At 46.2% G+C, this 57671-nt stretch carries 26 protein-coding genes and 4 tRNA genes (1 of these 30 cut by a window edge); 13 read left to right on the top strand and 17 right to left on the bottom strand.

All coding sequences use genetic code 11. The annotated features are described in order from the left end of the window. Positions 1-90: 90 nt before the first annotated feature. Positions 91-7029 carry a M4 family metallopeptidase gene (locus tag SVI_RS18275; RefSeq protein ID WP_013053136.1) on the top strand — a complete coding sequence of 2313 codons (6939 nt, stop codon included), beginning with the start codon at positions 91-93 and terminating at the stop codon, positions 7027-7029. A gap of 172 nt (positions 7030-7201) precedes the next feature. Here the strand turns inward: SVI_RS18275 and ilvY are convergent, their stop codons facing one another. Further along, entirely contained in the window at positions 7202-8074 is an 873-nt protein-coding gene (ilvY, locus tag SVI_RS18270; RefSeq protein ID WP_013053134.1) for an HTH-type transcriptional activator IlvY, read from the bottom strand. Positions 8075-8263: 189 nt separating this feature from the next. Here ilvY and ilvC point away from each other — a divergent pair, with 189 nt between their 5' ends. The 7 genes from ilvC to SVI_RS18235 all read left to right on the top strand — a co-directional run bounded on the left by ilvC (position 8264) and on the right by SVI_RS18235 (position 18276). Then, entirely contained in the window at positions 8264-9745 is a 1482-nt protein-coding gene (ilvC, locus tag SVI_RS18265; RefSeq protein ID WP_013053133.1) for a ketol-acid reductoisomerase, read from the top strand. Positions 9746-10347: 602 nt separating this feature from the next. Next, a complete protein-coding gene (ilvG, locus tag SVI_RS18260) occupies positions 10348-12003 on the top strand; it encodes an acetolactate synthase 2 catalytic subunit (protein WP_013053131.1) in 1656 nt (551 codons plus the stop codon). 44 nt (positions 12004-12047) lie between these two features. Continuing rightward, positions 12048-12275 (top strand): acetolactate synthase 2 small subunit, encoded by a 228-nt coding sequence (gene ilvM, locus SVI_RS18255; protein WP_013053130.1) that lies wholly within the window; start codon positions 12048-12050, stop codon positions 12273-12275. Between the two features lie 102 nt (positions 12276-12377). Beyond that, positions 12378-13301 carry a branched-chain amino acid transaminase gene (locus SVI_RS18250; RefSeq protein ID WP_013053129.1) on the top strand — a complete coding sequence of 308 codons (924 nt, stop codon included), beginning with the start codon at positions 12378-12380 and terminating at the stop codon, positions 13299-13301. A 204-nt stretch (positions 13302-13505) separates the two neighbouring features. Further along, positions 13506-15356 (top strand): dihydroxy-acid dehydratase, encoded by a 1851-nt coding sequence (ilvD, locus tag SVI_RS18245; RefSeq protein ID WP_013053128.1) that lies wholly within the window; start codon positions 13506-13508, stop codon positions 15354-15356. A 1-nt stretch (position 15357) separates the two neighbouring features. Further along, entirely contained in the window at positions 15358-16908 is a 1551-nt protein-coding gene (ilvA, locus tag SVI_RS18240) for a threonine ammonia-lyase, biosynthetic (RefSeq protein ID WP_013053127.1), read from the top strand. Between the two features lie 225 nt (positions 16909-17133). Further along, on the top strand, positions 17134-18276 hold the full coding sequence (locus SVI_RS18235) for a pyridoxal-phosphate-dependent aminotransferase family protein (RefSeq protein ID WP_013053126.1): 1143 nt from the start codon (positions 17134-17136) through the stop codon (positions 18274-18276). Positions 18277-18432: 156 nt separating this feature from the next. Here the strand turns inward: SVI_RS18235 and SVI_RS18230 are convergent, their stop codons facing one another. The 7 genes from SVI_RS18230 to SVI_RS18200 all read right to left on the bottom strand — a co-directional run bounded on the left by SVI_RS18230 (position 18433) and on the right by SVI_RS18200 (position 27147). Further along, positions 18433-19791 (bottom strand): sodium-dependent transporter, encoded by a 1359-nt coding sequence (locus tag SVI_RS18230; RefSeq protein ID WP_013053125.1) that lies wholly within the window; start codon positions 19789-19791, stop codon positions 18433-18435. Positions 19792-20036: 245 nt separating this feature from the next. Next, on the bottom strand, positions 20037-20519 hold the full coding sequence (locus tag SVI_RS18225) for an Lrp/AsnC family transcriptional regulator (RefSeq protein WP_013053124.1): 483 nt from the start codon (positions 20517-20519) through the stop codon (positions 20037-20039). Positions 20520-20636: 117 nt separating this feature from the next. Continuing rightward, positions 20637-21392 (bottom strand): phosphatase PAP2 family protein, encoded by a 756-nt coding sequence (locus SVI_RS18220; RefSeq protein ID WP_070108873.1) that lies wholly within the window; start codon positions 21390-21392, stop codon positions 20637-20639. Positions 21393-21921: 529 nt separating this feature from the next. Continuing rightward, positions 21922-22182 carry a ubiquinone biosynthesis accessory factor UbiK gene (gene ubiK, locus SVI_RS18215; protein WP_013053122.1) on the bottom strand — a complete coding sequence of 87 codons (261 nt, stop codon included), beginning with the start codon at positions 22180-22182 and terminating at the stop codon, positions 21922-21924. Positions 22183-22315: 133 nt separating this feature from the next. Then, on the bottom strand, positions 22316-25405 hold the full coding sequence (locus tag SVI_RS18210; protein WP_013053121.1) for a multidrug efflux RND transporter permease subunit: 3090 nt from the start codon (positions 25403-25405) through the stop codon (positions 22316-22318). Positions 25406-25417: 12 nt separating this feature from the next. Continuing rightward, entirely contained in the window at positions 25418-26536 is a 1119-nt protein-coding gene (locus SVI_RS18205; protein WP_013053120.1) for an efflux RND transporter periplasmic adaptor subunit, read from the bottom strand. Further along, entirely contained in the window at positions 26533-27147 is a 615-nt protein-coding gene (locus tag SVI_RS18200) for a TetR/AcrR family transcriptional regulator (protein WP_013053119.1), read from the bottom strand. The genes SVI_RS18205 and SVI_RS18200 overlap by 4 nt, the downstream gene beginning before the upstream one ends. 284 nt (positions 27148-27431) lie before the next feature. On the opposite strand from SVI_RS18200, the gene rep reads away from it, so the two are divergent. After that, positions 27432-29444, top strand: coding sequence for a DNA helicase Rep (gene rep / locus SVI_RS18195; RefSeq protein WP_013053118.1), 2013 nt, complete (start codon positions 27432-27434; stop codon positions 29442-29444). 74 nt (positions 29445-29518) lie between these two features. On the opposite strand, the gene SVI_RS18190 is transcribed toward rep, so the two are convergent. Then, complete coding sequence (locus tag SVI_RS18190; RefSeq protein WP_013053117.1) at positions 29519-32149, bottom strand: diguanylate cyclase domain-containing protein; 2631 nt, start codon at positions 32147-32149, stop codon at positions 29519-29521. Positions 32150-32398: 249 nt separating this feature from the next. Between SVI_RS18190 and SVI_RS18185 the strand changes: the two genes are divergently transcribed. The 4 genes from SVI_RS18185 (at position 32399) to SVI_RS18170 (ending at position 33089) form a co-directional block, all read left to right on the top strand. Next, positions 32399-32475, top strand: a tRNA-Arg gene (locus SVI_RS18185). 61 nt (positions 32476-32536) lie between these two features. Further along, positions 32537-32612: transfer RNA gene (locus SVI_RS18180), tRNA-His, on the top strand. Positions 32613-32758: 146 nt separating this feature from the next. Next, positions 32759-32835: transfer RNA gene (locus tag SVI_RS18175), tRNA-Pro, on the top strand. A 177-nt stretch (positions 32836-33012) separates the two neighbouring features. Further along, positions 33013-33089, top strand: a tRNA-Pro gene (locus SVI_RS18170). Between the two features lie 364 nt (positions 33090-33453). Here SVI_RS18170 and SVI_RS18160 read toward each other — a convergent pair. From SVI_RS18160 to SVI_RS21610, 8 genes are all read right to left on the bottom strand, one after another. Further along, positions 33454-33648: a DUF1059 domain-containing protein gene (locus tag SVI_RS18160; protein WP_013053116.1), complete on the bottom strand. Its 195-nt coding sequence runs from the start codon at positions 33646-33648 to the stop codon at positions 33454-33456. A 652-nt stretch (positions 33649-34300) separates the two neighbouring features. After that, positions 34301-36226 carry a bifunctional diguanylate cyclase/phosphodiesterase gene (locus SVI_RS18155; protein WP_013053115.1) on the bottom strand — a complete coding sequence of 642 codons (1926 nt, stop codon included), beginning with the start codon at positions 36224-36226 and terminating at the stop codon, positions 34301-34303. A gap of 8 nt (positions 36227-36234) precedes the next feature. After that, a complete protein-coding gene (locus tag SVI_RS18150; RefSeq protein WP_041420082.1) occupies positions 36235-36942 on the bottom strand; it encodes a transglutaminase-like cysteine peptidase in 708 nt (235 codons plus the stop codon). A gap of 18 nt (positions 36943-36960) precedes the next feature. Further along, a complete protein-coding gene (locus SVI_RS18145; RefSeq protein WP_013053113.1) occupies positions 36961-37563 on the bottom strand; it encodes an OmpA family protein in 603 nt (200 codons plus the stop codon). Continuing rightward, entirely contained in the window at positions 37563-38978 is a 1416-nt protein-coding gene (locus SVI_RS18140; RefSeq protein ID WP_013053112.1) for a TolC family outer membrane protein, read from the bottom strand. Before SVI_RS18140 ends, SVI_RS18145 begins: the two co-directional genes overlap by 1 nt. Positions 38979-39007: 29 nt before the next feature. Further along, positions 39008-40390 (bottom strand): HlyD family type I secretion periplasmic adaptor subunit, encoded by a 1383-nt coding sequence (locus SVI_RS18135; protein WP_013053111.1) that lies wholly within the window; start codon positions 40388-40390, stop codon positions 39008-39010. Then, complete coding sequence (locus SVI_RS18130; RefSeq protein ID WP_013053110.1) at positions 40387-42561, bottom strand: type I secretion system permease/ATPase; 2175 nt, start codon at positions 42559-42561, stop codon at positions 40387-40389. Before SVI_RS18130 ends, SVI_RS18135 begins: the two co-directional genes overlap by 4 nt. 109 nt (positions 42562-42670) lie before the next feature. After that, on the bottom strand, positions 42671-57671 hold the 3' portion of the coding sequence (locus SVI_RS21610; protein ID WP_041420081.1) for a VCBS domain-containing protein. Its footprint extends 167 nt past the window's final position; only the last 15001 of its 15168 coding nucleotides appear in the window; the start codon falls outside the window, past its right edge; the stop codon is at positions 42671-42673.

Raw genomic sequence — 57671 nt, 5'->3', positions numbered from 1 at the left:
ATTAGTACGGATTTTTACGGTTTTACAGTTGATTGTAAAAATGTTTTTCCTAACAGGAAGTGAATTGTAATTTAGGGATGATTAAATTAGATGGAAAATAACAATAAACTATATCTATTGCCTTTGATGCTAGCGTGTACCAATTTTGCGCAAGCGGGCGAGAGTAACCGATTAACATTAAAAGATATCTCTTTCATAGAGCAAAGCCTAGCTCTTCCAGTTGCTGCAAAAAACGTTACGATTTCAAAGACTGGTCAATATTCCCTCGAGACCCTGTCGGTTTCAGAGCAACAGCAAGCTTCCAAATCAGCGACCGCTAGCCAACGGACTCATACCAAGTATCAGCAATTTTATAATGGAATTCCGGTATGGGGGCATCAAGTTGTAGTGCATCGTAATGCATCGAATCAAGCATATGCTTTAAATGGAAAGTTGAGCTCTGGTTTAGAGGAAGATTTGAGTTCGCCAAATTTGAATTTCTCTGCTTTGATAGAGATCAAAGCTGAGTTACAAAACGCCTTACTCGCTCAAGCTAAACAAGAGTTTGGTATCGGGGTCGATGCTTGGGTATCAGATTCATCGATTAAAAAATATATCTACTTAGATGAATCTGATACTGCATATCTAGCTATTTATTATAGCTTTCAGGTGCAAGATCATGAGGGCAACATTGCCCGACCAATCTTTATTTTAGATTCCGTTACCGGAGCAGTGTTAAAAACTTGGAATAATTTGCAGCATGTAGATGCTAGAGGTCCGGGTGGTAATGCAAAGCTTGGTCAGTATGAATACGGAACAGATTACGCCGCTATGTCAGTATCTCAGGTGGCAGCTGACTGTTTCTTAGAAAATGATAATGTTCGTACGGTAGATCTTGAGCACGGTAGTAGCAATACTGAAACATTCTCATTTGCCTGTGATAGAAATACCCATAAAGAGATCAATGGGGCTTACTCTCCATTAAACGATGCACATGCCTATGGCACTGCTGTTTTCGATATGTATAACACTTGGTATGGCAGGCCGCCGCTATCATTTAAGTTACTCATGCGTGTTCATTATGGTAACTCATATGAAAATGCATTCTGGGATGGTACTTCGATGACTTTCGGTGATGGTGCTAACCGCTTCTATCCCTTAGTTTCTCTCGATGTTGTCTCCCATGAAGTGAGTCACGGCTTTACTAATCAGAACTCAAACCTTGTGTATTCTGGCCAATCCGGTGGCATAAACGAAGCCTTCTCTGATATGGCCGGGGAAGCCGCCGAAGTATTTATGCGCAGCAGCAATGACTGGCTTGTGGGCGCGGATATAACTAAGCAGACAACAGCGCTCAGGTATTTTGAAGACCCGACACTAGATGGTAATTCTATTGGCCATGCCGCTCACTATTACCCTGGCATCGATGTTCATCATAGTAGTGGTGTCTTTAATCGAGCCTTCTTTCTACTGGCTAATAAAGCTGGCTGGGGAGTGCAAAAATCTTTCGAAGTTATGATGGACGCTAATAGCAATTATTGGAGCGAATCTGCCGACTATATCGATGGGGCCTGTGGTGTAATTAGTGCTTCAATGGACCTAAGTTATAATGGCTTTGATGTCATAGATGCTTTCGAACAGGTTGGAGTTGTGTGTGACAACTTACCTTTTATCGATGAAGACCTAGATGGCATGGATGATTTCTGGGAGCAAGATTATGGACTTGATAACACGGATCCTAATGATGCCAGCTTAGACTTGGATGGTGATGGTCTAACTAATCTTGAAGAATATACAGCACAAACAAATCCAACATTAGTTGATACCGATGGCGATAACTTAACTGATGCAGAAGAGGTTAATATTCATCATACGGATCCTTTAGATACAGATTCAGATGATGATCTAATACCCGATGGTTGGGAGATTCAATTTACATTGAATCCTCTAGACACTACCGATGCCGCCTTGGATCTCGATGGTGATACTTACTCTAATTATGTAGAATTTTTGATGAGTTCAGATCCTTCTGACGCCGCTTCTATACCGGATGTGATTAGTGATGTGTTTTTTTCATTCGAAGATAATCAACTTCCTACTGGCTGGAGTACCTCTGCCGATGCCAATTCAAGTTGGGTGACGGGGAGTGATTTCGCTATGGATGGCTTGTATTCCCTTAACTCGATGGATATTGGGCATAACGAGTTCACAGACATAAGTTGGAATGGATTATTTAACGACGGCTTACTATCTTTTTATTTTAAGACTGATACTGAGTCATTTTATGATCGGCTAGAGCTAGTTATCGATGGTGTCGTCGTATCCCACTGGAGTGGTCAACAGGCATGGGCTCTGCACCTGATAAGACTGGACGAGGGCATGCATACCATAGGTTGGAAATACAGCAAAGATGGCAGTGTTTCTAGGCAATTGGATACAGTTTGGATCGATAAAGTGCGTTTTAGCCCACTCGATGAAGACGCCGATTTAGATGGTATGCCAGATCTATGGGAAGAGTTTAACTCCTTAGATATGAACGATGACTCGGATGCTGGGCTAGATCCAGATGGTGATGGCTTAACCAATTTAGAGGAGTTTATTGCTGGTACCCAGATTAATAACTCTGATACAGATGGCGATAGATTACCAGATGGCTGGGAAGTTGAATTTGGACTTAACCCTAACAGTTCAGATTCAGATTCAGATAGCGATGGTGATGGATTTTCTAACTATGAAGAATATATCACAGGTTCTTCACCTATAGATTCTGCATCATTTCCTGCAATATATACCGATCTTTTCGAATCATTTGAAGGAGCTAGCATTCCCCCAAATTGGAGCTTGCTGAACTCTGGAGTCGTCAATTGGGAACTATCGACAACAGAACATAATGATGGTTTGCAAAGTTTGGCTGTTCAAGGTGTGAGTGATGATGCGGTAGAAGTCGCACTTAGAGGGCAATTCTCCGCAGGGTATCTGGTTTTTAATTACAAACTAGAGACTAATTCAACCTGCTGTTTAAATGCCAATGTACAAACATCTAATGGACAATATTGGTTATATTCAAATTCTGAATCTGAATGGCAGACTAAGGTCATTCAGATTGTTGATGGGGTTGATAGCTTAAGATGGTCTTATTCAGGTACCGATAGTTTGCATGGTATGTGGATAGATAATGTCCATTTAGTTACTGAGACTTCTCTGGGAGATTTTGATGCCGATGGTATGTTGGATTATTGGGAATTATTACATGGTCTCAATATAGATGATGCATCTGATGCCGGATTAGATCCAGATGATGATGGCTTGTCGAACATTGAAGAATTTACTCTGGGTACCTCCCCTATAGATAATGACAGCGATCACGATCGAATCCCCGATGGCTGGGAAGTTGCTTATGGCTTAAACCCGTTAGATTCTACCGATGCCCAGTTAGACGGTGATAACGATGGTTTTTCGAATTATCAGGAATATCTGGCGGGTACTTCACCTATTGATATTAATTCAACTCCAAATGTTTACACTGACCTTTCCGAATCTTTCGAAGGTGCTGATATACCGCTAGGCTGGGAGTTAGTGAATACAGCTCAAAATAATTGGCATGTATCGGCTACTCAATATAGTGAAGGACTACAAAGTCTCAATGTTGGCGGTGCTACCCTCGAGGCTATGGAGATTAAACTGAGCGGATTATTCTCTAATGGTTATCTGGTTTTCGATTATAAACTAGAAACAAATAATCTTTGCTGCGCTTCGGCTCGAATTCAGAATGGCTACCAGGGCTATAACCTGAATACCAACTCAGATACCTGGCAAACCCAGACTATGAGAGTGTATGAAGGAATATCGAGTTTTGTGTGGTCCTTCGAGGGGTCTGAAGGGGAGCATAGTTTATGGATTGATAATGTACATCTGGTAACAGAGAGTTCTTTATCTGACTTCGATAATGACGGAATGTTGGATTATTGGGAGCTAGTTAACCAGCTTAATATCAGTGATGCTAATGATGCTAATTTAGATCCAGATCATGATGGTTTAACTAACCTTGAAGAGTTTATTGCTGGCACTAGAATCACGGATGCAGATACCGACAACGATCAAATCCCCGATGGTTGGGAAGTCGCTTATGGCTTAAACCCGTTAGATTACTATGATGGACAACTCGATAGTGATGGCGATGGTTATAGCAATTATCAAGAGTTTCAAACCCAATCAGACCCAACAGATCCTACGTCTACACCTGAGGTCTTAGCCGATTTAACTGTCACTTTTGAAGATAATCAAATCCCTGAAGGTTGGATACAACCCGATACCGCAGATGCAGGTTGGGAGTTATCTCAAGCCCATGCTAGCCAGGGACAATTTAGCCTAAAGGCACAGGCAGTTGGCAATAACCAGAGAGCCCAGATTGAATGGCGAGGCCTGTTTGAGGCTGGTTACTTGTTATTTGATGCCAAGGTAACAGGCAGTCGTTTCAGTGTTCTCATCGATGGCAGACCGCAGTTATATATAAATAGCGCAAATGATTGGGCCCCTCAAGTAGTGCCTATCTCTGCTGGTGTTCATACCATCAGGCTTGAATACCAAAAGTATGTCAGCGGTGATGCTAGCGTATGGGTAGATAATATAAGGTTTGGTTTAATCGAGAACCTGGATTCCGATGGTGATGGGATTCCTGATTTCTGGGAAGAACAAAACGGTACAGATATCTCTGATGCATCGGATGCATTACTCGATAATGATGGTGATGGCCTGAGTAATTTACAGGAGTATCAGATAGGTTCATCGATTTATAGTACAGATACTGACTATGATGGAGTGATGGATAGCGAGGATGAGGCACCGCGAGATGCTAGCGTGGGTTCGATCCAATCACCTACTTTCAATTTGGCCGCCTTGCTGACTTTAGAAGCTCAAGGTCCACTGACCTCAGTTGTTATCCCTGATGCCATGGTCAGCGATAATGGCTGGTTACCGCTTCAAGTTACCCATAATCTAGATTCTGAGTTACCTATTGGTAGCTATGAAGTTACCTGGACTGCCGTTGATTATTTAGGGAATAGATCCTTTGCTAGTCAACAACTTGAGATTAGAGACACCTTACCGCCAGAGATTTATCTAGATGCATTATATGAAATAGATAGTCAGGGAATATTGACTGACATTGCTAATATACTGGATTTGACTGCATTCGACTTAGTGGATGGTGATATCAAGGCTAATCTTGTTGTGCTGGAGTCGTTAAATTCTGGCCTGCATACATTAGTGGCCGAATCAGTCGATAGCAGTGGCAATAGAGGTGTTGCCGAGATTCAAGTTGCGATAAAACCACAAGTGTCTCTACAGCTAAAAGCAGAAGCCGAAGCTGGGAGTAAAGCAAGATTAAATGTGTTGTTGACAGGCATCTCTCCTTCTTACCCTGTTGAGGTGAGTTATAAAATTGAAGGATTAGCCGAGACGTTATTTAATTCTGTATCTATTTCTGAGGGGCAATATGGTCATGTTGAGGTGGATTTACCTGCAGATCTAAGTGCTTCTCAAGCTATAAATCTGACCTTGGTAGAGGTGACTGGTGCAGTATTGTCACAAAATATTCAAGCTCATGTGGGTGTAATTACAGGTAATGTAGCGCCAGTGATATCGACTCAGCTAGTACAGGCAGGTCGCAGGGTGAGTGTTATTCAGCCTGACAATGGACCTGTGACCTTGAGTGTAGCAATAGATGATCTTAATACTAATGATACTCATGAAGTGAGTATCATTAGTGCAGACTCTCTATTTGCAGTAGTAACTTCTGACTCTAATACTAGTGTGGAATTTGATCCTTCTGTTTTAAATGATGGTCTCTACTCGGTCTCTATTTCTGTATCTGAAACCAATACTGCAGATATTAAGCAGAGTGAGCTTATGATAGGTATTATTGTTTCTAATCTAGTGCCTGACTTAGGCGATTCAGATTCAGATAAGGATGGTATAAGTGATGTCGAGGAAGGTTTAGCCGATAGTGATGGAGATGGTATCCCAGATTATCTGGATAATGACAACAGTCCAATTCGTTTACCCATAGCGGATAATTCACATGTCATTTTAACCAGTAGTTTTAGTGAGATTAAGCTGAGTAAATTAAATATATTAGCTCATGGTCTGAATGCTAAAACTGCCGAGCTAGCTAAGGATAATTTCTCTATAGCTAATATTGCTACTAATGACATGAGTCTTGTTAAGACTAGAGCGACCTCTAAACTCAAGCTGTTTACCCAAGCAAGTGCTGATGAAAATCAGACGGACTTTGTCAGCTCTGTCTTTAGTGTTGAAGTTTCTATACCTAGCTCTGAATCGTCTGCTTATTTAATTGTACCTTTACCGTCTGATTTGACTATGCCCGCAGATTCATATTTAAGGGTTTATACATCCAATGGTGAGTGGCTGGATCTCTATCCAGATGCACATAATCAATTTTCTTCGTCAAAGTTAGACGCTACAGGTAACTGTCCTAACATGGCATCTACAGATTACATAGATGGATTAAATGAAGGTGATGAATGCATAAAGGTTAACATCGCAGATGGTGGTGTTTACGATTCTGATGGCCTGATAAATGGTTACGTTGAAGTGACAGGGGTTGTGACTTCATCTCAGCTCAATCGTATCCCAACAGCGGTATTTTCTGCGCCAGACAGTGCCGATGAGTTAGCGACACTGCGAGTCGATGCATCTGCTTCATTCGATCTCGATGGAGATGAACTCACCTTTATGTGGCAGCTACCTCAGGATGTTGCAATTCAATTGGTAGAGATATCCCCAGGTGTTATTGACTTGTCATTACCTGAGGTGAATGCAGATCAGAGTGTGGAAATCATACTCACGGTTAGTGATGGTAAGCTAGAGGTGTTGAATACAGTAAGCTTCACTATTAAAAATAAAGTCAAAGAAGCTGAGCCTGAAGTAAAGCCAGACTCTTCATCCGGTGGAGCTATATTTGGTTGGACTATTATTTATCTCTTTATAGTGTATCTAGTTCGATTAAGACGGGTGAGATACTCATCTTAATCTGATATCAACAGAGCCCCGTAAGGGGCTTTTTTATGGGTATAGATACAGATCTTAGTACACAGAGCATAAAGATATATCTGTCTTTTAGCAGCAATCAGCTTACCGATACCTTAATAGAATTGATTGCCCTTAATGGCTAATAAGTCAGGCTGCTGTTATCAATATTTAGTTATATTACCTTCAGAAAGGCCGCAACTATCGGGTCGTCTAATTTGTTATTTCTACAACAACAGCCGAGTTCGAAAGGGGGGATGTCTATGGGGGTGGGGATTATCTGAATACGATCCCGTACCGGGCTGTTACTGATCACTATCTCAGGTGTAATACTTACTCCACATCCTAATGCCACCATAGAGGCTATCGCCTCTTGTCCCGAGACCTGGGCATAGATGTTGGGAGTCAGACCCAGCTGCTTAAACCAGTTGTCGATACGTCGTCTTCCCGGACCATGTTCAGGCACGATAAAGGGTAGGCGGTCCCAGGGGATATAAGACTCTGTTAATAATTCCTGAACCTGACAGCGATATGTCGGCGCTATGATGACCAGAGGGATGTCATCTATCTTAGCGAAGTGTAGATTTTCGGGGAAAGGGTCCGGCAGGGCGGCGATGGCGATATCGACGCGGTTATTTTTGACTTCACTCACTGCGTTGGCAGCATCACCTGTGGTCAAGGTTATCTCAACCAGGGGATGCTCACGCCTGAAGCTATCGAGTAGCCCAGGTAGGTGGCTATAGGCTGCGGTCACCGAGCAGTAGAGGTTCAATCTACCCCTGAGCAGATCTTGCTTAGGATCAATCTTAGTCTTGAGTTTGGTCCAATGATCTAATGTCTGCTCGGCAAAGTGACGATATTCAACGCCGGCGCTGGTCAGGGTTACACTGCGGTTATCTCGGCGGAAAAGCTTGGCTCCGACCTCATCTTCTAGCCTCTGCATCACCCGACTCAAGGTCGAAGGACTGACATGCATGGCTTGGGCGGTTCTGGAAAAATGCAGGCTTTCCGACAGGTGCAGGTAAAGTTTGATCGTTTTTATATCCATTTTGACCTTATTGCAATGCAGGGGCAGAGCTAATCAGTGTTGCAATAAATGCAATGCAGTATCCCGAATATATCATTTTAAGCAATTATAATCATGGGCTATAGTGAACTCAATTACTGCTCCTGCACATAAACAGTTAAGTGCTTCGAGTGACTCCCCTATATTTCAGACCAGAAGGTGGTATATCAGATGGCTAACTATTTTAACTCTCTGAACTTGCGTCAACAATTAGAACAGCTGGCTCAGTGCCGTTTTATGGATCGTAATGAGTTCAGTCAAGGCTGTGACTTCATTAAGGGTTGGAATATCGTTATTCTGGGTTGTGGTGCTCAAGGTCTAAACCAGGGCTTGAACATGCGTGACTCTGGTCTGAATATCGCTTATGCACTTCGCGCCGAGGCGATCCAAGAGAAGCGTGCTTCATACCAAAAGGCTACAGGCAATGGTTTCCGTGTCGGTACCATCGAAGAGCTTATCCCTGATGCCGATCTTGTACTTAACCTGACGCCGGATAAGCAGCACACCAATGCCGTTAGCACAATCATGCCATTGATGAAGCAAGGTGCCACTCTGTCTTATTCCCATGGTTTCAATATCGTGGAAGAGGGTATGCAAGTTCGCGAAGATATTACAGTCATCATGGTTGCTCCTAAGTGTCCTGGTACTGAGGTACGTGAAGAGTATAAACGTGGTTTCGGTGTGCCGACTCTGATTGCGGTTCACCCAGAGAATGATCCTAAGGCTCAAGGTTTCGATATTGCTAAGGCATATGCCAGTGCAACCGGTGGCGACCGTGCGGGTGTGCTTCACTCATCATTTATTGCCGAAGTTAAGTCTGACCTTATGGGTGAGCAAACGATTCTCTGTGGCATGCTGCAAACTGGTGCCATCTTAGGTTATGAGAAGATGGTTAGCGACGGTGTCGAGCCTGGTTATGCGGCGAAACTAATTCAGCAGGGTTGGGAGACAACCACAGAAGCACTCAAGCATGGTGGTATTACCAACATGATGGATCGTCTGTCTAATCCAGCTAAGATCCAGGCATTCGAAATGGCTGAAGAGCTTAAGGGCATTCTTGCTCCTTTGTTCGAGAAGCATATGGATGACATCATAGGCGGTGAGTTTTCTCGCGCCATGATGGTCGATTGGGCCAAGGATGATGCAAACTTGCTTAAATGGCGCGCCGAAACTGGTGAAACTGCCTTCGAAAATGCTCCTGTTAGCGACGAAGATATCGATGAGCAAACCTATTTCGATAAAGGTATCTTCCTTGTTGCCATGATCAAGGCCGGCGTCGAGCTTGCGTTCGATACTATGACTTCTGCCGGTATAGTCGCAGAGTCGGCTTACTACGAGTCGTTACATGAAACACCACTTATAGCTAACACCATTGCACGTAAGCGTCTCTATGAGATGAACGTGGTTATTTCTGATACTGCCGAATATGGTTGTTACCTGTTTAATCATGCCGCTGTGCCTATGTTGCGTGACTATGTCAACGCCATGTCTCCGGAGTTCCTAGGTCGTGGACTAAGCGACAGCAGCAATGGTGTCGATAACCAACGCCTGATCCAAGTTAATGCCGCTATTCGTGGTACTGGTGTTGAGAAAGTGGGTGCCGAGTTACGTGGTCATATGACGGCTATGCAGCAAATTGTCGAAGAGAAGTAATCACTCAACAAATGCTGAGTAAGCCCGGATACTATGCTGGGCTTACCTCAAAAAATAAGATAAACAAGAACACATAAAAAGTTAAGCATTGAATAAAGATATAATTTTAAGATTGAGGCTAGGCTAAAGAAAAATTCAAAGGATCACTTTGATGTATCGTTTGAATAATGAAACTAAGTGTTTCTTCTCGTAATAAGGTTTTTGTTGTGTTTTTTATTGGCTTTGTGGTATTCATTAATGGTCTCGCGACCTTAATCAGAAGACACCAGATTCAAGCAAACTAATTAGGAAACAGTCAAAGCATGTTAAATCAGCTAGCCCTGCTCATTATTGAGATTATTACCGTAGTGATTATTAGATCACGGCGGGGGGCTCCCATGGCGCATCGACAAACCTGATTAGGTAAAGATTGCAACTAACCCCCCGCTCCGAAAGGACCGGGGGGTTTTTCGTTTAAAGCCCGACTGATAAAAATGCAAAAAAGGCTTTACCCTACAATATTGGACCCCATAAGGTTCGGCACAGAGTGAGAGATGCAGATGGAACAAGGGCAGACACAGCAAGCGAGTTCTGAAGCAGAACAAGCACAGAGTGGGCAGATGATGCGTGGCGCAGACGCCGTGATCAAGGTACTAGTCGACCATGGTGTGACTAATATTTTTGGTTATCCCGGTGGCGCTATCATGCCTATTTATGATGCGCTTTACGGTGCGCCAGTGGAACACCTATTGAGTCGTCATGAACAGGGCGCCGCGTTCGCGGCCTTAGGCTATGCTAGAGCGACAGGTAAGACAGGAGTGTGTTTCGCGACATCAGGACCGGGAGCTACCAACCTGGTGACCTCGTTAGCCGATGCCTTGCTTGACTCGGTTGCGGTTGTAGCCATCACAGGTCAAGTATCTACCGCCGTAATTGGTACGGATGCCTTCCAGGAGATCGATGTTTTAGGTATGTCGCTGTCGTGTACTAAGCACAGTTTTATGGTGACAGACATAGACCAGCTGGTTCCCACTCTTTATAAGGCGTTCGAGATAGCGGCTTCTGGGCGTCCGGGTCCTGTGTTGGTGGATATTCCTAAAGATATTCAGATTGCTATGTTTGAGTACTTTACTCCGATTCAGGAGAAGTACCCTCAGCCTGAAGCTGAGGCCTGCAAGCTCGACGATGCATTGACTCTGCTTAAACAAGCCAAAAAACCTATGCTCTATGTGGGTGGTGGCGTAGGTATGGCGAGAGCCGTACCTCAATTGCGTGAATTTATTAAGCTGACAGGTGTGCCTTCAGTGGCAACCCTAAAAGGTCTAGGTACCATAGAAAAAGAGACCTCGGGTTACCTCGGTATGTTGGGCATGCATGGTTCTAAGGCAGCCAATATTGCCGTTCAGGAGTGTGATCTACTCATAGTGGTTGGTGCTCGCTTCGATGACAGAGTTACCGGTCGTTTAGCCTCCTTTGCTGAACACGCTAAGGTGATTCATTTAGACATAGATGCGGCGGAACTGGGCAAGCTACGCCTGCCAGAAGTCGCCATCGCCGGTGATTTACGTCAGATATTGCCAGTATTGGCCACTGAGTTGAATATTGCTCCCTGGCGCGAAGAGGTTGCGCAATTGAAAGCCGACCATAAGTGGAAATACGATCGCCCCGGTGAACTCATATTCGCCCCCGCCATGTTGAACCGCTTAGCCGATAAACTGCCGCAAGATAGTGTGGTGACTTGCGATGTTGGCCAGCATCAGATGTGGGTAGCTCAGCATATGTGGTTCCGTAATCCAGAAGATCATCTGTCCAGCTCGGGTCTTGGGACCATGGGCTTTGGCCTTCCTGCTGGGATCGGCGCTAAGGTGTCCCGTCCCGATGCGACCGTAGTCGTCGTTTCCGGCGATGGCTCGTTTATGATGAACGTTCAGGAGCTCACCACCATTAAACGCCGTAAATTGGCGGTTAAAATTTTGCTAATAGATAACCAGAAACTGGGCATGGTGAAGCAGTGGCAGCAGCTTTTCTTCGAGGAGCGCTACAGCGAGACAGACCTTTCCGATAACCCGGATTTTGTCACCTTGGCATCGGCATTCGATATTCCTGGCCGTACTATTACCACCACAGCTGAAGTGGAAGAGGCGTTAGATCACCTAGTGAATTGTGAAGGTCCCTACCTGCTCCATGTGAGGATTGATGACGCTCACAATGTTTGGCCACTGGTCCCACCGGGTGCTAGTAACAGAGACATGATGGAAGAGATGGATAAACAGACTTAAAGCACAATGCAGGAAAGAAAAGAACAAGTGGATAGGGAGTAGAGATGAGTTATCAATTGAGTTTAACTTTAGCGCAGCAGCCTGAAGTATTGGAACGTGTATTGAGAGTGGTACGTCACCGCGGCTTTAAAGTGATCAAGATGGATATGCAGTTAGACGATGAACAAGGTGTTCGACTGGCTATGCATGTCGAGAGTGAGCGAGCCATAGAGCTACTGACCAATCAGCTAGACAAGCTTTTCGATGTTATCGATTGTCGGGTACATGCTTAAGGCCTATAGCTACTGATGGTAAATTATTAGATTAGCGATAATAACAAAGTAAACAGCGAATGCCTGTTGCAGTGAATATTGAAAGAGAGTGAGGAAATAGATATGACCGCGAAGAAAGCAGAGTTTATATGGTTCAATGGTGAGATAATACCTTGGGGTGATGCCAAGGTACATGTGATGTCTCACGGCTTACATTATGGCTCTTCTGTCTTCGAAGGGATCCGTGTCTATGATACTCATCTAGGTCCGGCGGGATTCCGTTTAACCGATCATGTTCAGCGTCTGTTTGATTCGGCTAAGATCTATCGTATGCCAATCCCCTATACACATGATGAGCTTATGTTGGCTTGTCGTGACAGCGTGCAGAAGAATGGCCTTAATAGTGCCTATATTCGTCCGCTGGCCTTCTACGGTGATGTAGGCATGGGAATCACCCCACCTAAAGATGCTGTGTGTGATGTCATGGTTGCAGCTTTCCCTTGGGGAGCCTATCTAGGTGAAGACAGTATGGAAGCTGGGGTTGATGTAGCTGTGAGTTCCTGGAATCGTCTCGCACCCAATACCATACCTACTGGCGCTAAAGCCGGTGGTAACTACTTATCATCTATTCAAATTTCCACCGAAGCCAAACGTAATGGTTTCGATGAGGGTATAGCCCTAGATGTCAACGGCCTGGTCAGCGAAGGTGCTGGCGCTAATCTGTTTGTGGTCAAGAAAGGTAAAATCTATACACCGCCAGCAACCGCTGCCATTTTGATGGGCCTGACCCGAGATTCCATCATCATCCTGGCTCGAGAGAAAGGCTATGAAGTGGTTGAAGAGGCCATGTCTCGTGAGTTCCTCTATCTCGCCGATGAGATATTTATGACGGGCACCGCGGCTGAAATAGTACCTGTACGTAGCGTCGACAGAATCGATGTTGGTACCGGGAAACGCGGCCCCATCACTAAATCGATTCAGGAGAGCTTCTTCGGCCTGTTTACCGGTGAGACCGAAGACAAGTGGGGTTGGTTGGAGGTGCTTTAAAAGAAGCTTTAAGCCATAAGTTTTAAGTGACAAGCTAATAGGAAAGGGTAATGAGCAAAGTTAATATAGAGGCTCATTAAAGGTAAAGTTCTAGTAATATTTAAACTCATCAGAGCCAGCTGGAACAGATAAATTATAATTCTACAGTTGCTTACAGCTTACAGCTTACAGTTTGCAACTTGTTAAAATAAAAGGACAATCGCAATGCCTAAATTACGTTCAGCTACTAGTACCGAAGGTCGTAACATGGCCGGAGCTCGCGCCCTATGGCGTGCTACCGGCGTCAAAGATGGTGATTTTGGTAAGCCAATCATTGCGATTTCTAACTCCTTTACTCAATTTGTACCCGGTCACGTGCACCTTAAAGATATGGGCTCCTTAGTGGCTGGCGCCATCGAAGAAGCTGGCGGAATAGCCAAAGAGTTTAATACTATCGCGGTAGATGATGGTATCGCCATGGGTCACGGCGGCATGCTTTATAGCCTGCCTTCACGTGAGCTTATTGCCGACAGCGTCGAGTATATGGTCAATGCTCACTGCGCCGATGCCTTGGTGTGTATCTCTAATTGCGACAAGATCACCCCAGGCATGATGATGGCGGCTCTTCGCCTCAATATTCCGGTGATCTTCGTCTCCGGTGGTCCTATGGAAGCGGGTAAGACTAAGCTTTCGGGTAACATCATCAAGCTGGATCTAGTGGATGCCATGGTGGCGGGCGCGGACGATCGCGTATCGGACGAAGACAGTGAGAAGATTGAGCGTAGTGCCTGTCCTACCTGTGGTTCATGTTCTGGCATGTTTACCGCTAACTCGATGAACTGTTTGACCGAAGCCTTAGGCCTATCTCTGCCGGGTAACGGCTCTATGCTTGCAACTCACGCCGATAGACGCGATCTTTTCTTAGAGGCGGGTCGTCGCATCATGGATTTGGCTACCCGTTACTATAAGCATGACGATGAGTCTGCTTTGCCACGTAATATCGCTAACTTCAAGGCATTCGAGAATGCCATGACCTTAGATATCGCCATGGGTGGTTCCAGCAACACAGTATTGCATCTGTTAGCGTCGGCCCATGAGGGAAAAGTTGATTTCACCATGGCTGATATCGACAGACTATCTCGTCTGGTCCCCCATCTGTGTAAGGTTGCACCTTCGACTCCCAAGTATCATATGGAAGATGTGCATCGCGCCGGCGGCGTCATGGGTATCTTAGGCGAGCTAGATCGAGCAGGTCTTATTCATAACGATGCCTATCATGTGGCGGGGGCAAGTCTGAAAGATGTGCTGGCCAAATGGGATATCGCCCAGAGTAAAGATGAGGCGGTACATAAGTTCTTCTCGGCAGGGCCAGCTGGTATTCCCACTACTAAGGCTTTCAGTCAAAGTTGTCGCTGGGATAGTGTCGACGATGACCGTGAAGGCGGCTGTATCCGCAAGCGTGAGTTTGCTTTTAGTCAGGAAGGCGGCCTAGCTGTACTCTCAGGTAATATAGCCATAGATGGCTGTATCGTTAAAACAGCTGGCGTGGATGAAGAGAATCATACCTTCATCGGCTCGGCCCGTGTGTTTGAGAGCCAGGACGATGCCGTTGCCGCTATCTTGGGCGGTAAAGTGGTAGCCGGTGATGTGGTAGTTATTCGCTACGAAGGCCCTAAAGGTGGCCCAGGTATGCAGGAGATGCTTTATCCCACCAGTTATCTTAAGTCTCGCGGCCTAGGTAAGGCTTGTGCACTTATCACAGATGGTCGTTTCTCCGGCGGCACTTCTGGCCTGTCTATCGGTCATGTTTCGCCAGAGGCTGCCGCTGGTGGCACTATTGGCTTAGTTGAGACAGGTGACAGAATCGAAATAGATATTCCGGCGCGCACGATCAAACTCGCTATCAGTGATACTGAATTAGCGGCTCGTCGTACTGAAATGGAAGGGCGTGGTAAACAAGCCTGGAAGCCAGTGAATCGTGAACGCTCAGTCTCTCTGGCACTTAAGGCCTACGCCTTGCTTGCGACCAGTGCCGATAAAGGCGCGGTGAGAGATGTCACCATGCTGGAGGATTAATATGTCGGCAGTAGACACAAAATCTAAGTTAGATCTGGCTCATTATTATTTGCAGAAAACCTTATTATCTTCTGTCTATGATGTGGCCAAAGTCACGCCTCTATCTAGTTTGAATAAGCTGTCGGCCCGCTTGGGTTGTCAGGTGTTCCTCAAGCGTGAAGATATGCAACCTGTGCACTCCTTCAAGCTACGTGGTGCCTATAACAAGATATCCCAACTCACTGCCGATGAGTGTCAACGTGGGGTTGTATGTGCCTCTGCGGGCAATCATGCTCAGGGTGTAGCCATGTCGGCTGCAGCCCGTGGCATAAGTGCGGTGATTGTGATGCCGGAAACGACTCCGGATATCAAGGTCGATGCGGTTAGGCGTCTCGGCGGTGAGGTGGTTCTTCATGGCCAGTCGTTCGAGCAGGCTAATGCCTATGCTCAGGAACTTGCAGCTGCAGATGGTCGCGTCTATGTGGCGCCATTCGATGATGAGGCTGTGATCGCCGGACAGGGCACTATTGCCCAGGAGATGCTGCAGCAACGAAGGGACTTAGAAATCGTCTTTGTCCCTGTGGGTGGTGGCGGCCTGATCGCCGGTATTGCCGCGTTTTATAAGGCTGTGATGCCTCAGGTTAAAATTATTGGGGTCGAACCGGAAGACTCAGCTTGTTTAAAGGCTGCATTAGAAGCTGGCGAGCGTGTGGTATTACCGCAAGTTGGTATTTTTGCCGATGGTGTTGCCGTTAAGCAAATTGGCGCCGAGCCATTTAGGCTGGCCCGTGAATATGTCGATGACGTGATAACTGTAAGTTCGGATGAGATCTGCGCCGCAGTGAAAGATATCTTCGAAGATACCCGTGCCATAGCGGAACCTTCCGGAGCCCTAGCGCTGGCAGGCCTGAAGAAATATATGGGTGATGCAGGAGAGGGGGAGAAAGTGGCCGCTATTCTTAGTGGTGCCAATGTTAACTTTCATAGCCTGAGATATATCTCCGAGCGCTGTGAGCTTGGGGAGAAAAAAGAGGCTATTTTAGCGGTTAAAGTTCCCGAACGTCCGGGTGTCTTCCTGCGTTTTTGTGAGTTACTAGACAAGCGAGTGATGACTGAGTTTAATTATCGCTTCAGCAGTCGTGATAAGGCGGTGGTTTTTGCTGGGATCCGTCTAACGGAAGGTCAGAGTGAGCTGGATCAGATCATTGCAAGATTGGAGAGTGATGGCTTCGAGGTGCAAGACCTCTCCCATGATGAGACGGCGAAATTACATGTGCGCTATATGGTGGGCGGTCATCCGCCAGAGAAGCTAGATGAGCGTCTATTCAGCTTCGAGTTTCCTGAGCATCCTGGTGCCCTGTTTAAGTTTCTGACGACCCTGCAGAGTAAGTGGAATATTAGTTTATTTCACTATCGAAACCATGGCGCCGCTTTTGGCCGCGTCTTGGCTGGCTTCGAGGTTCCCGAATCCGATAACCAGGCATTCCAGCATTTCTTAACCGAACTAGGCTTCGTCTATCATGAAGAGACCCAGAGTCCGGCTTATAAGCTCTTCTTAGATAATCGAGACTAGGCTAGTTTTGAAAAGAGAGGCGGCGAAGATACGCGTCTCGAAGTGAAATACTTCGAATGCTAGAGTCGAAGCGAGTCTCTGAAATAGCTAATAACACTGAGGACGCCAATGCGTCCTTTTTTTATGTTATCTTTTAAACGCTAGTTTGAATTTGGATGTTAAGTAATCAGTATTAGTCTTAAGTCCACGTGTATCTTTAAGAGAAGGCATTTTCGAGGAAGTAATATGTTAGCAGCACCTAGTATCAATGCGTTTAATCCCCCACGTAGAACCTTGATGGGGCCTGGTCCCTCGGATGTCTACCCTGAAGCCTTAGCGGCTCAGGCACGCCCCACTATCGGTCATTTAGACCCTCTATTTATCGCCATGATGGACGAACTAAAGGCACTTATTCAGTATGCCTTCCAGACTAAAAATGAGATGACCTTAGCCGTGTCGGCGCCAGGTAGTGCAGGCATGGAAACCTGTTTCGTTAACTTGGTTGAGGCGGGGGAGAAGGTGATTGTTTGTCGCAACGGTGTATTTGGTGATCGAATGCGCCAAAATGTCGAGCGCGTCGGAGCCATAGCTGTGATGGTCGATAATGAATGGGGAGAGGCGGTCAGTCCTGCCGATGTAGAGGCGGCATTAAGGGATCATCCGGACGCTAAGTTTCTGGCCTTCGTTCATGCCGAGACTTCTACCGGTGCTCTGTCAGATGCTAAAACCTTGTGTGCCTTGGCGAAGCAGTATAATTGTTTATCCATAGTAGATGCCGTGACCTCAGTTGGCGGTGTCGAACTTAGGGTTGATGATTGGGGCATAGATGCCATCTATGCCGGCAGCCAAAAGTGTCTATCTTGTGTGCCAGGGCTGTCGCCTGTGTCGTTTTCTCCAGCTGCGGTTGAGAAGATTAAGAGTCGCACCACCCCAGTGCAGAGCTGGTTTTTGGATCAGACCTTGGTCATGGGCTATTGGAGTGGCAGCGCCGATAATAAGGCCAAGCGCAGTTATCATCATACCGCGCCTGTTAATGCGCTTTATGCCCTGCATGAGTCTTTGCGTTTGCTGGCTAATGAAGGTTTAGAGGCTTCTTGGCAACGTCACGCCGATATGCATCAGGTGCTCAGACAAGGTCTAGAGGGCTTAGGGCTTAAATTTGTGGTCGAAGAGGCTTGTCGCCTGCCTCAGCTAAACGCCGTCTATATTCCGCAAGGAGTCGATGATGCAGATGTGCGTAAGCAGCTGTTGGAAAATTATAACTTAGAGATAGGTGCAGGCCTAGGTACTCTGGCTGGTAAGACCTGGCGCATCGGCCTGATGGGATTCGGTGCTCGCCGGGAGAATATCGCGCTTTGTCTTAAAGCCTTGGAAGAGGTTTTGAACTAGCCGCTATCTGCTTCGATAAAAAAACACCCTCACGGGTGTTTTTTTATTTAATAATCAGAACAGATTGCTATAAACCATCAAATACCAACTCAGCTCAATGAACCCAAGCCAAGATGATACTTCAAACTTGTTATCTGACAAGCCACCAAATTTAGATTACTGATTGAATAACTGGATAATGATCAGTGTGATCAAAGCTGGGCAGACAAACTTTACATAGTTAGGCCATATACGCCAGAACAGACTATTACTATCTACGTCTTCCTGAGCTTGGATCTCTTTCAATAGATCGTTGCGTTGCCATACCCAGCCTAGATAGATGGCGATACCCAGAGCTATGAGCGGCTGAGCTCTCTCTGTGGTTAGGGTGATCATAAAGCTAAATAACTGGTCAAAATACATGACGACAGTCAATGATAAGACCATGACTAAGGCTCCTATGAAATAGGTGGCCTTGTTGCGACTCATCTCTTTTTTCTCCATCAGGTAGCTGGTGGGGACTTCGACGATAGAGATAGCCGATGTTAGGCCTGCGATAGTCATCAAGATGAAGAACACGAAGGCTAAAATATATTGTAAGTTACCACCTAAGGTATCGAATAGCGCAGGTAACACGGTGAAGACTAAGGTATCAGAATTTAGTAGGCTGCCATCTTCGGCGAAGATCTGTACGCCGTTATGCTGAGCCACATACATGGCTGGGATTATCATTAGGGCTGCAAGGAAGGCAACACTTGTGTCCATTAGGGTGACATAGGCGGTAAGTTTACCTATGTTCTCTTCTTTATTCAGGTATGCGCCATAGACCATCATGGCTCCTGTACCTATGGTCAGCGAGAAGAAGGTTTGTCCTAGGGCTCCGATGAGTACATCACCATTCCAGATCTGCGAGAAGTCCGGAACGAGTAATATTTCAAGCCCTGTCATAGCACCGGGTAGCGTCAAGATATAGACAACACCTAAGACTAAGATGCCTAGCAGTAGAGGCATTAATCGTTTTGACCAAAGCTCGATGCCTTGCTGTACTCCCTGACGTATCACATAGATCACCATCAAGATGAAGATGCCTGTAGACACTAAGTTTCGTGATAGTGAGAAATCCATCAGCCAGGCGGAGGCCTGTGAGAATCCCAATATATCCGCTATCGGCGCTAGGGAAAAACTGACAAACCAGCCGGATAATATGGTGTAGAAGGTACAGATCAGGGTCGCGGTAACGATAGAGGTGAAGCCGATCATTTTACCTATGGTTCGGCTTACTGGGCCCGAGCCTATTTTTCCCATAGCATCGGCAGGGTTAGTCTGGCCATGACGACCAATCATCAACTCGGCGACAAGCATGGGATAACCTAAGATGACAATAAGCACCAGGTAGACTAAGAGGAATGCGCCTCCGCCATGTGTTGCGGCTTGTGTTGGAAATCCCCAGATATTACCGACACCGACTGCGGATCCTGCGGCGGCCATAATGAAGCCTAGTCTTGAGCTGAAATGATTTGTGTCTGCGGAACTCATGGGTATCTCTCACTTTTTGATGAGGACGCATCATAGTCTTTTATTTTTGCGGGTCAATGGGGGTTTATATCAATCAAGCTTGTATTTTGGACATAATATATCGTTAACCTAGTGACAATTGGCTGTTTCAATTGTTTTTTTAGCCTCATGAGAACTAATATTGCTTTAGGTCTATCTGTATCCTGTGATACGCAAGAATATTGCGTATTCAACTTTATTCATTTTTGCGATCGACAAGGGGTAAATTAGCTGGTCTCTGGCAATGGAATGCTGGTTTGGCTTTTCACTTGCTTCAATACGAAGCAGGAATGGACACCGGCTATATGAGGATGTGTGGTGAGTTTATCCAGTAGAAACAGTTTGAACTGGTTCATGTCTGCTACTAATACTTTCAGTTGGTAATCGGCATCGCTACCTGTAAGCAGGCAGCACTCCTGTACCTCGTCATATTCACTTACCTTAGCCTCAAACGATTCCAGAATATCTTTCGCGTGTTTGTCTAATCGTACCTGTACATAAGCCGTGAGTGATAGATTAAAATGTTCGGCTGAGAGTATGGTGGCATAACCTGAGATAAATCCTGACTCTTCCAGAGCCTTCACTCTGCGAGAACAAGGTGAGGGCGATAAACCTACCCTTTCGGCGAGTTCCTGATTGGAGAGTCGCCCTTGGCTCTGTAGTAAGCGTAAGATATCTAGATCAATTTTGTCGAGTTGCAGTTCTGCCATAGGAAGCTCATTGGTGTTTAGGAAAGAGATCCATCCAGATCTTGTCACTAATGATATCTCATTCTAACAAGCTGTGGTTAGCCAAAGAGAAGTATTCATCTCTTTGGCATTGCTATGCTACTGATTCTTTTTAATCAGCTGTGGCACTAGCTTAGTCGACATTGACCAGATAAAAGGAAAGGTCTTGTGGATAACCAATAGACTGATAAGTCCGATTACTCCGCCGATGAGAGTAGAGGCGAGCACATCTTGACTCCAATGCATTCCTAATAGCATTCGGCTGAATCCAATGGCAATACTCCAGCAAAAGAGCATTCCGGGTATCCATAGATTACCTGCTAGTAGGAGGTAATAGCTGGCGACGATGGTCAAGGTGATGGCAAATAATGTGTGTCCCGATGGAAAGGCAAAGCCAACCTCATGTTGCCAATGTTGCTTAATTAATGGAGCTAATGTCAGTTCAGTATTGGCATGTTCAATTCGATTGACTGCCGTGGTCATCTTTTCTTTGCGCTCAACTTTAGTGAGAGTGTAAAAGCTATCGGTATTAAGCAGGTAATGCTGTTCTAGCCAGACCGCATTGGGTCGAGCCTCGCTAAAGTAAGGCTTAAGGTAATGATTGAGTCCGAGTGTGGCACACATACTCAGCGAGATTGCGAGGAAGAGGCTAAAAAATCTTGAGCGCTCCAATCTCTGATAGCCAAGCAGTAACACTAATAACACGGTCGCGACGCCATAGGGAGCCGTTCCGGTCGACGTTATCCAAAATAGTGTTTCGGCCGCAAAAGAGTCGAGAGCTAGCCAAGGAAATAGAGATAGGTCAGAGACAAACAGTATACCGGGTATGATGAGCAGGATTAACCAGCCAATCATAATAGGAAATTGCACGGAAGACTTAAAGGAGAAAGGACGCTTCAATGGTGTGGCCTCATTTTAAAAGTGCGTAGGCTAACTTGTGTACTCACGGCAAGCTAGACCTGTTTGCAGGAATATTAATTAAATATCGTTAATTTGATGACTTGGCTCGGCTGGTTTAGTCGGGTTTATCTGAGAACAAAGCTCTTTTCCTCGAATCTCTAGCGTCAAAGATAAGAAGCCAAATGATGATCATTAAGAGCCAGGTATCCATTAGTTGAGCTAATCTTCCTACTTTGAAAATGGAGGAGCTTAATGTGGGATATTAATGTTGGAGACATCGTTTTATTCTGTTTTTGATGAAATAGCAGTGCCGGTTTAAGGGTCTATTGGGCATCTTATTTGGAGAACTGATATGTTCGAGACAAAATCTATATCTGCAATAAACCTGCAGCCAAATCCTTGAGTTAAAAGTTAGGCAATAAAAAGAGCGCTTAGGCGCTCTTGATTTGCATCATGTCTTATATTGATGGATATAATCTGAGGATTATTCGCTTTCAATCTCGCTGAGTCTTTTCTCCAGCGCATCGACTTGAGCCTGTAGGGCTTCTAGCTTTTCCCGAGTCTTAAGTAAAACATGTTGCTGTACTTCGAACTCTTCATGGGACACGACATCCAATTTCATCAATTGGTTTTGCATAATCTGCTTACTTTTATCTTCAAACTCACCGGCGAATTGTTTCAGGCCGCTCGGTAGGCTTTCGGCTAATTGCTTGGCAACTTCTTCAATTTTCTTTGGATTTATCATTATATATGGTCCGCCATTGGCAAATGCTATTAAGACTAGTGTTGTTAATATTAGCTGGATTGTACCTGAGCATCCCCGCTATTGGAAAATAAAAAGGCCTGAATGAAATATTCAGGCCTTAGTGTTATACAAGCTAGACTTTTAGTGTATCTAGCCTTGGTTCTTCGTCAAAAACGGGTAAAGGTTCGTGCTTCTCAGCTAAATAAGTATAGATCACCGGTAACACGAAGAGGGTGAACAGTGTGCCTATGCTTAACCCAGACACTATCACCAAACCTATGTTGAAGCGTGCCACTGCACCAGCACCCACCGCAAATAGCAGAGGAATAAGGCCGGCAATCATGGCCGCCGTAGTCATTAGAATCGGGCGTAAGCGTACGGTAGCCGCAAGCTTAATCGCATCCATCTTGCTCAGACCGTTATGGAGTTGTTCCTCCTTGGCAACTTCACACATTAAGATACCGTGTTTAGTGATCAAGCCCACTAAGGTGATCAGACCAACTTGGGTATAGATGTTCATCGACGATAGACCGAAGACATGCGTCCAGCCTAGGGCAATGAGTGCGCCGCTTATGGCCAGAGGTACAGACACCAAGATAACCAAAGGATCCCGGAGACTCTCGAATTGACTCGCTAGTACTAGGAATATGATCGCCAGTGCTAGGCCGAAGGTGGCAAACAGGGCTGAGCCTTCGGTGACATATTGGCGAGATTCACCTAGGAAGTCATAGTTGTAGCCTTTTGGCAGATCGGTATCACCAATATTTTGCAAGAAGGAGACAACATCTCCCATCGCCACTCCAGGTGTTGCTACACCGCTCACCGTTAGTGAATTCATCTGATTAAAGTGTGGTAAAGATCTCGGCTCAGATATCATCTCAATTTCCACTAAGCTTGATAGTGGGATCGAACGGCCATCGGCAGCCTTCACATAGTAATTATTGAGTGATTCCGGATTGGCGCGGTCCTTACGCTTAACCTGAGGGATGACTTCGTATGAGCGACCATCTAAGTTGACGCGGTTGACATAACCGTCACTCATCATGGTGGTCAGGGTCACGCCGATATCTTGCATTGTGATGCCGTAAGTGCCGGCTAAGTCCCGCTTGATATGCAGCTTCATGGTACCCGAGTCGAATTTCAGGTCGATCTTGGAGTAAACAAATAGTGGACTATTCTTCACCTTCTCAAGTACACCGCTGCCAATTTGGAACAGGCTCTCGAATGAGTTTGAGGTGGTGATAACGAACTGGATAGGTAAACCGCTGGATGCGCCAGGAAGCTCAGGCATCTGAAAGGTGGTGACCGCCATTCCAGGAACTTGTTTAACTTCGTCACCGAGTATCTTCTGCATCTCTTTTTGAGACTTATCTCGTTCACTCCAAGGGACGAGTGGAGCGAGACCGAAGGCCTGGTTTGAGTTTGGCACACCGACGAAGGCGAGAGATGCGGCGGTTTCCGGGTGGCTCTTAATGATGTCTGTCACTAGGGCCATGTTGGCCTGTATGTAATCCAGGTTAGCCGTCGAGGGGGCTGTCCCCATCATCATGACTACACTCTTATCTTCATTAGGTGCAAGTTCAGAGGGGATAAAGTGAAACATCACCGGCAGTGAGGCGAAAACGATAGCCGCGAAGCCGATAATCACGGGGCGCTTTTCCATCACGGCATCAAGCATACGCTGATAACGCTTAGTCATGCCTCCAAGGAAGCTCTCGACACCTCGCTCGAAACGATTGGGGTTGGTTTGAGGCTTGAGGATCTTGGAGCACATCATAGGTGACAATGTCAGTGCCACGATCCCCGAGATGAATACCGAGCCGGCTAAGGTCAGGGCAAACTCTTTAAACAAGGAGCCGGTTATGCCTCCCATCAGTGCGATAGGCGCATATACTGCTGCCAAGGTGATAGTCATGGATATCACCGGGAGTGCAATCTCTCGGGTACCAATGATGGCGGCCCTGAATGGGGTTTCACCTAGCTTGATATGCCTGTCGACATTCTCTACCACCACAATAGCATCATCAACCACTAAGCCGATGGCCAGCACCATGGCCAGTAGTGTCATCAGGTTCAGGGTGAAGCCGAACATTTGCATGATAATGGCCACACCAATTAACGACAGCGGTATGGTGACGATAGGAATGATGACAGCCCGTAGTGAGCCTAAGAATAGGGTGATCACCAAGATAACGATCAGCGAGGCTTCACCAATTGTCTTGATCACTTCGTTGATTGACTCATCGATGGCAAGAGAGGAGTCAAACAGAATGCGGACCTTCATCGAAACTGGCAGGTTACGCTCGATATCAGGCATCAGAGCGCGCGCATCGGCCGCGACGACTAAAGGGTTAGCTGTTGGAGTAACGTCAAGTGCGACGACGACTGCTTCTTGTCCATCGGCTAAAGCGCGGTAGATGTCGTGACTCTTCTCTAGGCTCACATCGGCAATATCACCGAGACGAATAACCAGACCTTTTTTGCTGCCTATGACCAGTTTTTTCAGCTCATCGACGGTGCCAACCTGAGTATCGGCTGTACCATTGAACAGGGTAAATACGCCATTGGTCTGGCCCACGGCTGATTGATAGTTGTTGGCCTGCAGAACCTGCATCACCTCAGATGAGGAGAGGTTAAATGCCCCCATGCGCGCGGGGTCTAACCATATTCTCAGGGCGTACTTGATACCACCATATAGGTTAACTTTAGCAATCCCATCTATGGTAAATAGTTCAGGTTTTACCACTCGGTCCAGATAATCAGTTATCTGGCTCGAGTTGAGCTGATTGCTATAGAAGGAGATATACAGGACAGAAGTTTGTGAACCTGTGGACATATTTACGGTGGAGTCTTCGGCCTCTTTTGGCAGCTGAGAACGCACCGAGTTAACCTTAGCCAGAATATCAGCCAGGGCACCATTGGGATCTGTGTTGAGCTTCATATAGACAGTGATCTTGGAGGTACCAAGGGTACTGTCTGAGGTCATAAAGTCGACGTTGTCGGCCTGAGCCAGAGCCTGCTCAAGTGGCTGAGTGATAAAGCCTTGGATCAGGTTTGCATCGGCTCCATAGTAGCTGGTGGAGACGGTGACCACAGTATTGGTCATCTCTGGGTATTCACGAACCTGCATGCTGTTAAGGGAGTAAAGTCCTAATAGCAGCAGGAGTAAACTTATCGAGGCGGCGAGTACCGGCCTGCGAATAAAAATATCAGTAAAGCGCATTGCCAGCTCCTATTAAAGTTGTGGCATCGTGGCCGGAGGAGTCAAAGCTTTATCCTCGATCACTTTGACTTTGCTGTTATTACTCAGTCTAATCTGTCCGGAAGTCACGATAAGATCGTTAGCCTTCAAGTCACCACTGACCAAGGCATTATTGCCGTTACGCTCTAGCACTTCGACGTTGATCTGTTTGACTCGTTGCAAGGTTTCTCCATCTTCATTCACCTCATGGATGACATAGATAGAATTACCATAGAGGGTGAAGTTGATGCTGCTCTGGGGCAAGACAAATTGGTTGGTCATTTCTGGTAGCAAAATAGCGACACGGGCAAACATGCCACTGCGCAGCTTAGCGTCTATGTTAGGTATCTTGGCCTGAATTTGGATCAAACCGCTTTGATAGAAAACAGCGGGCTCGATAGCCGATATCTTGCCTTCGAATGGATGCTCAGGATAGGCGTCGACATAGACATTAATCGTTTGTCCCTTAGAGATGCGAGGCAATTGGGTCTGAGGTATGGTGAAGCGGATCTTCATGGTGCTGATATCTTCGAGACGGACGATATCTGTGCCTGTCTGTAGGTATTCACCTAAGTTCACGCTGCGGATCCCTATGAGACCGCCAAATGGTGCATTAATATCTCTGCGATCTATGGTGGCCTTCAGGCTTTCAATATCTGCCTTCAGGGCCAAATATTTAGCTTGGCTGTTGTCCAGATCTTGCTTAGATATCGATCTTTGCTTATACAGGAGTACTAGACGTTTATAATCGGCTTCTGCGGCAGGAAGCTGAACCATCTTACTCTTAAGGTTGGCTTTTTCTACCGAAGAGTCGAGAACGATTAAGCTCTGGTCAGCCTTAACCTCACTGCCATTTTCAAAGTTAATTTCAGTTACTACGCCAGAGAGCTCATTGGCTATGGTTAGACCTTGGTTAGGCTCGACGAAGCCAATGGCATCGATCGTGGGTTGCCAGCTAACAGGAGTTAGAGTCAGGGCTGTTACGGGGGATTCTGGTTCTGGCATATTGGCGATGGCATCGGCAATCTTGCCCTTAACCATCAAGTTAAAGCCTATCACTGAACCGAATGCCAGCAGTGCGATTATGAGCATAATCAGGGTCCACTTTTTCATTTTCCTGATAGATCCTTGTTAGTTAAAATAGTTGAATGAGTTGAATGAGTTGAACTGGTAATAGATTTCCAGCATAAATCACAGGCAAACTCTAGTTCTGCCTTATTGAATTTTAATTGACCACGACGAATGCTGCGTCCAAGGGCAACGGCTGGCTCCAGAGAAATAGCAAAGAGTACCTTGTTTTGTTGGAGGTGAAACAGACCCTCAGATTTACCTTGTTCGAAAAATATATTTAGATCATCAAAAGTCGTTTTTTCGAACGTCTGATGGGGGTCTAAATCTATGCCTGGCAGATGAATATACTGCTCGTAGCTGAGATTTGTCTGTGTGCGCTTGCGACCAAAGTCGACAATATTAAACCAGATGCGTTTGAACCTTTGCTCTAGCGTGCCGACACGGCAGTCTTTTAAGATGTGCTGCGCGACTACACGCAGTACGTTCTTTCTTAATTCGCTGATCAGTTCATCTTTATCTTTAAAATATCTGTAGATGGTCCCAGCTGCGACGCCTGCTTCATCGGCTATTTTCTGCATAGACAGGCCTTGTAGCCCTTTGGTAGCGATGATCTTCTCGGTCGCATTGAATATCAGTTCGCGTTTGTTATCCATTATAGGTCAAGGCTCCGTATGAATGAACGTTCATTCACTATTCTAATTCAGTGGATTGCTAAGCGCAATTCTCAATGTACAAATATAAATAATAGTCAGTTTAACTAGCTTGAACAGTAAGTCTGTTAGTTCGTAGACCGCTGATATGGAAGTAAGTTTTATCAGAAGTAAGTTTCTAATTATTTTTACTGCTTGAGAATTTCAAATTGTCAGATTGCAATGTCTGAGTTTCTGGTATGATCGCCAGCTTCAAAGCCCTCTTTAATCTTGGTAAAAGTAACCCCATGAAGTTAAACCCCGGACAAGATGAAGCCGTACACTATGTATCCGGCCCCTGCCTAGTACTTGCGGGGGCAGGTAGTGGTAAGACTCGAGTAATTATCAACAAGATTGCTCATCTAGTGCAGAACTGTGGCTATAAGGCTAGAAATATCGCGGCGGTGACATTTACCAATAAGGCTGCACGTGAGATGAAGGAGCGTGTCGCTAAATCTATGGGGCGTAAAGAGGCTCGCGGTTTATGGATCTCGACATTTCATACTCTGGGTTTAGAGATTATAAAGAAGGAACATAAGGTTGTTGGGCTCAAAAAGGGTTTTTCCTTGTTCGATGATCAAGATTCCTTGGCCTTGCTTAAAGATCTCACCGAAGATGAGCTAGATGGAGACAAGGATCTACTCAGGTCCTTGATGACGACTATTTCCAATTGGAAAGGTAATCTGGTGATCCCAACTCAGGCAGTGAAAATAGCTAAAGATGAGCAATCACAGCTGTTTGCCGCTCTCTACGCAAGATATGCCCAGCATATGAAGGCTTACAATGCCCTGGATTTCGATGATCTGATTCTAATTCCTACACTCATACTCAGGCACAATGCCGACGTGAGAGCGCGCTGGCAGACACGTATTCAATATATGCTGGTGGATGAGTATCAAGATACCAACACTAGTCAATATGAGATGGTAAAGCTTCTGGTGGGAGATAGAGCACGTTTCACTGTGGTGGGCGACGACGATCAATCAATCTATTCATGGCGTGGAGCTAGGCCACAAAATTTGGTGTTATTGGGTGAAGATTTCCCTGCATTGCGTTTGATTAAGCTAGAGCAAAACTATCGTTCTAGCCAAAGGATCTTAAAAGCGGCCAATATACTCATCGCTAACAACCCACATGTATACGAGAAGACACTGTTCAGTGAATTGCCCTATGGTGAGCCGCTGCGGGTACTGATAGCCGCCAACGAGGAACAGGAGGCGGAGCGAGTGATTGCCGAGATGATACGCCATAAGTTTATGGGGAAAACCCAATTCGGTGATTATGCCATCTTGTATCGAGGTAACCATCAGTCTCGCTTGTTGGAGCGATCACTGATGACGAACCGCATTCCTTATAAGCTCAGTGGTGGTACTTCATTCTTCGGCAGGGCCGAAATCAAAGATATCATGGCCTATCTCAGATTAGTGGTGAACCCGGATGATGATAATGCCTTCCTGCGCGTGGTGAATTTGCCTAAACGTGGGATTGGCCCATCTACTCTGGAACGTTTAGGCACATTTGCCAATGAACGGCAGATCTCTATGTTTGAAGCCAGTTTCGATCCAGAGTTGAATCATCATCTGCCGCCGGCGGCCATGGCGTCTATCTATAAGTTCGGTAAGTTCATTGTTGATACCGGTGAGACAGTGACTCGAGGGGAGCCCATTGAGGCCATTAAGCACCTTATCCGTAATATTAACTATGAGGATTATCTCTACGAGACCAGTACCAGTGCCAAGGCGGCTGAGATGAGAATGAAAAATATCTCAGAGCTGTATCGTTGGGTCACTGAGATGCTTGAGGGAGACGATCTCGACGAAGGCATGACCTTACCTGAGGTGGTTACCCGCTTAACCCTGCGTGACATGATGGAGCGTAACAGTGAGGACGAAGGTGGCGATCAGGTTCAGTTGATGACGCTACACGCATCTAAAGGCCTGGAATTCCCCTACGTGTTTATGGTGGGTACTGAAGAGAGAATATTACCCCATCAAAGTAGCATAGATGAGGATAACGTCGATGAGGAGCGCCGGCTGGCCTATGTTGGCATCACCCGAGCGCAGCAACAGCTCTGGTTTGTACTGTGTCGTGAACGTCGCCAGTTCGGTGAAACAATGCGCTGTGAACCAAGCCGTTTTCTATTGGAGCTGCCCCAGGATGATCTAATCTGGGAAAATCGTAAACAAGTGCAGAGTGAGAACCAGAGAAAGGAAACCAGTAAGTCTAATATCGCCAACTTGAGAGATATGTTTAAAAAGTAGCCTCTAGTTAAACGAAAACACTATGAATTATGGCTGGAAATAAGAGCGAGTTATTGCGCTTAACTCACATAGAGTTAAGCGCAAACTAAATCCTTGGTGATAGAAGTCAGGTTGATGACTTTACCAAGGGCTTGTCCCTGACCCAGATCGAAACCTATCTGCAGCAATGTTTCTTTTTGCTGCATTGCACTAATTCCATCCACGAAAACCACCAGTTCCAAGGCTTGAGCTGTCAAGTAGTGGGCCTTTAATAGCTTAAGGTGTTGCTCACTGTTGAGGTGGCTGGTGTAAGTAGGATCCAGCTTTAGCCCTTGCAGTGGTAAGAAGGTTAAACTGCTTAAGGCACTATGGGCGCTGCCATAACCTGTCAGCCCGAGTTTAACCTTTAGCTTTTGCAGAAGTTCAAATGCATTGATGTGGTTATCTGTATCTAAGATAAAGCCTTTCTCATCGAAAAATAGCCACAGTTGCTCTGGGGGAAACATACTCTTCTTAAGTTTATTTTTTAGCTGTCTGACGGCATGTTTATGCTTAAGATGCATGGCAGAAATGTTGAGATGCAGGGGCAGGTGGTCTAAGGATTGTTCGCGCAGCAGCTGATGATCTGTGTTGAGTTTGTCCAGCAGATAGATATCCAGATCTGTGGTTAAGTTGCAATGCTCGGCAATGTTATTCAGTTGGGCTTGTTTCACTTTACCCAGTTGGGGGTGATTCCAGTACAGGCGCGGCTCTAAGGCTACCGTAGATAGTTTCTTTAAGTTCTGAATCGGCAGATAACTCAGGTGTAGCTCTTGGTTCGATATGGCTTGCCTTAATTCAATCTCAAGCTCGACATTTTTGACTAGCTGTTGATGAGACTTCTCATCGAAAATAACATAACAACCTTTGCCCTTGGACTTGGCTTGATACATGGCTGCATCGGCGTCACGTAATAGAGACTCAGCCGTATCTGACTTATGGTTGCAGCTAAATGCGACGCCTATGCTGGCACTTGAGGTGAAACTTTGATTGGCTAGTTCATAGGGGCGCGATAACTCAGTGAGGATGCGCTCCGCAACCTCTTTTGCATCGCTAGTGCTATTGATACTGTCGAGTAAGATCACAAACTCATCTCCCCCTATCCGGCCTAAGGTGTCATTATCTCGAATACACAAGCGTAGGCGCCTTGAGGTTTCAACCAGAAAACGATCTCCTTGCTGATGACCTAAGGTGTCGTTAATGAGTTTGAACCTGTCTAGATCGATAAACAGTAGACCGAAGCGATCTAGTCCATGCCGGCGAATATGCTTTACGGCTTGCGTCAGGCGCTCCATAAACATGGCCCTATTTGGCAGGCCTGTAAGACTGTCGTGATTAGCATCATGGACAAGCTGCTCTTCCACCTTACGCCTTTGGGTTACTTCCTTCTCCAAATCTTGATTCAACATAGCTAGAGCCCTAGTTCGGACAACGACTTTCTCTTCTAGTTGCTCGTAGCTGGATTTAAGCGATTCTGCGGAGAGTTTCTTTTCTATGGCAGTGGCTATGTGTTGAGAAACAAAAGTAAGCAGCTCGAGATCTTTATCTTGGTAACTCTGGGACATGCATAGGCTATAGATGGTTAAGGCACCACGCACCTGTCCATGGATAAACAAAGGGATACCAATCCATTGATATACGTCTTGGGTATAGTTGAGCTCAGGAGTCTTTGAATGGACAATTCCCGCGTCGATTAAGGCATCTAGGTCGGTACGTTGAAGTAACAGTGGTCTACGATGTTTGATGACATATTCAGTTAAACCGTCACATATGGCTCTGGGCTGTGGTGCTTTGGAATCGTTCTGAGTCACATAGAAAGGAAAGCTTATATGAGTCCGCCTGTCATCGAGAAGAGCTATGTAGCAGTTACTTGCCGGCAGTAAATGGCTGATCACTCGATGAAGCTCAAAATAGAAAGAGTCGCTATCTATGTTAGAGGTGGCAAGATCTGCTATTTCGAACAGAGATTTTTGTAGACGCTCGGCACGACGTCTTTCAAATACTTCAGTCTTGAGCTTATCGTAGGCAATGCTAAGCTCTTTGGTTCTCTGCTCTATTGCCTTTTCTAACTGTTCTCTATGCTCTAAACGTTCAATTACGCCGGAGATTTGATAACTGACAAAATGAAGTAGCTCTACCTCCATCTCAGAAAACTTGATATCGGCAGAGTAACTTTGTACCACTAATACCCCAGAAACCTGATTATTCACGTTAATAGGCACACCTAACCACAGGTGGCATGGTGCTCCTCTGCTGGCAATTTTTTTAGTGGCGATAAGTTGCTCAAAACAGGCTTGATCACAAAGGAGCGTTTCACCGGACTTGAGCACGTATCCCGTAAGACCGCTAAAGAGGAACTCTGAAATTTCATCTTGAGAATAGATCTTGTTGGGATGAGGGTCTTTTTCATCGAGGAAAAAAGGAATACTCAATTTGTTAGAACTTGGGTCTAACAAGGCGACAAAAAAATTATCCGCTGGAAGGAGTAAATTTAGTGAGCGATGAACTTCTGAAAAGAAAGCTTCAGATGAATTTACATGAGCTGCTAGATTTGAGATCTCTAACAGTAGATTCTGAATTACTTCGGCTCGCTTGTATTTGAGAGCCAGGCTCTTTAATCGAGCCATCCTTTTTTGCAAACGTTCAGCTTCACTGTGTGAATATTGAACTAATTCTTCCCTAAACATGATTTCCGCCAATCGCTATTTATTATATGAGAGCTAGGATTTGGACTAAATTTGCACAAGGAATATAAATAGCACAAAAAAACAACAGTGCCAAGTCATTATTTTGACGTTAGACAGTTTAAAAAATGGCCTAAAATGATTTATTTTACCGAAATCAGTCAAAAGATGAGCAAACAAACAAAATAAATGCTTTTTACTGTAGACGGCGAGGCAAATAATTCATATTATTTGCGCCGCCTAACAAGGCAGGCACCCATAGCTCAGCTGGATAGAGCGCACCCCTCCGGAGGGTGAGGCCGAGGGTTCGAATCCTTCTGGGTGCACCAGATTGAAGAGAACGCCAAGTTAGTAGTACAAAATAAAGTTGTTAGAGATTGAAAGTCAGTGGTGATTGTAGCTCAGTTGGTAGAGTCCCGGATTGTGATTCCGGTTGTCGTGGGTTCGAACCCCATCAGTCACCCCATTCAATTCCTTATTACTTTAGTAAGGCAGTTTCAAGATACAAAGACTCGGTGATTAGCGCAGTTTGGTAGTGTATCCAGATTTGTGATTAAAAGCGGAACAGAGGGGGACCCTCTTTAAATATCCTTTTATAAAGATACAAAGACTCGGTGATTAGCGCAGCCCGGTAGCGCATCTGGTTTGGGACCAGAGGGTCAGAGGTTCGAATCCTCTATCACCGACCACATTTAAAAGTATTGAATTTCAGTTCAGTATTTGAAGTTAAAGTTCAACTGTGAATAGCGCAGCCCGATAGCGCATCACGATTTGAAACAAGAGTGGACCAGAAGGTCAGAGGTTCGAATCCTGCTTTTTATAAAAGATAAGGCCGACCACACTAAGTTTCAATAAATAAAGATTTACGGTGATTAGCGCAGCCCGGTAGCGCATCTGGTTTGGGACCAGAGGGTCAGAGGTTCGAATCCTCTATCACCGACCACTTTACGGAAAAGCCTTCTGAGAAATCAGAAGGCTTTTTTCGTTTTAAGCCAAAAAGAGCAGAGGTTCGAATCTCGATTTTATAAAAGATAGTAAGGGGGGACCAGAGGTTCGAATCCTAACTTTTTATAAATGCAGGCCGACCACTTTGCTAGCAAGCCTTCTGAGAAATCAGCAGGCTTTTTTCGTTTAGGCCAAAAAGAGCACAGGATTCGAATTCCGCTTTTTATAAAAGATAGGGCCGGCCACTTTGCTAGCAAGCCCTCTGAGAAATCAGCAGGCTTTTTTCGTTTAAGCCAAAAAGATCAGAGGTTCGAATCCTAACTATTTATAAATGCAGGCCGACCACTTTCAAAAGCCTAATACTATAAGGGGGGAGTTCCTTCTTTAAATTCTTTTACTATATTTTCTCTGAATTCTGGGGTGTTTTCATATCCGTGAACACTCCCCCCATGCTCGATGACTGCTTTAAGCAATTCTTCTTTCGTATCAGCAGCAAGTGCTACTGAACATTTGACATCACCAGGGTAATTCCTACAGTCGATATAGTATCTAGACATAATAATTCTCCTTAAATGGCTACAACGCTAACTATAAATAAATCATCTTTTGGCAAGGAACACATCTACCTTAAATTGCTAATGATGGATAATAAAATTCACCTTTCGTAAAAAGAGAGTCTCATTGTTCCTGTGTCATGAGGTTGAATTTAATATTAGTACAAGCTAGACGCTTTTTTTTGAAAGCGACTTATTGATCAAATTCCTGTCTATGAGCTTGCATTACAAGGCACTCTGGAGAAAAACTGGGTTTCCACCGCTATTCAACTATAAAAATCACAGCGTAATCACTACAGAGCTATCAAAATCATTACAGATTTTCCATTATGCCAGAGAAATGCGGCACCAAATAAGACTGGCAAACTTAAGCTTGGGAATGACCCCAAAAAAAATCAAGTGCATGAAAAAGGCCAGCAGCATTTGCTATTGATCTGATAAAGTCGTCAACTTATTTCTGGACGGGACATTAAGGATAGCTAGAGGATTCAAATCTTATCTTTTTATGACTGCATGGCCGACCACTTTGCTAGCAAGTCCTCTGAGGAATCAGCAGGCTTTCGTCGTTTAAGCCAAAAAGAGCAGAGGTTCGAATCCTGATTTTTATAAAAGAAAAGGCCTCAGAAGTTAGCTGAGGCCTTTTTATTTTATGGTACTAGATTTCTTTAACTTCCACTGGAGGATGGATATAGCCCATATAGGCACTGGTTTTTAATGGTACGAAGCGTTCTAACTGCTTCTTCTCTTCTATGCCTGTGACTATGACCTGAATATCTAAGCCTCTGGCGACATTGATCAGGGCTCGACACAGCTCGCTACTATGTTCACTCTCGTCATAATAAGCGAAGGACTGGTCGAGCTTCACATAACTAGGTCTGAGGGTTTGTAAGTAGGACATGGAGCCAAATTGACGACCGAAGTGATCGATACCGAAGTGGGCACCATTATCGCGAATAATAGTACATAGGGCTTCACAAGAGTCAGGGTCGCTATATACGCCAGCTTCCGGAATATCGAAACAGATCCGCTCAGAAAGGCTGGATGCGCGTAAAAATCCATTTAACCATTCATGGAATTTAGGATCACTTAAACTGTGAAAGGTTAAGTTAATGGCAATAGGTTCATCATTTCTTTCCAGTAGCTTTTGGGTGCTTAGGGTTTCGATAAGGCATTTATCGAGTAGGGCACCCAATGAAAGCAGTTCCACGTAGGGCATAAATTGGCCCGCATGTACGGTTTTATCCCCAATTTCTAATTGGCAGTATAGTTCTCTCTGGGTAATAGAATCACCGTCATTGAGGTGGACAGGTTGCCACTTAAATTTGAACTGTCGATTGTTAATTGCATTGCTTAAGTGTTCACGCCATTGTTCACGAGTAAATAGCTGTTTCTCGTTGGTTTCGAACCAATGGAAAATCTTATCTTCCTTTATCGCTTTCTGCAGGGCGTTATCAGTTTGGGCTAAGATATCTGAAACTGACATCTGTCCAATTCGTTCGGCAATACCGATGGAAAAGTTTTCATTTGGCTTACAGCCTGCTTTAGACATCTCTTGGTTTATGGTGCGAATTAAGGTTTGCAGGTATTTACTGGTTTGTTCGCGCTCTGCGCTGGAAATTAAAAATGCAAACTCATAAGCCGAGATTCTAGCGATAACTGAGGTAGTTATGACGTCTAAATGTTCTTTCATCTTCTCAGAAAGCAGCTTTATGGTTTCGTCTCTGACCTCATAGCCGTACTTACTATGGACCTCTTCTAGCCAGTCAAATTTTGCCATCACTAAGGCGCCACTTTTAGGCTCATTAAGCCAGCTACTTAAGCGTCCCATCATGTATTGACGGTTAGGTAAGCCTGAGACTTGATCGATGAGGTTTTTCTTTCTCAGTTCGCCAACTTCTTCATCCAGTGAGTTAAAGATCTGCTTGAGTTGATCCGACATGCTATTAAAGGCGAGTACCACAGATTTTAATTCCATGGTATTGGGAATCTTCATGTCTGGGCCAAATTTACGCTGGGCGATATCTTTGGCATGCTCGGCTATCTCGTGTAATGGTCGGAGGATCCAGGTGAGCCCTACACGAGCGCAGACTATGGCGATAAGGAAAAGCACGGAAAATACTATGACTGCGTTGGTCATGGTGCGCCATAGCTCGTGATAACCAAAACCTGGGTGGGCGGTTATTTCTAATTGGGCAAGTTGGATCCAGCCTGAAGTAATGGTGCTTTGTTTTTTAATTGTTTCAAAAAAGTCCAGGTCGATAAACCATTGTGGAACCCCTTGAATATTGATGGGGTTTTCCCATACTTGCTGTTTCCCATCGACTAGCCAAGTGAGTTTAACTTGCTGGTAATAACCACCTTCAAAGATCACATTGATCAAGGTTTCGGCGCCGACAATATCACCAGCTTCAAGATCTGGAATTAACATGATCCCTAAAGAGTTGCTGGTATTGTTGAGATCTGACTCCATCTGCTTGGTCAGAAAGCTCTGTGTCTCCGTAAACTGTACATAGCCTAGACTCGCCACTACTAACAAAAATAGGCCAAACAGCAGTGAGTATATCTGTCGAAACAGTGTCATCTTTCTAGCTACTCCAATCTTAATTTGGGTTTTCTGAGTCTTTCGACACCCAATCTATATTTGAGATCGTTCCATTTCGCCAGTTTCTTAGATGAACCAGCAAGAACGCCTCGTCCTTTTTCTTTGTTTAGCCATAGCTGTCGACCATTAAAACTGTATACCGGCAGCAAGTCTTTTCTTTGAGTCGCAAGTTTTATTCTTCTATCTAAATTATCGAGTACCAATGGGATAGAAGAGGGGTTCTCATAGTAAGCAAGCACCATGTGGTATTGATTTACTGTGGTCGCTTTTACCATGGTAATTCTCAGCTTATCTTCAGGGATACCTAACTGAAGCAAGGTGAAATATTTTGCAATAGAGAAGTCCTCACAATCGCCACCATTGACACCAATAAACTCCATAGGGGTAGACCAATAATTACTATCCCCCCAGAGCTTGATGTCATCGACAAAACGGAAAAGATTGAAAAATCGATTCACCTTAGTGAGCTTATCTCTTTCGCTGAGCCCTTGAGCGCTATCGAGTACCCTAAACCAGGCCCTAGCCCTTTTCCCTGCACGTTCACCATATCTCGCCTCGAGAGTTGAGATTATGTGTCCTTTATTCAGTTTCTGCGTTGGCGAGGCATATAGGCACGAGGCCACAAGAGCCAGTGCCACTATGATGAACCGGCAGACTTTCATGTACGATAGTTTATGATTAAGCCTGCCTTTCATAATGCTAAGTTAATGCCTCTATTCCACTTCTTCTTCATCAACCGTATAGATATGCCATTTCATATCTGGCGTCGTATCTTCTCCGGTTACTTCGGCAATAACGCGCCTATTTCGAGTGTGGGCCATATCGGTATCACTCTCATCTACGGGGCGATCATAGCTATAACCTATCGCGGTTAGCCTATCGGATGCAATACTATAATGTTCGGCTAATAGCGAGGTGACTGCATTGGCTCTATTTTGCGACAAGGCTAAATTGTGCTCATAGGATCCAGTCTTACTACAATGGCCTTCTATGGTGACATTCGTATTGGGGAAGTCATTCATGAAAACCGCAATCACTTCAACTTGATCGTAATACATAGGGTCTATGTAGTAGGAGTCGTTGGGGAATAATATTTTGAGTTCAGAACGATCGTGGATCGGCTTAACCTTGCCGCAACCATAATTATCAATACTGGCTCCCAGAAGGGTATCGTTACAGCGTTCGCGGGCGACAATGACACCATCTTTGTCCATATCGTTAAGATCGTGAACCTGGGTCGTATTGCCATCCATAGTCACTATGCTGGAGCATGCACTTAGTAGAGTGATGGCTAAAAGCGTGATGAAGGTTTTCATTAGTTTACTCCTCCTTCGTAGTTACGTTCACCTTGCCATACATCCGGGCGAGTGACTCGCAGTGATTCGAGTAGCCGACCTGTAGCATTTAAAATTCGATACTCAGATAGAATTTCGTCGTATTCAGCTTCAAGATAGTCCTTGCGAGCTTCGAAGAGTTCATTCTCGGTATCGAGCAAATCCAATAAGGTGCGTTGGCCTAAATTGAATTGCTGGCTATAGGCTACTTGAGTATCTTTAGCGGCGATCACATGGTCTCGAATATACATTTTCTGCGGAACTAATAGCTCATAGGCATTCCAGGCCAAACTAACCCCCTCGACGACTTGACGATAAGCACGCTCGCGGATCTCTTTGGCTTCACCTATCTTGTAACTTGCCTCTCTCTCTCTGGCGCGATCTTTACCACCCGAGAACAGGTTGTACTTGATTCGGACCATGGCAACCAAGTCATTGCTGTAGCCACCGACGTTATCTGTAAACTGATTGAAGCCATCTTCACCATCTAGGTTATTATTCCAGTTACCATCTAGCTCTAATGATAATTTAGGATAGTAATTAGACAGGGCCGAATCACGCTCATTCTTGGCCGCATTGATGTCGCTACTTGCCGATTTCAATATCGGGTGGTTCTCTTGGGCTAATTTAACGCTGGTATCGAGATCCTCCGGTATCATGTCATCATCGGGAACCGGTACAATTAGCTCTTTCGGCTGCTTGTCTACGACTCGAACAAATTGTGCCTTGGCATCATAGAAATTATTTTTAGCCGAGATTAAATTTGCATTAGCCCTCGCCAGACGACCGGTGATCTGAGAAAGATCGGCAATTGAGCCTAAACCTGAGTCGGTTCTTTCTTTTATCTGTTCATAAATATCTTTATGACTGAGTAAATTTTTCTCTGCCAGAGTGAGGACCTGCTCACTTTTTATATAGTTTACATAGACCTTAGCGACATCCAGTGCCATGTCTTCAGCTGCGGCAAAAAGTGCCCATTGATCTGCGCTAGCTTCGAAGCTGTATCTGTCGACTTCGCTGGAAGTATAGAAGCCATCAAATAACATCTGCTTGATGCTAAAGCCTGCCTCACCACGTTCAAGTTCGATATCACCATCAGAATTTATATCTGGATTGCCTTGGGTTATTTTCCTTCTCGTGGACGGGCTATTGGTTTGCTCCCAGCCATAGCCGCCGCTGACATCTATCGTGGGCATATAACCGGCTATTGCCTGATCAACTTGCTCTTCACGCGCTTTGAAACGGTTGAAGGCGATTCGAATTTCAGGATTTGTATCTAGTGTATGCGCTACAGCTTGTTCCAGTGTCTGGCTATATGCCGAGGCTGGTAATATCAGCGCGCAAACGGCTAACGCAAGTGCGCTGCGTTTTAACTGCCGAATAGTGCTGGTTTTCATGTTAACCCCTCCAGGTCGATTTTTTGGGCCTAGCGTTCTCTGAGCGCCGTATCTTTTGCCCTTAAAATTGGATTAAGTATGTACTCTAGAACGGATCTTTGCCCAGTAATTACATCAACCGAAGTTAACATGCCTGGTATAATTGGCATTTCAGTGCCATTGTCCTTGGTCAAACTTGATAATTCAGTCCTAACCCTTACAAGATAGAAACTGTTTCCCTCTTCATCCTGTGTTGTATCGGCACTAATATGCTCTACAACGCCATTTAATCCCCCATAACGGGTGAAGTCATAAGCAGTTACCTTGACTACGGCGGGTAAGCCAGGATGTAAAAATGCGATATCTTTTGGCAGTATTTTGGTTTCGATAAGTAGTTGGTCTTCCGATGGAACAATTTCTATTATATCGATTCCTGGTTGAACCACTCCGCCTAGTGTGTTGATGTGTATGGTTTTTATGGTTCCATTCACCGGCGATGTTATCTCTGCTTTATCCACTTTATCTTGTGCGCCGACCTGTGCTTCGTTCATTCGAGAAAGTTTGGTCTGTAGTTCGTTGAGCTGAGTTCTGGCGTCAGCAGCGAAATTTAATACGGCTTCGCGTCTTTTTAATATCGCTTCATCCTGAGAAGCCTTGAGCTTAGGTCTTAATAATCTAAGAGAAGCGAGCTCACCTCGAATGTCGTTGACGACACGCTCGACTTTTATCAATTCGACCTCTGGCACGATACCTTTATCAGCTAAGGGCTTAGTGAGTTCCAGCTCTCGGGAAACCAACTGATAACTTCTCGACAGTGTGTCTATTTTTGACGCTAATTCTTTAGACTCTTGTTGTTTCTGCTGGATCTGACGGGCTAGAATTTCCAGTTGATTAATCAGGCTATCCAATCGGCCAAAATATTCATCAGATTGACGTTGAACTAAGGCGGGCTCATCCTTGATTAGCTCTCCGGGAAATTGCAGTGGCCTTGGGGTTATCTTGACTTGCTCTCTCCAGTTAACAGACATGCTGGTGATAGTGATGCTGGATAATTCAGAAGATAAACGGACCACGTTAGCTTGTAGGCTGTATACCTCCTGAGCTTGTTGTTCATAGTCAGAACGAAAACGTGTGTCATCGATGCGCATTAATGCCTGGCCTTTAGTGACCATCATGCCTTCTTTGACATACATCTCCTGCATGATGCCGCCATCCAGACTCTGAATCACCTGGATCTGAGAGGAGGGAATCACTTTGCCCATGCCTGTGGTGACCTGATCCAGTTCGGAAAAATAGGCCCACACCAGAAAGCAAACTATCATTGCAGCCAGCGACCATATGATCAATCTATGGCTAGTGGGGGCGTCGGTCATCATGGCGCCGTATACGTCATCGATCATCTCTAAATCTTGGGTCGTCAGATGCTTACTCATTTTGCGGCTCCAGAGAGTAAGCCTTTACTCAGTTTATCTAATACCTCGTCTTTGGGACCATCTGCGATGACATGACCTCGGTCCAGTACTATGATGCGATCCACAAGTTTAAGCAGATGCATCTTATGAGTAATTATCAGTAAGGTTCTATCTCTGCTGACATTTTGCATCGCCCGTATAAACTGCTTCTCAGCTCTGGCATCTAGGCTGGCTGTTGGCTCATCCATTAACAGCACTGGAGGATCATTCAAGGTGGCTCTCGCCAAGGCGACAGTTTGTCTCTGGCCACGGGAGAGGGATTGACCGCCTTCACCGACCTGTTGATCTAGACCTTCAGTCTCAAGATCGGTAAACAGGTTGATCCCGGACAGCTGCACCGCTCTGATCAGTTGATGTTCGCTGACCTGTCTAGTACCAAACAAGATATTATCTCTTATGGAACCATGGAACAGGGTGATATCCTGGGGTAGGTAGCCAAAGTTCCTCCGAAGGTCAGTGGGATGTATTTGAGCCGAATCTAACCCATCATATCTAAGGCTTCCTTTTGTCGGCTGATACAGGCCTACAAGCATCTTAGCCAGGGTGCTCTTACCTGAACCGTTACGGCCAATGATGGCTATGCGTTCACCGGGTTTGATGCTGAGTGACATTGTGTGCAATACCGGCTTTTCAGATCCTGGATAGGAGAAGCTGATGTGGTCTGCATCGATTTGACCTTCCAGGCGCTGACGACTGACAAGATGCCCTTTGTTTTCAAACTCATCTTCCTGAGCCATGATCTCATCTAACTGACGCAAAGCGCTGGCGGTATGATTGCCTCGGGTCATCAAACCTGCCAACTGAGCCATGGGAGAGATTGCACGGCTAGATAAGATAACCGCAGCTATGATGCCACCCATAGATATTGCATTATCGGCGACCCGATAAACACCTAAGATAACCACGCATACCACTGAGAGTTGTACGGTAAAGTTGGCCAGGTTAGTCACTGAAGTCGACAGTTTCTTAGACTTTAATTGCCAGTTTGCAGTATGGCCGATCATCTGCTGCCAGCTTTTCTGAACTAAGCCTTCGGCGCCACTGGATTTAATCGACTCCAGGGACGCGAGGGATTCAATCAGATGGCCATGTTTGAGACTGGAAAATTTATTGCTCTCTTCTATCGCGGCTTTGAGTTTTGGTTGCACTATCAAGGTGTAACCGATAATTATGATGCCACCTAGGAATGGGATAATCGCGAGATCACCAGCCACAATATAGATTATTAACATGAAGAAGATGGCGAAGGGAAGATCCACCAGAGTGGTAATCGTCGCAGAGGTTAAGATCTCTCGAATGCTATCAAACTCGCCCAGTTGTTTCGCCATGCCGCCTACACTTGGGGCGCGCTTCTCTAATGGAATACCAATGGCTTTAGCAAATAACCGTGAAGAGACTATGATATCAACTTTCTTACCCGCAACATCGATAAGATAAGCCCTTAATTGCCGCATGATAAGGTCAAAAATATAGGCAATACCTGCACCTATAGCTAAGACCCACAGAGATTCAAATGCCAGGTTAGGTACCACTTTATCGTAGACATTCATGATGAAAAGTGGGGAGACCAGGGCGAATATATTGACCAATACCGAGGCGATTAATGCATCTCGATAGATGGGAGCCGAATCTTTAAGGGTTTGTAATAGCCAGTGACTGCTAGTGTCATGTCTATGAACATCGAACCCCATATCTCCACGGTATTGCTGTTTAACCAGAAACAAGTAACCAACATAGATAGCTTCCAGCTCTTCTATGGATAGGACTTGCTCGCCACCGGTTTCCGGTAGCTGAATAACTGCTCTGTCTTTATCGAAATCGACCTCTCTGAGTAAGCAAGCTTTTTTGTCTTTGAGCAGCAAGATACAAGGTAGGAAGATAGGCGATACTTGGTTCAGCCCCTTACGGGTTAATTTTGCTGTTAAGCCCGCACGTCCAGCGGCTTGAGGAACTAGATCCGGTGTAAGCACGCTAGAGGATAGGGGCAGTCCTGCCGCCAGCGATTCGCTGGAGCATGGGCTACCGAAATATTCGGTAAGCAGGACTAAGCTGTCTAGCAAGGGATCGACAGAGACTCTTTGTGAAGCGGAGACTGTCCATTGCTCATTTTTCTGAGAAGCTGTTACTGGCACCTAAAACTTATCCTTAAGGATTATGCTAAGAACTTATTAAGTTTATATTATAAAGTTATTAATTATAATAGCCTATATTGCTATAGGCCATTGTTAGATTTAATTTTATTTAGGGGATTAGGTGTTGGATCTGCTCATCTTGAAGTTGATTCGATCCCGATCCTGAATTATCGGCAAATACTGTAGCGCTAGACGATGCAGAAGCTTGATTATCTATGATCAAAGCACCTTCACCATTACTCCCTAGTAAGCCATTAATAATAGCCTCATCGGTCGCGCCATATGCGGTTGCGAGATCGACACCATCGAGAATGATTAGCTGATCCACATGGCCATCATGATTCGCATCGACTTCGATTGTTGTCGTACCATTATCCACAGTGAAGTGCAGATACTGGCCCAAGTTTCCGGCATTCTCCCCCTGCAGTAGATCGCTAAGATCTAGCTTATCTTCTCCTAAATGAAAGTCGGTAATGTGATCGGTTCCAGTTGATCCTGCTGACCAAATAAAGGTATCGGCACCCGTTCCACCAGTCAGTGTATCGTCACCTAAACCGCCAATAAGGACATCATCACCTAGGCCACCAATAAGGACATCGTTACCACCTTGGCCGAAGAGGAGATCATCTCCCTCTCCTCCATCTATGATATCTGCGCCATCATCGGCGCGAGATACATCGAAAACTCCAGGGTTAGCCGAGATATATTCATGGACATCTTTTACTGAAACATCGGCGACATTTTGATTCGTTTCTTGAGCGACGAACTGCTGCAGTGCAGCATATCCCTGACCATTGATATTATCGAACTGGATCAGGTCGCCGAAGATTATGTCATTACCGGCTGCGGCGTCAGTAGTATCATTACCTTGAAGGAGTGCCTGCTCAGCTCCCAAAATGATATTAGCGAGATCTGATGCATCGATATTGGCATGAGCTTGACCATCTGAGTCATAGGGAACTAAATCCTCTAAATTAATACCATTCCCAATCCCAATGGCTTCGACATCAGAAATCGTATTGAGTACTGCGAAAGCTGCTAATGCTTGTGCTTCGGCCTCTGCATCAGTTCCGTATGTTATTTTGCTAACAAAATAATCACCATTATCATCTTGTTTTAATATTCCTTGTGACCTGCTGTCCCATTGATGGTCTGTATGAGTCCAATAGTTGACGCTCCCATACTCATCCACGATCACTTTACCCGCATAAATAAGCTCTTCACCTGGAACATAGTTTGATAATAAATCAGATAGCATCTTATAATCTTTACCTTCCGAATCATCGTATACCCAGATCTCATCTGGTGAGGCGTCGGTGACATAGGTATTCGGTTCACCATCGGTAATGAAGTAAGTGAGGTTGTTACCTTGGTTATTTGCCGCTTCACCATGATTAAACCAGTCTATGGCAGTCTCAAATGCCGACTCATAGTTAGTTCTCCCCCCACTTGTAATGGTATCTAAAGCATCTTCTAGTAGAGAAATTGCGTTGGAGTCGGCTAAATTTACAGAAAAAGCAATATTAGTACCTGTGTCAAAGTCGACCAGAAGAAGATTAACTAGGCCGGCATGCTCACCTGTCGCACTGGCTTGAAGAGTACCGAAGACTTCAAGAAATTGAGCTTTTGTAGTATTGACGTCGGCGTCCATACTCTGTGAGGAGTCGAGAAGGAAGGCTATGTTGTAGTTTTGGCCTTGGATTACTTGAATACCTGTTACATCACTGACAATGATTTCGTTATCACTGGTACCTGAAATATCATCATTACCGTAGGACCCGTTGTTAAATGCGTAATTATCAAGCTCAACACTAAAGTGGCCCTCAGTGCTGTCACCGTCGCTATCGGTGGCAACAATATTGAAATCAATTTGGCCATCTGATGGGTCCTGCATAGCTTGATACTGGTAGAACTCCCATTGACCTGTGCCCGGTGTAAACTCGACTTTAAAGACCAATTCTCCGTCAGGAGTTTGACCTAGCATAGTATTGCCTGATTGGGTGATTAATATGCTTTCTCCAGTCGGCGTGAGAAGGGCATTCTCGTCACTCCCGGTAAAGACAAGTGAACCAAATCCGTCGGCTCCCCAATCTGTATCGACAGTGCCAGATGCGTAGGCTATGGCGATGGCTTGTGTATCTGAATCTGCACCTAGGAACTCGATTGATTTAATTCTGATATCGCTATTGTCGCCATGTGCTGCATCGAATCCATTGTCTGTCGCCTTGACAACTAGTCGATCGAATCCTCCTTCGAGTACTTCAAATACTGCTGCGTATTGACCATTGTTTGCATCAGAACTAAAGGTTTGTGTGGCAATGAGCTGGCCGTCACGATAGAACTCGACTACACCTGTCTCTAATTCTCCACCAAACATAGCTGCAAACTTGATATTGACGCCGTAAGCTATAGTGCCAGTGTCTAGAGTGATGACTATCTCTTCAGATGCTTCGCTACCGTCGGCAAATTTACGGAAGTCAATTTCCTTTTGAAGGTTATGATATGGAGCGCCTACACTATTAACGCCCAAACCATTACTGGCTCCATAAATATTGGTATTAACTAATGTTGAATCAGTTGATGAAGTAAACCCTCTGGCTGTAATAGTGAAACCATCGAAGTCCAGAGAGCTAGAATTTCCATTGTAGCCTCTGAGTGAGAACTCCCCGATTAAGCTATCTGGAATATCTATATTTGTTACGGTTTCTACTGCCGAATCGGCAATTTCAGGTTCATCATCCTCTATGGTGACGGTGAAACTGCCATTAGTTGTGCCACCATTACCGTCATTGACATTGATACCTATATCAATTGACAGTGAATCTTCGCTATTAGAATCGGCATGATCAAACGGTGCTAGTAAGGTTAAGTTATAGCTCCAATCTCCAGGAGCATTGCCAGTAGGAGCCGTGAGTACAACACTCATTACCTCAAGGTAAGAAGCTTCACCAGCAGATCCAATGTAGCCTGTAAGAGTCTGTGAACCTGAATCCCAAGACCATTGAATAGTTTCGCCGCCAGAAGTCAGGTTTTCTGGCCCCGAAAGGGCAAGTGTTAAGGCATCACTATCAATATCTTGGATGCTGATAATACCGTTAGCAGTGACCTCATCATCGTTATCATCGTTATCATCGTTATCATCAGTATCATCATCAGTTAAGTCTTCTTCTGAGACGCTAGAGTCAGATGCATAGCTAATAATTGGTAAGTCGTTGCTGCCGATAATGTTGATCTTAACCGTTGATGGAGTGCCATCTATGCTGGTGACATTGAAGGTCTCGGTTAGCGGTATAGAGTCTGTATTTAGCTCATCGAATGCGCTGTTGGCGACAAAGGTCCATTGACCATCTGCTGCCAGAGTAAATGTACCGTAATTACCCACTACTGAGGTCGGAGTAAAGCTGTCGTCAGCATTATCGACATCAACCGCGGTCAGTGTGCCGCCAGTGCTTAAGGCGCTATCTGTTTCGACCAAGGTGACTTCAGCTGCGCTGACATCGGCGGCGTCATTGGTGCCGCCGATGTTGATCTTAACCGTGGATGGAGTGCCATCGATACTGGTGACATTGAAGGTCTCAGTTAATGGCGCTGAATCAGTGTTTAGCTCATCGAACGCGCTGTTGGCGACAAAGGTCCATTGGCCATCGGCTTCCAGAGTAAATGTACCGTAATTACCCACTACTGAGGTCGGAGTAAAGCTGTTGTCGGCATTATCGACATCTGTGGCTGTGAGTGTTCCGCCAGTGCTTAAGGCCACATCTGTTTCGACTAAGGTAACTTCAGATGCGCTGACATCGGCGGCATCATTGGTGCCGGTAATGTTGATCTTAACTGTTGATGGAGTGCCATCTATGCTGGTGACATTAAAGGTCTCAGTTAATGGCGCTGAATCTGTATTTAGTTCATCGAATACGCTGTTAGCGACAAAGGTCCATTGACCGTCTGCTGCTAGTGCGAAGGTTCCGTAAGAGCCTGTCATAGTCACAGGAGTAAAGCTGTTGTCGGTGTTATCGACATCTGTGGCTGTGAGTGTGCCGCCCGTGGTTAAGGTGCTATCGGTCTCGACTAAGGTTACTTCATCTGCGCTAACATCGGCGGCATCATTGGTGCCGGTGATGTTGATCTTAACCGTAGATGGAGTGCCATCGATACTAGTGACATTGAAGGTCTCAGTTAATGGCGCTGAATCAGTGTTTAGCTCATCGAATGCGTTGTCGGCCTCGAAGGTCCATTGACCATCAGCTGCCAGGGTAAATATGCCGTAGGTGCCCACTACTGTCACTGGGATAAAGCTGTTGTCAGCATTATCTACATCAACAGCAGTCAGGGTTCCGCCAGTGGTCAAGCCGCTGTCGGTCTCGACCAAGATGACTTCCGCTGCGCTGACATCGGCGGCATCATTGGTGCCGGAGATGTTGATCTTAACCGTTGATGGAGTGCCATCTACGCTGGTGACATTGAAGGTTTCGGTTAGCGGCGCTGAATCTGTGTTTAGCTCATCGAACGCGCTGTTGGCCTCAAAGGTCCATTGACCATCGGCTGCCAGAGTAAATGTACCGTAATTACCTACCACTGAGATCGGAGTGAAGCAGTTGTCGGCATTATCGACATCAGTGGCTGTGAGTGTTCCGCCAGTGGTTAAGGCGCTGTCCGTTTCGACTAAGCTTACTTCATCTGCACTGACATCGGCGGCGTCATTGGTGCCTGTGATGTTGATCTTAACCGTGGACGGAGTGCCATCGATACTGGTGACATTGAAGGTTTCGATCAAAGGCGCTGAATCTGTATTGAGCTCATCGAATGCGCTGTTGGCGACAAAGGTCCATTGACCATCGGCTGCCAGAGTAAATGTGCCGTAATTACCCACTACTGAGGTCGGAGTAAAGCTGTTGTCAGCATTATCTACATCTGTGGCTGTGAGTGTACCGCCAGTGGTTAAGGCTGTATCGGTCTCGACCAAGGTGACTTCATCTGCGCTGACATCGGCGGCATCATTGGTGCCGGTAATGTTGATCTTAACCGTGGATGGAGTGCCATCGATACTGGTGACGTTGAAGGTCTCAGTTAATGGCGCTGAATCTGTATTTAGTTCATCGAATGCGCTGTTGGCGACAAAGGTCCAGCTGCCATCAGATGCTAGCGCGAAGGTTCCGTAATTACCCACTACTGAGGTCGGAGTGAAGCTGTTGTCGGCATTATCGACATCTGTGGCTGTGAGTGTTCCGCCAGTGCTTAAGGCCACATCTGTTTCGACTAAGCTGACTTCATCGGCGCTGACATCGGCGGCGTCATTGGTGCCGGTAATGTTGATCTTAACCGTTGATGGAGTGCCATCGATACTGGTGACATTGAAGGTCTCGGTCAACGGCGCTGAATCTGTGTTTAGCTCATCGAATGCGCTGTTGGCCTCAAAGGTCCATTGGCCATCGGCTGCCAGAGTAAATGTACCGTAATTTCCCACCACTGAGGTTGGTGTGAAGCTGTTGTCGGCATTATCGACATCTGTGGCTGTGAGTGTTCCGCCAGTGCTTAAGGCGCTATCTGTTTCGACCAAGGTAACTTCATCTGCGCTAACATCGGCGGCATCATTGGTGCCGGTAATGTTGATCTTAACCGTTGATGGAGTGCCATCGATACTGGTGACATTGAAGGTCTCGGTTAGCGGAATAGAGTCTGTGTTTAGCTCATCGAACGCGCTGTTGGCCTCAAAGGTCCATTGACCATCGGCTGCCAGAGTAAATGTACCGTAATTTCCCACCACTGAAATAGGAGTAAAGCTGTTGTCGGCATTATCGACATCTGTGGCTGTGAGTGTGCCGCCAGTGCTTAAGGCACTGTCTGTTTCGACTAAGGTGACTTCATCTGCGCTAACTTCGGCGGCGTCATTGGTGCCGGTAATGTTGATCTTAACCGTGGATGGAGTGCCATCGATACTGGTGACATTGAAAATTTCGGTCAAAGGCGCTGAATCTGTATTTAGCTCATCGAATGCGCTGTTAGCGGTGAAGGTCCATTGACCATCGGCTGCCAGAGTAAATGTACCGTAATTTCCTACCACTGAGGTTGGAGTAAAGCTGTTGTCGACATTATCGACATCAACAGAGGTCAGTGTTCCGCCAGTGGTTAAGGCTGCATCTGTTTCGACTAAGGTTACTTCATCTGCGCTGACATCGGCGGCGTCATTGGTGCCGGTAATGTTGATCTTAACTGTTGATGGAGTGCCATCGACACTGGTGACATTGAAGGTCTCGGTTAGCGGAATAGAGTCTGTATTGAGCTCATCGAACGCGCTGTTGGCGACAAAGGTCCATTGACCATCAGCTGCCAGAGTAAATGTACCGTAATTACCCACTACTGAAATAGGAGTGAAGCTGTTGTCGGCATTATCTACATTTGTGGCTGTGAGTGTGCCGCCAGTGGTTAAGGCTGTATCTGTTTCGACTAAGGTCACTTCAGCTGCGCTGACATCGGCGGCATCATTGGTGCCGGTGATGTTGATCTTAACCGTGGATGGAGTGCCATCTATGCTGGTGACATTGAAGGTCTCGGTTAGCGGAATAGAGTCTGTGTTGAGCTCATCGAACGCGCTGTTGGCGACAAAGGTCCATTGACCATCAGCTGCCAGAGTAAATGTACCGTAATTACCCACTACTGAAATAGGAGTGAAGCTGTTGTCGGCATTATCTACATCTGTGGCTGTGAGTGTGCCGCCAGTGGTTAAGGCAGCATCTGTTTCGACCAAGGTGACTTCATCTGCGCTGACATCGGCGGCGTCGTTGGTGCCGGTAATGTTGATCTTAACCGTTGATGGAGTGCCATCGATACTGGTGACATTGAAGGTCTCAGCCAACGGCGCTGAATCTGTATTTAGCTCATCGAACGTGCTGTTGGCGGTGAAGGTCCATTGACCATCGGCTGCCAGAGTAAATGTACCGTAATTACCCACTACTGAGGTCGGAGTAAAGCTGTTGTCAGCATTATCTACATCTGTGGCTGTGAGTGTACCGCCAGTGGTTAAGGCTGTATCGGTCTCGACTAAGGTGACTTCATCTGCGCTGACATCGGCGGCATCATTGGTGCCGGTAATGTTGATCTTAACCGTGGATGGAGTGCCATCGATACTGGTGACATTGAAGGTCTCGGTCAAAGGCGCTGAATCTGTATTTAGCTCATCGAATGCGCTGTTGGCCTCAAAGGTCCATTGACCATCAGCTGCCAGGGTGAAGGTTCCGTAAGAGCCCGTCATAGTCACAGGAGTAAAGCTGTTGTCGGTGTTATCGACATCTGTGGCCGTGAGTGTTCCGCCCGTGCTTAAGGCTGCATCTGTTTCGACCAAGGTAACTTCAGCTGCGCTAACATCGGCGGCATCATTGGTGCCGGTAATGTTTATCTTAACCGTTGATGGAGTGCCATCGACACTGGTGACGTTGAAGGTCTCACTTAGCGGCGCTGAATCTGTATTGAGCTCATCGAATGCGCTGTTGGCCTCAAAGGTCCATTGACCATCGGCTGCCAGAGTAAATGTACCGTAATTTCCCACTACTGAAATAGGAGTGAAGCTGTTGTCGGCATTATCGACATCAACTGAGGTCAGCGTGCCGCCAGTGGTTAAGGCTGTATCTGTTTCGACTAAGGTCACTTCAGCTGCGCTGACATCGGCGGCATCATTGGTGCCGGTGATGTTGATCTTAACCGTGGATGGAGTGCCATCTATGCTGGTGACATTGAAGGTCTCAGTTAGCGGAATAGAGTCTGTGTTGAGCTCATCGAATGCGCTGTTGGCGACAAAGGTCCATTGACCATCGGCTGCCAGGGTGAAGGTTCCGTAAGAACCATCCATAGTCACTGGAGTAAAGCTGTTGTCGGCATTATCGACATCTGTGGCTGTGAGTGTGCCGCCAGTGGTTAAGGCCACATCTGTTTCGACCAAGGTGACTTCATCGGCGCTGACATCGGCGGCGTCGTTGGTGCCGGTAATGTTGATCTTAACCGTGGATGGAGTGCCATCGATACTGGTGACGTTGAAAGTCTCAGTTAATGGCGCTGAATCTGTATTTAGCTCATCGAACGCGCTGTTGGCCTCAAAGGTCCATTGACCATCGGCTGCCAGAGTAAATGTACCGTAATTACCTACCACTGAGATCGGAGTGAAGCTGTTGTCGGCATTATCGACATCAACCGCGGTCAGTGTGCCGCCAGTGCTTAAGGCGCTATCTGTTTCGACCAAGGTGACTTCAGCTGCGCTGACATCGGCGGCATCATTGGTGCCGGTAATGTTTATCTTAACCGTTGATGGAGTGCCATCGATGCTGGTTACATCGAAGGTCTCAGTTAGCGGAATAGAGTCTGTGTTGAGCTCATCGAATGCGTTGTCGGCCTCGAAGGTCCATTGACCATCGGCTGCCAGGGTAAATATGCCGTAGGTGCCCACTACTGTCACTGGGATAAAGCTGTTGTCAGCATTATCTACATCAACAGCAGTCAGGGTTCCGCCAGTGCTTAAGGCGCTGTCTGTTTCGACTAAGGTAACTTCATCTGCGCTGACATCGGCGGCGTCATTGGTGCCTGTGATGTTGATCTTAACCGTGGATGGAGTGCCATCTATGCTGGTGACATCGAAGGTCTCAGTTAGCGGAATAGAGTCTGTATTTAGCTCATCGAACGCGCTGTTGGCCTCAAAGGTCCATTGACCATCGGCTGCCAGAGTAAATGTACCGTAATTACCCACTACTGAGGTCGGAGTAAAGCTGTTGTCGGCATTATCGACATCGACTGCCGTTAGCGTACCGCCAGTACTTAATGCGCTATCGGTCTCAACTAAGGTAACTTCAGCTGCGCTGACATCGGCGGCATCATTGGTGCCGCCGATGTTGATCTTAACCGTTGATGGAGTGCCATCGATACTGGTGACATTGAAGGTCTCGGTCAAAGGCGCTGAATCTGTATTTAGCTCATCGAATGCGTTGTTAGCGACAAAGGTCCAGCTACCATCAGATGCTAGTGCGAAGGTTCCGTAAGAACCAGTCATAGTCACAGGAGTAAAGCTGTTATCAGCATTATCGACATCTGTGGCTGTGAGTGTTCCGCCCGTGGTTAAGGCTGCATCGGTTTCGACCAAGGTCACTTCATCTGCGCTAACATCGGCGGCATCATTGGTGCCGGTAATGTTGATCTTAACCGTTGATGGAGTGCCATCGATACTGGTGACATTGAAGGTTTCGGTCAAAGGCGCTGAATCTGTATTTAGCTCATCGAACGCGCTGTTGGCCTCAAAGGTCCATTGACCGTCGGCTGCCAGGGTGAAGGTTCCGTAATTCCCTACCACTGAGGTTGGAGTAAAGCTGTTGTCGGCATTATCGACATCTGTGGCTGTGAGTGTTCCGCCAGTGCTTAAGGCGCTATCTGTTTCGACCAAGGTGACTTCAGCGGCGCTGACATCGGCGGCATCGTTGGTGCCTGTGATGTTGATCTTAACCGTGGATGGAGTGCCATCTATGCTGGTGACATTGAAGGTTTCGGTCAACGGCGCTGAATCTGTATTTAGCTCATCGAATGCGTTGTTAGCGACAAAGGTCCAGCTACCATCAGATGCTAGTGCGAAGGTTCCGTAAGAACCAGTCATAGTCACAGGAGTAAAGCTGTTATCAGCATTATCGACATCTGTGGCTGTGAGTGTTCCGCCCGTGGTTAAGGCTGCATCGGTTTCGACCAAGGTCACTTCATCTGCGCTAACATCGGCGGCATCATTGGTGCCGGTAATGTTGATCTTAACCGTTGATGGAGTGCCATCGATACTGGTGACATTGAAGGTTTCGGTCAAAGGCGCTGAATCTGTATTTAGCTCATCGAACGCGCTGTTGGCCTCAAAGGTCCATTGACCGTCGGCTGCCAGGGTGAAGGTTCCGTAATTCCCTACCACTGAGGTTGGAGTAAAGCTGTTGTCGGCATTATCGACATCTGTGGCTGTGAGTGTTCCGCCAGTGCTTAAGGCGCTATCTGTTTCGACCAAGGTGACTTCAGCGGCGCTGACATCGGCGGCATCGTTGGTGCCTGTGATGTTGATCTTAACCGTGGATGGAGTGCCATCTATGCTGGTGACATTGAAGGTTTCGGTCAACGGCGCTGAATCAGTGTTTAGCTCATCGAATGCGCTGTTGGCCTCAAAGGTCCATTGACCATCGGCTGCCAGAGTAAAGATGCCGTAGGTGCCCACGACCGTCACTGGGGTAAAACTGTTGTCGACATTATCGACATCAACAGAGGTCAGTGTTCCGCCAGTGGTTAAGCCGCTGTCGGTCTCAACTAAGGTGACTTCGGCAGCGCTGACATCGGCGGCATCGTTGGTGCCTGTGATGTTGATCTTAACCGTAGACGGAGTGCCATCTATGCTGGTGACATTGAAGGTCTCAGTTAACGGTGCTGAATCTGTATTTAGTTCATCGAATGCGCTGTTAGCGACAAAGGTCCATTGACCGTCTACTGCTAGTGCGAAGGTTCCGTAAGAGCCTGTCATAGTCACAGGAGTGAAGCTGTTGTCGGCATTATCGACATCTGTGGCTGTGAGTGTTCCGCCAGTGCTTAAGGCGCTATCTGTTTCGACCAAGGTGACTTCAGCGGCGCTGACATCGGCGGCATCGTTGGTGCCTGTGATGTTGATCTTAACCGTTGATGGAGTGCCATCTATGCTGGTGACGTTGAAGGTCTCGGTTAGCGGTGCTGAATCTGTATTGAGCTCATCGAACGCGTTGTCGGCTTCGAAGGTCCAGCTGCCATCGGCTGCCAGGGTAAAGATGCCGTAGGTGCCCACGACCGTCACTGGGGTAAAACTGTTGTCGACATTATCGACATCAACAGAGGTCAGTGTTCCGCCAGTGGTTAAGCCGCTGTCGGTCTCAACTAAGGTGACTTCGGCAGCGCTGACATCGGCGGCATCGTTGGTGCCTGTGATGTTGATCTTAACCGTAGACGGAGTGCCATCTATGCTGGTGACATTGAAGGTCTCAGTTAACGGTGCTGAATCTGTATTTAGCTCATCGAACGCGCTGTTAGCGACAAAGGTCCATTGACCGTCTACTGCTAGTGCGAAGGTTCCGTAAGAGCCTGTCATAGTCACAGGAGTGAAGCTGTTGTCGGCATTATCGACATCTGTGGCTGTCAGTGTTCCGCCAGTGCTTAAGGCGCTGTCTGTTTCGACCAAGGTGACTTCAGCTGCGCTAACATCGGCGGCATCATTAGTACCTGTGATGTTGATCTTAACCGTTGATGGAGTGCCATCTATGCTAGTGACATTGAAGGTCTCGGTTAACGGCGCTGAATCTGTATTTAGCTCATCGAATGCGCTGTTGGCCTCAAAGGTCCATTGACCATCTGCTGCCAGAGTAAATGTACCGTAATTCCCTACCACTGAGGTTGGAGTAAAGCTGTTGTCGGCATTATCGACATCTGTGGCTGTGAGTGTTCCGCCAGTGCTTAAGGCCACATCTGTTTCGACCAAGGTAACTTCATCGGCGCTGACATCGGCGGCATCATTGGTGCCGGTAATGTTGATCTTAACCGTTGATGGAGTGCCATCTATGCTGGTGACATTAAAGGTCTCAGTCAAAGGCGCTGAATCTGTATTCAGCTCATCGAACGCGCTGTTGGCCTCAAAGGTCCATTGACCGTCTGCTGCTAGTGCGAAGGTTCCGTAAGAGCCAGTCATAGTCACTGGAGTAAAGCTGTTGTCGACATTATCGACATCTGTGGCTGTGAGTGTTCCGCCAGTGGTTAAGGCTGTATCGGTCTCGACCAAGGTGACTTCATCTGCACTGACATCGGCGGCATCATTGGTGCCGGTAATGTTGATCTTAACCGTGGATGGAGTGCCATCGATACTGGTGACGTTGAAGGTCTCACTTAGCGGCGTCGAGTCTGTATTTAGCTCATCAAATGCGCTGTTGGCCTCAAAGGTCCATTGACCGTCTGCTGCCAGGGCGAAGGTTCCGTAAGAGCCCGTCATAGTCACAGGAGTAAAGCTGTTATCAGCATTATCGACATCTGTGGCTGTGAGTGTTCCGCCCGTGGTTAAGGCTGTATCGGTCTCGACTAAGGTAACTTCATCTGCGCTGACATCGGCGGCGTCATTGGTGCCGGTAATGTTGATCTTAACCGTGGATGGAGTGCCATCGATACTGGTGACATTGAAGGTCTCGGTCAAAGGCGCTGAATCTGTGTTTAGCTCATCGAACGCGCTGTTGGCCTCAAAGGTCCATTGACCATCGGCTGCCAGAGTAAATGTACCGTAATTACCCACCACTGAAATAGGAGTAAAGCTGTTATCAGCATTATCTACATCAATAGCCGTCAGTGTTCCGCTCGTGCTTAAGGCTGCATCTGTTTCGACCAAGGTAACTTCATCGGCGCTGACATCGGCGGCATCATTGGTGCCGGTAATGTTTATCTTAACCGTTGATGGAGTGCCATCGATGCTGGTTACATCGAAGGTCTCAGTTAGCGGAATAGAGTCTGTGTTGAGCTCATCGAATGCGCTGTTGGCCTCAAAGGTCCATTGACCATCGGCTGCCAGAGTAAATGTACCGTAATTACCTACCACTGAGGTTGGAGTGAAGCTGTTGTCGGCATTATCGACATCTGTGGCTGTGAGTGTGCCGCCAGTGCTTAAGGCGCTGTCGGTCTCGACTAAGGTGACTTCAGCTGCGCTGACATCGGCGGCATCATTGGTGCCGGTAATGTTGATCTTAACCGTGGATGGAGTGCCATCGATACTGGCGACGTTGAAAGTCTCGGTCAACGGCGCTGAATCTGTATTTAGATCATCGAATGCGCTGTTGGCGACAAAGGTCCAGCTGCCATCAGATGCTAGTGCGAAGGTTCCGTAAGAGCCCGTCATAGTCACAGGAGTAAAGCTGTTATCAGCATTATCGACATCTGTGGCTGTGAGTGTGCCGCCAGTGCTTAAGGCGCTGTCTGTTTCGACCAAGGTGACTTCATCTGCGCTAACATCGGCGGCATCGTTGGTGCCGGTAATGTTGATCTTAACCGTTGATGGAGTGCCATCGATACTGGTTACATTGAAGGTCTCAGTTAGCGGAATAGAGTCTGTGTTGAGTTCATCGAATGCGCTGTTGGCGACAAAGGTCCATTGACCATCGGCTGCCAGGGTGAAGGTTCCGTAATTTCCCACCACTGAAATAGGAGTAAAGCTGTTATCGGTGTTATCGACATCAACAGCCGTCAGTGTACCGCCAGTGGTTAAGGCGGCATCTGTTTCTACTAAGGTAACTTCATCGGCGCTGACATCGGCGGCATCGTTGGTGCCGGTAATGTTGATCTTAACTGTTGATGGAGTGCCATCGATACTGGTGACATTGAAGGTCTCGGTTAGCGGAATAGAGTCTGTGTTGAGCTCATCGAATGCGCTGTTGGCCTCAAAGGTCCATTGACCGTCTGCTGCCAGAGTAAATGTACCGTAATTTCCCACCACTGAAATAGGAGTAAAGCTGTTGTCGGCATTATCGACATCGACAGAGGTCAGCGTGCCAGTTGTGGTTAAGGCTGTATCTGTTTCGGCTAAGGTGACTTCATCGGCGCTGACATCGGCGGCATCGTTTTCAGGAGTTACGATTATTGTTAACGCCGCATGTGAGCCTGTATTCGTTGTATAGCTGATAACAGGGACTGTGCCGTTCCAGTTTTCATTTGGCGTGAAGGTATAAGAACCATCTTGGTTGATGATCAGGGATCCTGATGCAAGCTGCACACTTGTGCCTACTGTGTATGTTTCACCGTTAACTTCGAAGCTGGCTACTATGAGATCATTATCTAGGTCTGAATCGTTATCTAATACATTGCCAGTCGCCACATCATCTTCACCGATTGTATGGCTGTCGTTGACGAGCACACTTGGGTCATCAACTGGAGTGACTTCTATAGTCAGAGTAGAGGTAGAGCCTGTGTTTGTTATGTAGCCGATAACAGGGACTGTGCCGTTCCAGTTTTCATTTGGCGTGAAGGTATAGGAACCATCTTGGTTGATGATTAGGGAGCCGCCTTCAAGCTGAACACTTGTGCCTACTGTGTATGTTTCACCGTTAACTTCGAAGCTGACTACTGTGAGATCATTATCTAGATCTGAATCGTTATCTAATACATTGCCTGTCGCCACATCATCTTCACCGATTATGCGGTTGTCGTTGACGAGCATACTAGGGTCATCAACTGGAGTGACTTCTATAGTCAGAGTAGAGGTAGAGCCTGTGTTTGTTATGTAGCTGATGGCAGGGACTGTACCGTTCCAGTTTTCATTCGGCGTGAAGGTATAAGAACCATCTTGGCTGATGCTCAAGGAGCCTGATGTAAGCTGAGCACTTGTGCCTACTGTGTATGTTTCACCGTTAACATCGAAGCTGACTACTGTGAGATCATTATCTAGGTCTGAATCGTTATCTAATACATTGCCAGTCGCCACATCATCTTCACCGATTGTATGGCTGTCGTTGACGAGTACACTTGGGTCATCAACTGGAGTGACTTCTATCGTCAGGGTGCCAGTTTCATCGGTATTGGTCGTGTATGTTATATCTGGAACTGTACCATTCCAATTGTCATTGGGTGTAAATGTGAAGCTACCATCTTCATTGATAACTAGCGTGCCGCCATCTAATACGATTTCAGTCCCAGTAGTATATGTATCGCCGTCGACAGTGAAACTTACTACGGTTAACTCTGTATCGGCGTCAAGATCATTATCTAAAAGGTTGCCAGTAACTAAGTTATCTTCTTCGGCCGTGTAGTTATCATTAGCTATTATGCTAGAAGCATTATGGTCGCTGATATTCTCTTGATAGAAGTTTGAAGTGTTAGAAAAAGTAATACCTGATGTATCAAATCCTGATGATGCTTGAGTTTGAGAACCACTTCTGCCGATGGCAACAAAATCACCACCTTGGTTACCTAGTGTGTTGCCTGCCGCTGTATCAGGACCTTTAGTTGGGTCTTCACCTGCCGCGATCTGAGCTTGAATGGCTTGGATTTCATCAAGTACAGACGGGTTCGTATCAGTTACTTTTGAAGCATTATATTGCTCGCTTTGATTGGATAAGCTAGTACCA

Source organism: Shewanella violacea DSS12 (assembly GCF_000091325.1).
Lineage (GTDB): Bacteria > Pseudomonadota > Gammaproteobacteria > Enterobacterales > Shewanellaceae > Shewanella > Shewanella violacea.
Note: the sequence above shows the minus strand (reverse complement) of the source record. Positions and strands in the feature narration are given on the sequence as shown.

Coding starts and splice junctions, on each gene's coding strand:
- ilvD (WP_013053128.1), top strand. CDS start 13,506: ATGCCTAAATTACGTTCAGCTACTAGTACCGAAGGTCGTAACATGGCC.
- SVI_RS18190 (WP_013053117.1), bottom strand. CDS start 32,149: ATGTTTAGGGAAGAATTAGTTCAATATTCACACAGTGAAGCTGAACGT.
- ilvC (WP_013053133.1), top strand. CDS start 8,264: ATGGCTAACTATTTTAACTCTCTGAACTTGCGTCAACAATTAGAACAG.
- ilvY (WP_013053134.1), bottom strand. CDS start 8,074: ATGGATATAAAAACGATCAAACTTTACCTGCACCTGTCGGAAAGCCTG.
- SVI_RS18225 (WP_013053124.1), bottom strand. CDS start 20,519: ATGGCAGAACTGCAACTCGACAAAATTGATCTAGATATCTTACGCTTA.
- SVI_RS18160 (WP_013053116.1), bottom strand. CDS start 33,648: ATGTCTAGATACTATATCGACTGTAGGAATTACCCTGGTGATGTCAAA.
- SVI_RS18235 (WP_013053126.1), top strand. CDS start 17,134: ATGTTAGCAGCACCTAGTATCAATGCGTTTAATCCCCCACGTAGAACC.
- SVI_RS18135 (WP_013053111.1), bottom strand. CDS start 40,390: ATGAGTAAGCATCTGACGACCCAAGATTTAGAGATGATCGATGACGTA.
- SVI_RS18220 (WP_070108873.1), bottom strand. CDS start 21,392: ATGATTGGCTGGTTAATCCTGCTCATCATACCCGGTATACTGTTTGTC.
- SVI_RS18205 (WP_013053120.1), bottom strand. CDS start 26,536: ATGAAAAAGTGGACCCTGATTATGCTCATAATCGCACTGCTGGCATTC.
- rep (WP_013053118.1), top strand. CDS start 27,432: ATGAAGTTAAACCCCGGACAAGATGAAGCCGTACACTATGTATCCGGC.
- ubiK (WP_013053122.1), bottom strand. CDS start 22,182: ATGATAAATCCAAAGAAAATTGAAGAAGTTGCCAAGCAATTAGCCGAA.
- SVI_RS18140 (WP_013053112.1), bottom strand. CDS start 38,978: ATGAAAACCAGCACTATTCGGCAGTTAAAACGCAGCGCACTTGCGTTA.
- SVI_RS18200 (WP_013053119.1), bottom strand. CDS start 27,147: ATGGATAACAAACGCGAACTGATATTCAATGCGACCGAGAAGATCATC.
- SVI_RS18275 (WP_013053136.1), top strand. CDS start 91: ATGGAAAATAACAATAAACTATATCTATTGCCTTTGATGCTAGCGTGT.
- ilvM (WP_013053130.1), top strand. CDS start 12,048: ATGAGTTATCAATTGAGTTTAACTTTAGCGCAGCAGCCTGAAGTATTG.
- SVI_RS18145 (WP_013053113.1), bottom strand. CDS start 37,563: ATGAAAACCTTCATCACGCTTTTAGCCATCACTCTACTAAGTGCATGC.
- SVI_RS18210 (WP_013053121.1), bottom strand. CDS start 25,405: ATGCGCTTTACTGATATTTTTATTCGCAGGCCGGTACTCGCCGCCTCG.
- ilvG (WP_013053131.1), top strand. CDS start 10,348: ATGCGTGGCGCAGACGCCGTGATCAAGGTACTAGTCGACCATGGTGTG.
- ilvA (WP_013053127.1), top strand. CDS start 15,358: ATGTCGGCAGTAGACACAAAATCTAAGTTAGATCTGGCTCATTATTAT.
- SVI_RS18155 (WP_013053115.1), bottom strand. CDS start 36,226: ATGACACTGTTTCGACAGATATACTCACTGCTGTTTGGCCTATTTTTG.
- SVI_RS18230 (WP_013053125.1), bottom strand. CDS start 19,791: ATGAGTTCCGCAGACACAAATCATTTCAGCTCAAGACTAGGCTTCATT.
- SVI_RS18150 (WP_041420082.1), bottom strand. CDS start 36,942: ATGAAAGGCAGGCTTAATCATAAACTATCGTACATGAAAGTCTGCCGG.
- SVI_RS18250 (WP_013053129.1), top strand. CDS start 12,378: ATGACCGCGAAGAAAGCAGAGTTTATATGGTTCAATGGTGAGATAATA.